Below are 49,103 nucleotides of genomic sequence, written 5' to 3'. Positions count from 1 at the left end.
CCTGCTGGTAAAAAATAGCCTAACAATTCTTTTTCCTGGTCCTTTTCCAATGTTTCTTGTCAGTTTTATTAGGCTGCAAAACAACAACTTTCTCCTAAATCCCCCAATTTTTCAACCTGATCCGTAATTATGTACCGGATAGTAGGTTGGCATTTTCATCACTATATCTTTTACACTCTCCGAATATAAGAAAAACTGTAATGAAAACTGCAACAAAAAGTGAAACAAAACTAACGGGAATCGGCGGTTTTTGGCGGGAAGACGGCAAGATGATAAAAAATAAAAAACCCGCTACAATCCTTGTCTGTAACGGGTTTTGTTCGTTTTGAACCTCGTTGAGCCACTTTGGTTGAGGCCTTTTGTTGCCCGACCTGGATTCGAACCAAGACAAACAGAACCAAAATCTGTCGTACTACCATTATACTATCGGGCAGCCTTTAATCCTTTTAGAAAGGAGTGCAAAAGTAAGGGCTTCTATCCTTTTCCCCAAATGAAAATGCCAATTATTCATTATTTTTCGTGAGAAATTTTTTAAGCATTTTTAAATCAAATACCCTCCTTATCCAAATTTACTCCCATGCCTACTTTAAACCGCCGTTCCTTCTTACAGGCCTGTAAAGCGCTTACTGCAGGCTCTTTATTATCGTCATTTACCCAGCCGGCCTGGAGCCGCAACCTTCACCAGGCCCTGCAAACCGCCTATGACAAAACACCCGAACAACTGGCTTCCGACGAAGATTTCTGGTACTATATCCAGCAAGCCTACACCGTTTCGCCCTACCTCATCAATTTAAATAACGGCGGCGTGGCGCCTTCCCCTAAAACCGTGCAGGATGCCATGAAACGCCACTTCGATATCTGTAATGAAGCGCCCAGCTACTTCATGTGGCGCATTCTAGACCAGGGCCGCGAACCGCTGCGCCAAAACCTGGCCCGCCTGGCCGGCTGCAACCCCGAAGAGCTTGCTATTCAACGGAATGCATCTGAAGCCCTGGAAACCATCATCTTCGGCCTGCCTCTGAAACCGGGCGATGAGGTGGTTGTATGCAAACAGGATTATCCTAATATGATCAATGCCTGGAAACAACGGGAGCTACGGGACGGTATCAGGCTGGTCTGGATCAACCTCTCCATGCCCAGCGAAGATGCCGATCAACTGGTGAATACCTATACCCAGGCTTTCACGGCCAAAACCAAAGTGGTGCATTTGACCCATGTGATCAACTGGAATGGTCAGATGCTGCCGGTTCGCCGGATCGCCGATGCCGCTCATCAAAAAGGCATTGAAGTAATAGTAGATGGCGCACATAGCTTCGCCCACTTTCAATTCACGATACCAGAGCTGGGGGCCGATTATTTCGGCACCAGCCTGCACAAATGGCTAAGCGCCTGCATTGGCGCCGGTTTTCTGTACGTAAAAAAAGAAAAGATCAAAAGCCTCTATCCACTCTTTGCAGCGCCGGATGCAAAGGCCGATGATATCCGCAAATTCGAACACCTGGGCACCCGGCCTTTCTTTATTGAACAGGCCGTGGGCAAAGCCATCGAGTTTTATGAAATGATCGGCGCGCAACGTAAAGAACAACGCCTGTTCTTCCTTAAAAACTATTGGATGAATAAGGTGAAAGATATCCCCGGCATTCAGTTCGGCACCTCCATGAAGCCGGGCTTTGGCTGCGCGATCGGCCTGGTAAGCTTTAACTTGCCGGGCGTTAAAGCGGTTGACCTCGACGCATTCCTCTGGAACCGGTATAAGATCCATGGTACCCATTTAGAACGCGAAGATATCCGGGGTGTTCGTTTAACCCCCAATGTATATACCACTACCAAACAGCTGGATGTGTTAGTGGAAGGGATCCAGGCATTTCCCGATTTCTGGAGGAATAGCAAAAAAGGCAAGTAGCTTATACTAGCTTGCCTTTACCAGGTAATAATGTTTCTTTCCCTTTTGAATAAGCAAATACATGCCATGCAGGAGCATGGATGCATCTACGGTTAAGGCTACCTGCTCTACTTTACGGCGGTTGATGCTTACGCCGCCGCCCTGTACCATTTTACGGGCTTCACCTTTGCTGGGAAATATTTTGGTTTCGGCGAGGAAAGTCACAACGTCGACCCCTGCCTGCAGTTTTGACAATTCAAAATCGAATTTAGTCACGCCATTCATGCCTTCCAGGTCTTCCACACTCAGCGATTCCGCCGGGGCATTTTGCTGTTCGAAGAGTTTTTCAGTGGTCTCGATCGCTTTGCGGTATTCCTCTTCTCCATGTACAAAAATGGTCACTTCTTTGGCCAGGGCTTTTTGCAAAAGCCGGGCTGCTGCATCCTTGCGATGGTCTTCTATGAGCTGGTTGATCGTGTCCTGGGAAAGGAACGTAAATATTTTGATCCATTTTTCAGCATCGGCGTCGGCTGCATTGAGCCAGAACTGGTAAAATTCGTAGGGCGAGGTTTTGTCAGGCGCCAGCCACACATTCCCTTTTTCACTTTTACCGAATTTGCCGCCATCTGCTTTGGTGAGCAGGGGACAGGTAAGGGCAAACGCTTCGCCTCCGGCCTTACGACGGATAAATTCTGTACCGGTGGTGATATTACCCCATTGGTCACTGCCGCCCATTTGCAGCTTGCAGTTTTTATGCTGGTAGAGCCAGAAGTAGTCGTATCCCTGCATCAGCTGGTAGGCAAACTCGGTATAGCTGATGCCGGTCTCGCCCTCGATGCGTTTTCTCACACTGTCCTTGGCCATCATATAGTTCACGGTAATATGTTTGCCTGCATCGCGCAGGAACTGGATGAAGGAAATGTTCCTGAACCAGTCGTAGTTATTGGCCATTTCCGCTGCATTGGGTTTCGCCGGGTCGAAGTCGAGGAACTGTTCCAGTTGCTTTTTTATTCCATCGAGGTTTTTCTGCAGCTGATCTTCGCTGAGGAAATTCCTTTCTTCGCTTTTGCCAGATGGATCGCCAATCATCCCGGTGGCGCCGCCGATGAGCGCAATGGGTTTATGTCCGGCCCGTTGCATGTGTACCAGCAACAGGATAGGGACGAGGCTCCCAATATGAAGACTATCCGAAGTGGGGTCGAAACCGATATAGCCGGTGGTCATTTCTTTATTCAGCTGTTCTTCGGTTCCGGGCATAATATCCTGTATCATACCCCGCCATTTTAATTCTGCAACCAGGTTCATATTATATTGACATTAAACGAGTAATAAATTCGATTATGATTCACCGCGCAAACGTTTTACATTTGCGCTGCCCTTACATGATTTACCAGTTCCTTAATACATGTTTTTATGTAGTAAATCAATGAATTATGCAAATGTAAGGATTACCGCAACTTTGCCCAGAAGATGCAATATTTTAATTGTAAAAACGTTTGAAAATGATGGCCCCGACCTGTTAAAAATGTCAACATTTTCAAGATCAAGTTCAGGCACGCTTTATCAACGGGTGCAGCCAATATCCTAAAGAAATAGTCTAATCATCAAGTTGCTTATTTCGAAAATTGGATCAATGAAAAGGACCCGTCTTTACGTTACCCTTGTTGTGTTATTGATACAGCAAATCTCCTATGCGCAGTTCCGTAAATATTCTAATGAGTTTTTGAATATCGGCGCCGGTGCCCGTGGTTTGGCAATGGCAAGCGCACAGGTTGCTTCGGTTAGTGATGGCACGGCAGGTTACTGGAACCCGGCCGGGTTGGTGAATGTGAAAGACAATCCCCAGCTCAATTTGATGCATGCCGAATATTTTGCCGGCATCGGCAAATACGATTATGGCAGTTTGGCCATACCACTGAAAGATAATAAAAGGGTTTTAGGATTATCGTTATTACGGTTTGCGGTAGATGATATTCCCAATACCGTTTTCCTGGTAGAAGCAGATGGCTCCATCAACTTCAGTAATATCACCACATTTTCTTCGGCCGATTATGCGTTCCTGCTGTCATTGGCCCAAACTATAAAATCAACGGGTAAAAGCAAGATCAGCGGCGGTATCAATGCCAAGATTATTCACCGCAAAGCGGGCGATATGGCTTCTGCCTGGGGATTTGGCTTCGATGCCGGCATCCAGATCGTAAATGAGAAATGGAAGATCGGGATCATGGCCCGCGATGTTACCACTACCTTCAATGCCTGGTCTTTCAGTCTGCCCGAAAAAATGCGGGAAGTATTTTATTATACCGGCAACGAAATACCGAGCAAGTCAACTGAACTGACTGCCCCCAAACTGGTTTTAGGTGGTAACTACATATTTAAACTGAACAGGAACCTGAACCTGATGGCCGAGGCCAATTTCGACCTCACTTTCGATGGCCGGCGCAATACCGTGATCAGCTCAAATGTTGCCAGCCTGGACCCCAAGCTGGGCCTGGAAGCTTCCTGGAAGAACGTGTTCTTTGTGCGCGCGGGCATTAACAACTTTCAGCGGGCATTGGACGACGACGATATTACCAATACCAAAAAAGTATGGATCTATCAGCCTGCGGTAGGCGCCGGATTCAGACTCTCGAATGTGCTGATCGATTATGCCTTTACCAATTTAGCCAATCAATCGAATCCGTTATATACCCATGTGTTTTCGCTAAAAGTGGACCTGGTTAAAAAGGTGAATAAAAAGTAAACTACCCTATTGAAAGGAATCTGAAACTTGTATATTATGAGGAAGATTTTTACCCTGTTGCTGTTAGTAGCAGGTTTTGCTGCTACTGCCCAGCAGTACAATAAAGAGTGGATAAAGTATGGCCAAACGTATTATAAGTTCAAGGTAGGCAATGACGGTCTGTACCGCATTCCCAAATCCCTGCTCGATGCCAATGGTCTTGGCAATGTTTCAGTCGAGTTCCTGGAGCTGTGGCGCAATGGGGAAAAAGTTCCGTTCTATTCATCCGTACCAAACGGCGTGCTGCCTTCGAACGGTTACCTCGAATTCTGGGGTGAACGCAATGATGGAGAACCCGACAAGGCATTATACCGGCAACCTGAGTTTCAGCATACCACGGAATACAGTTTACAAACCGATACCGCAGCTTATTTTTTGAGTGTAAATACCAACCAGTCGGGATTCAGGTATAATGAAGTGTTTAATAATGTGGCCGGAAATGGGTTGCCAGTGGAGCCTTACTTTATGGACACCGCCGGTTATTATTACAAAAGCGCCACGCCGAACCCCGGTTTTGCCTCCCTGGTAGGCGTCTATGTGTATTCTTCTTCTTATGATAAAGGTGAATTTTTTAGCAGTGGTGACATTGGTCCTTCGAACCCGTTGACAACTGCCCTGAGCGACCTGAAAGTGTATGGCGGCGGTCCGGCTTCTTTGTTAAAGGTAGGCGCAACTGGTAATGCGCCCAATGCCCGCCATATAAAAATAAACGTAAATGGCGTAGAAGTGAAGGACACGGCGCTGGATTATTTTAATGACCTTGTCACCACCATACCCGTCAATACAGGCGATATCAGCAGCGGAACGGCAGCCGTACAATTTATTAATACGAACAACAATACAAGGGACCGCATGCGGGTTTCCTTCTTTGAGTTCACATATCCCCGCACATTTGATTTCAACGGGCAGTCGAACTTTGGTTTTGAGCTGCCGGCCAAAGCCAGTGGTTATTTTTTGCAGATCAGTAATTTCAATTTTGGCGGCACACAACCGGTATTGTATGACCGCAGGAACGGCGAACGGTTTGTGGGTGATGTTGCCGCCGGTATGGTGCGCTTTGCATTACCTGGCAGTGGTTACAGCAGGCATCTGGTACTGGTAAGTGAGGAAGCCGCGAACATCACAACGATCACCCAGCTTACTCCACGCGTTTTTAAAGATTATAAAAAGCTGGCCGACCAGCATAGAGCGGATTATCTCATAATAAGCAATCCCATCCTGTACACCGGTTCACGTGGTAATAACCCGGTAGAAGATTATAAAAATTATCGCGAATCGGCGGCCGGAGGCAGTCACAAAGTATTGATTGCAGATATTGATGAGCTGGTAGATCAGTTTGCCTATGGCATTAAAAAGCATCCATTGTCGGTCCGTAATTTTATCAGTTATGCAAAAGATAGCTTTGCCGCCCCCATCAAAGACATCTTCCTGATCGGGCGGGGTGTAAACTATTCGGAATACCAATATGCGGAACGAAACCCTAATCTGCCCAATAACAACCTGATAGAACGGGTGAACCTGGTTCCTACTTTCGGTTACCCGGGGTCGGATAATTTAATGAGTGCAAAAGATATTACAGTGCCGGTGCCAGCCATACCTATCGGGCGCTTATCGGTGGTTCGTGGCGAGGAGATCGAGTACTACCTGAATAAGATAAAAGAATATGAGGCGGTGCAAAAAACAACTTCCAACAGCGTTGCGGATAAGGGCTGGTGGAAGAATGTGGTGCATGTAACGGGATCGAGCGATGCCTACCTGGGCGTGGTATTGTGTAATTACATGGAGATCTACGAGCATATCCTGAAAGACACCCTCTTTGGCGCCAATGTACATACGTTCTGCAAAGCTTCTACTAATCCGAATGAACAGGTGTCGCCGGAGAAATTAGCTAAACTGTTCGCAGAAGGTATCACTTTTCTTACCTATTTCGGTCACTCGTCAGCAACTACACTGGAGTTCAATATCGATAATCCCGAAAATTATAATAACCAGGGCAAGTACCCGGTTTTCTTTGTAAATGGTTGTCAGGCCGGCGACTTTTTTACTTATTACCCGCAACGATTGTCGGTGAATGAAACCCTGTCGGAAAAATTTACTTTGGCGCCAAACCGGGGCACCATCGGCTTTGTGGCCAGTACGCACTATGGGATCGTGAATTACCTGAACCTGTATTTATCAGGTCTGTATGGTTTAATTGCGAAACAGGATTATGATAAGACCCTGGGCGAAACGATGCGCGATGCTATGGGCGAAATGATCAGCGCCACCGGTAATCATGATTTTTATAGCAGGATGCATGCCGAGCAGATCACCCTGCATGGCGACCCGGCCATATTTATAAATGCACAACCCAAGCCCGATTATATAATAGAAGACCAGTTCGTTCAGGTCAATCCGGCATTTATTTCAGTTGCTGAAAACAGATTCAGCCTGAAAGTAAAGGCCATTAACCTGGGCAAGGCGCCTGCGGATTCAATTATTCTTGAAATAAAACGTCAGTACCCTGACGGAAGCACCTCATTTGTGTACCGGGAGAAGATCCCGGGCATCCGGTACGCGGATTCGATTACCCTCAACGTTCCCATTGTTGCGAGCCGCGACAAGGGCTTGAATAAACTGATAGTGACCATCGACGCCGGCAATGTGGCCGATGAAATTTCAGAGTCGAACAACACGATCACGAAACAGTTCTATATTTACGAAAATGAGGCCCGGCCCGCGTACCCGTACATGTATGCGATCATCAACAATCCTACGCAGACTTTATATGCGTCCACGGCCAATCCGTTCAGCCCTCAACGCAACTACATTTTTGAAATAGATACCACGGGCGCATTCAATTCTTCGCTTAAGGTTTCAAAAACGATCAGCGGACCGGGTGGAATATTGGAATTCAATCCGGGTATCACCTATAAGGATAGTACGGTTTATTACTGGCGCGTGGCCACTGAACCTGAGCAGGGAAGTGAACATCAATGGATAACTTCTTCCTTTATGTACATGCCTGGTACTACGGAGGGTTATGCGCAGGATCATTATCATCAGAACCTGAAGTCTATTTCAGAAAGGGTTACCCTGGATACCACTACCCGGCAGTGGAAATATGGGACCCGGTCGAATAATTTGTTTATCAATACAGGTACATGGGGCATCAGCGCTTTCTATGAACAGGAAGTGGAAGTTTCTGTGGATGGTCACACAATCGGTCAGAATTTTTGTGCATATTCCTCTGTTGCTTTTATGGTCTTTGATCCGGTTTCATTTAAACCATGGAAAAACAATTATGACCCCGTCACAGGAGATGGGCAATATGGCAGCTGGAATAATTGTTATACCATGAGAGATTATAACTTTGAGTTCAGGTATCAGGATTCTGCGTCCCGGGAAAAGATGAGGCAATTTATGGAAGATGTGATCCCGGATGGTTATTATGTTGTTGCCCGTTCAGGTCTGCGTTACCCGTCTCTGACTGGTGGCTTTGCGCAGGACTGGATCAACGATACTCTCCGATATGGACAATATAAGTCGATCTACCACAGCTTTTTAAAATATGGATTTACAGAGGTAGATTCATTCAGCCGGCCCAGGCAGTTTATTTTTGTATATAAAAAGAACGATAACGCCAATTTTACGCCTGTTTTCAAGTTTACGAAGGGTACTGATGACAAGGCAACCTTATCCGTGAATTGCATAACACCTGATACAATCGGTTATATAACATCGCCGGTGTTTGGTCCGGCCAAAAAATGGAAAGAAGTTAGTTGGAAAGGGGAGTCGCTGGAAGACCCATCACCTGATGGTCCTTCAGTAGAAGTAGTGGGGGTAGCCAATGATAATACGGAAGCTTTGCTGTATACGCTGGATAAGAACACGCATAATTTTGACCTTTCGGCAGTGGATGCAAGCCGCTATCCATTCATGAAGTTGCGTATGCGAAATATAGATTCTTTGAAGTTAACCCCGTACCAGCTTAAATCATGGCGGGTCTATTGTGACCCTGCTCCTGAAGGTAGCATGGCTGCCAATCTGTATCTGACGCAAATGCGCGATACCTTCACCCTGGGTGAAACCGCGACCTTTGGCATTGCCTTTAAGAATATCAGTAATAAACCGTTCGACAGTATTAAGGTGAAAGCCGTTGTTATAGACCAAAATAATGTCTCACATACTTTGTTCGTTCGTAAGCAAAAACCGATCATCAGTGGCGATACCATTCATGTGAGCCTCGACTTTGGCACAACGGCATACCCTGGCAGTAATGTGCTGTTTGTGGATGTAAATGCCGATAACGACCAGCCGGAACAGTATTTCTTCAACAATTTTGTTTATAAGAACTTCTACGTTTGGCCGGATAATAAGAATCCGATACTGGATGTTACCTTTGACGGGGTACATATCTTAAACAGGGATATTGTTTCATCGAAACCGAATATCGAGATCAAGTTAAAGGATGAATCGAGTTATCTACTGCTGAACGATACTTCCCTGGCATCTGTACAGGTGAAATATCCGGATGGTACATTGCGTACCTACAGTTTTGATAATGATACCTTACGGTTTATACCGGCGACCAGTGGTTCGGAAAACACGGCTACCATACAATTCACACCGCAGTTCAACCGGCAGATCAATCCGGAAGGAGATGTGTATGAACTGATCGTTGTAGGAAAGGACAGAAGCGGCAATAAGGCTGGTAATATAGCCTACAGGATCGCTTTCACGGTCATCTCCAAACCGATGATCTCCAATGTGCTGAACTATCCTAACCCCTTCAGCACATCTACTGCCTTCGTGTTTACGATTACCGGCAGTGAGATACCGCAAAATATCCGGATACAGATATTAACAGTGACCGGAAAGATCGTGCGCGAGATAACTATGAACGAACTGGGGCCATTACATATCGGACGGAATATTACTGAATTCAAATGGGATGGAACCGATCAGTATGGTCAAAAGCTGGGTAATGGCGTTTACCTGTACCGGATCATCACTTCGCTGAATGGTAAAACCATGGAAAAATATAAGAGCCAAGGCGATAATACAGACCAATACTTTAACAACGGTTATGGTAAGATGTATTTGATGCGGTAGTTACTGAACTCAGGATAGATCGTACAGGTTGCTAAAAGAGGTAGTCTATTTCAATCCGGAAAGACTACCTCTTTTTATTTGTAATACAAGCGTGATCAGAAATAGCAGCATCGTAGTAAGGCTGATGATATAAGCGATCAGGATGTGATTTGCTTTAAAGTCAAAATGTAAAGTATGTTTCCCGGCCGGAACAGCTATCCCCATAAAACTGCTGTTAACGGTAATAATGGGTGTTGTTTTGCCATCTATCGTAGCCCGCCAAAAAGGGTAACGGTTCTGGCATAATACCAGGAAGGAGTTGGCCGTTGCGTTGCAGGTAAAGTGAAAGGAGTTGGGGGTGAAACCACTTAATGAGAATGTAATGCTATTTTTTGCAAGCTGATTTATTTGATGGATATAAGCGGAATCAGTGACAAAAGCTATTTTCTTTTTTGTTTGTAAATGCATGGCCGCACTGTCATTTTGAATACAGGCAGTATCAGCGTGATACATAAGCGGGTATTGCATAACTGTGCTTTGCAGGGGGCTATTGTACCAGAAATCATTTTGGACCAACAGGTTTGAAGGTGTAATAAAGTGATGTACCCTGCCGATCTTTTTATTGTACATGTTCAGGGAGCCGATTTCTTTAAAATATTTCATGCCGTCGGCACTATTTTCCTGCAGGGTTGAAGTGAGTGAAGGAAAGGGATAACCTTTATGAGTATGCTGGTCAATGAGTGCCTGGATCTTCCGGGCGCTGTCTTTTTTTACAACCGTAAAAAAGGTAAATATAAATGCATGCACCATACAGTTCACCATCGCTGTATATGCTATTTTTTTCAGATCGAAGTTCCGGATTGCAAAACGGTAAAATAAGACCAGGAATGGCAGCTGAATGATAAGGCTCAATAGCAGCAGGTTGTAGATTGATAAACTGCTTTTAAAAATCTTTAAAAGGTTGGCAATGGTATTTCTGTTGACCGGCCCTTCCATAAGAATATGAAATGCCTGGTAAATGTTTGCGCTGTTCAATAGTCCTAATATTCCAAGGCCTGCCATTATAAAGAGCAGCAAACGGAATACCCGCTGATGTTTTTTAGCAGTTACTTTTTGTTGAACCAGTTCCTGCAGATAAAAGGCCGCCAGTATAACACCGAAGAAGGTGCTATATAATCTAAACATGGCCGGATGCCGGAAGGTATTCATAAGGGGCAGCGTATAATAAGCTATTTGCCTGAATAATCCCCATTCTCCCAGGCTAAAGATAAAACTGACAAGAAAGGCATATTTAAAAAGAACCTTGTGTTTGTTCTTGAATTTGATAACCAGTGCTGATAAAAAGAAAATAAAAGGGAACAATCCAAACCATGAATTTCGTTGCAGGCCGTCAGTAAGCGTGAATGTAGTTTGGTCAAAAATAGCCAGCGGGGCAACATAAGCCACCGTAAGCAATGGATGCAAGGGGTTCGTCATAGCATCTTCATAACTGGCTCCCGTGCCCCGTTCAGATAACGGTAAGAATTGGGCAAAGGAAAATATCGCGGGCAGCGCCAGGCAAATGAAAAGAAGTATGGCAATACCATGCAGGCCGGCTAGCCTTTTTAGAAGATGGATACGGTTCTCCTTTGGCGCAACAATTATTTTCACCAGTAGCATGGCTGCGAGCATATAAACGGTGATGATAAATTCTCCCGGGTTAGCAGTAGAAAATAAAAGCCATAGAAAAAAAGAGAACAAACAGGATACATACAGCGAGGGGGAGCGAAGCAGCCGGAAATAAAACAGGAATACTAATGGTAAAAAGGCGGATCCGCTTATCCAAAGCAGGTATTGACAGGAATCGTTGTTAAACCCGCATAACATATAGCCGGTGGTGCATAACAGATTGGCTAAAGGAGGGATTGAGAGATACCTTAGCAGATAGTACATGCCAACGCCGCCCAAATAAATATACAGCAGCGTTTCTATTTGTAAGGTGTATAAGGTATATGGACCAAACAGTGAAAACAACTGCACTACCGGATTCCATACGCCGCTTTGCATATCAGCATGTAGGGGATGGCCGAAGTTCAGGTAGGGCGACCATAATGGGAAATAGCCATTGGAAATGCTTTGGCTTACCTGGTATCTGACAGGCAGAAAGTAGATAAGGGCATCGTTTTTAAGGCTGAAGACATGAAATGTCAGCGGCCAGTAACTGACCAGGCAAACAAGCAATAAAATCAACAATGCGAACAGGTCTCTTGAGCGGGTATAGGTAGCTTGTGAGGTTGTCGGTTCATTCATTTTGTGATTTTGTAGTTTTTTGCCAGTCTTATAAGTTCACCGCATATTTGGGGAGCAGACAATAATGAAATTTTCGAATTTCCGTAGTGGGTCCATTTCTTCAAAGGAATTTCAAGCCCTTTTGCAGATATTCCGGCATTGCGGATGCGCAGGAATATTTCTACATCAAACAGCCACCTGGTCTTAAACGGTGTGCGAGTTATAATTTTTACTATTTCCGGGGAAAATAATTTGGCGCCGCATTGCGTATCATAAATGCTCAGTTGATACCGAGAATCAATGATTGTCGTTATTATCCTTCCGCAAATATGCCGTACAACTGATCTGTAAATTTCGTGGTTGAGCATTTTGATTCTGGAACCGAAAGCGTAATCGGCCTCCGCATGTTTGGCTGTTTCTGCCAGTCTTAAAAATTCATCCACACCAGTAGAAAGGTCTGCATCAAGGTACCCTATAAAGGCTGGATTGTGATTCTCCAGCGCATGCTCCATGCCTTTGAAGACGGCATTGGCTTTTCCTTTGTTCTCACGATATGTAATGACCACTACATGCTCCTCATCTACTTTTCTGATCTCTTCCAGTAAAAGATGTGTATTATCCGTACTGCCATCATTAACCAGTATTAATGCAATGTCAGCGCCTGAATGCAACAATTGCAGGAGTGGTTCCTTTTTTAATCTTCGTTCCTCATTAAAACAGGGAATTATGATGCTGACTTTTGGCATATTCAAGAACAGAAAGCCCTGGCAGTCTTATTTATTTTATTAGGGTATAGCAAATTCAAGTTTCAATCCACAAAATAAATGAAATAATTTTCGGTACAAAGTCCCTTTGTTATTGTATCTACCGGCTTTCTATTTCGCAGCTACCAGTGTAATATATCATTTCGAGGCATTGAACTATGTGTTCACTACCTGATCAAACAAGCTGTTCCGCTATCTGTTTAAAGATAAGATCCTGTTTACATATTTACCCATCATATCGAACTCAATATTCACGTGGGCGCCAGGCTCTATTGTTTTGATGTTGGTGTGTTCGAAAGTATAAGGAATGATGGCTACGGTAAACTCGGTTTCCGTAACATTAAAAATGGTGAGGCTGATGCCGTTCAGGCTGATGGAACCTTTTTCAATCACCAGCGTGCTGAACGCTTCGGGAAAGCGGAACCTTAATTCCCAGCTGCCATCGAGCTGTTTCCTGTCGATACAGATAGCGGTGGTATCTACATGGCCCTGAACGATATGACCGTCGAGGCGGCCATTCATCATCATACACCGTTCAATATTCACCAGGTCGCCGGTGCTCCAGTGGCCCAGGTTGCTTTTCTGCAGGGTTTCGGCGATGGCCGTAACCCGGTGGCGCCTGCCCTGGACCTCTTCCACGGTAAGGCAAACCCCGTTATGGGACACGCTTTGATCGATCCTGAACTCATGGGAAAGGGCCGAGGAGATCCAGTATGTTTTATTTGTTCCGGTGCTATATACTTCTTCGATGTGGCCGATGGTTTCGATAATTCCTGTAAACATGGGGCAAAAATCGGATTTTTGGGGGGATTTTGCGTATTTTGGAATTTTCGGCTATATTTGCAGCCCTAAAAAGCCTTAAAGGAGGTATATAATATTATGCTGATTATCGATTCAAAAGATTGCGAAAATATCGACAAGGCCCTCAAAAAGTACAAAAAGAAATTTGAGAAAGCGAAGATATTGGTGCAGTTAAGAGAGCGTCAATCGTACACCAAGCCGTCGGTTAAACGTCGCAACGAGGTGCTGAAAGCTGTGTACAAGCAAAAGGTTGCCAGCGGTCAGATCGAAGGATAAGCCTAACATCGTCACTTGTAACAATATTACGGCCACTCTACCAGGTGGCCTTTTTGGTTTTGTAGCTACTCTATTTTAAGCTGTTGTACCTGGTATTGAAGGATTTACCTATATTTAATGAACATTTCCTGCCGCTATGGGTACAACATTACATAATCCTGTGACCGTTAATAATTTTCTGAACTACCTGAAGTTCGAAAAGCGGTATGCTGAGAATACGATCGTGGCCTATGGAGAAGACCTGCAGCAGTTCTTTGCCTATTTGCAGGAACGATTCAGCATGCGGGAGCCGGTTCTGGCCGACATAGCCGCAGCTTATATCCGCAGTTGGCTGGCATCGCTTAAAGAAAATAAGAACAGCGCCAAAACCATCAATCGCAAGATCTCCACACTAAAATCTTTCTTTAAATATCATATGCGCACCGGGCAGCTCGAACAATCGCCCATGACCACTATTATTTCTCCGAAGATTCCCAAGCGTTTGCCGGTGTATGTGGAACAAAGAGATACGGATACGCTATTCCGTTATGTTGAGTTCCCGGATACCTGGAGCGGCAAAACCGACCGGTTGATCCTGTCGATCTTTTATAACACGGGCATGCGCTTATCGGAGTTGGTGAACCTGAAGGAAAGCCAGGTAAATACATCGGCCAATACCATCAAGGTGTTGGGTAAAGGCAACAAGGAAAGGGTTATTCCGGTAAGTGCGGAGTTGATAAAAGAGATCAGAGATTACATCGCAGAAAAAAAGCGCGCACTGGAATCCGCTGACCCGGTATACTTACTGGTTAATGAAAAAGGGCGAAAGCTGTATACTAAATATGTTTACCTGGCAGTTAATAAGTATCTAAGTGCTGTTACAACGATCGATAAGAAAAGTCCGCACGTACTGCGGCATACCTTTGCCACGCATTTGACCAATAACGGCGCAGATCTGAACGCAGTAAAAGAATTACTGGGCCATTCGAGTCTGGCGGCTACGCAGATCTATACACATAATACCATTGAGAAATTAAAGGACATATATAAGAAGGCGCATCCCAAGGCCTAAGGCTTTTGACAGGAGTATATGTTTAGGTGACCGTTGTATCTCTGCAAACATAACTGGTCATTTATGATCTTTTTTATTCAGGCGAATGTTTGTTAGCATGTGCTAAAAAAAAGCTAATTGACCACTGCATGTATTTTTGTGCGTAAGACAATTCTTTGTCAAAATAGCTGCATATTAATTTGGAAAAAACAGCCTGTTGTATTATCTTCATAGAGCTTAAATAAAGTGCTTATGTAGTAGTTAATATTCCTGCATTGAAGCCACCTCTTTCATCTCTCACTCACTGCAATGGTGGTACAGAAAAGATCTTTCATTTATTGTTAAATATTGTTTCACTGTTAAAATGCGATTGTTATGAACGTAAACATTCAGTCTGTGCGGTTTACTGCTGATGCAAAATTGATCGAACATGTTAATCGTAAACTTCAAAAAATTAACACCTTTCACGACCGCATTATTAAGGTTGACGTATACCTAAAGTTGGATAATGTGGTGCACACCATAAAAGACAAGATCGCAGAAATTAGAGTGCAGGTTCCTCGCCACCAGTTCTTTGTTAAATGCAGTTCGAAATCATTTGAAGAATCATTCGACAATGCGTTGGAATCTCTGGTAAACCAGGTAAAAAGAAGGAAGGAAAAGCAAGCTGCCTGAATTGTATAATGCTGAATTTCTGTTTCAGATAAAATTATTTCACTTCTTTAAACCTCCCCATGCGGGAGGTTTTTTTATGTCCGTACGGGAAAGGAAGGGGGTGATAACAGGAAGCTGTATTATTTTAAAAACAATTGTAGGTTTGCGTTTTTTCAATGGAAACCGCATGGGAAGCAGGTTCGTGGCCGTGAAGATGGTTCGAAGGGGGACGAGAAATTGCAAAACGTTGAAAACAAGCAAAAAAAAAACGGATCAAAATTTTTGAATTACACAAATTCATTTACCTTTGCCTTCCTCAAAAAATAGCAGGGTAAGAAAAAGAGGCGCAGGAAGTTCTTTACAGGCTTGACTTTCAATTAATTTGCCAGCCCTGAAAAGGCATAAAATACGGCTAATTGAATAGGGGTAACAGCAATTTAATATTGCTTAAAAGGGCGGTGCCGGTAGACACGGATGGATGAATAAAAGTGTGAAGTTTTTTGATTTTTAAGCCACTTTAGCTCAACTGGTAAAGCATCCGCCGCGTTGGATGGCCGAAGTTTGAGCCAATAAGTTGATAAAGTTTTTTGAATATAAGCCACTTTAGCTCAGCTGGTAGAGCAACTGATTTGTAATCAGTAGGTCGTTGGTTCGATTCCGACAAGTGGCTCAGCGTTTTACATTGCGTGTGTAATTTTACTTGTTTTTAAAGGGCAGATTCCAGAGCGGCCAAATGGGGCGGACTGTAAATCCGCTGTCTTTCGACTTCAGAGGTTCGAATCCTCTTCTGCCCACTTCGCCCGCCGAACCGCCTTCCGGCGGCAAAAGGCGGGCACATTCGTGTTAAGTTCTTTTCATTTGAATTAGCTTTTTGCTAATTGGCTTAATTAAAAAATGCGGAAGTAGCTCAGTTGGTAGAGCGACAGCCTTCCAAGCTGTAGGTCGCGGGTTCGAACCTCGTCTTCCGCTCATTTTTAAGTTATAGGGCGACAGTCTTCCAGGCTGTAAGTCGCGTTCGCCGGTTGGTGGATCGTCTTCGCTCTTTGGGTTTTGGGAATTTACCTCACAAACCTATCAGCCGTTGTAGCTCAGTGGTAGAGCACTTCCTTGGTAGGGAAGAGGTCGTGAGTTCGATTCTCACTAACGGCTCATAAGTCATTAAAGAAGCCGGTAGCGTTGCAGCTCAATGGTGAGCCCGATTATCAGTCGGGAAGGTCGTTTTAGATCTGTTCTCACTAACGGTTTGTAAGTTATTTGACTATTCCTGTATCAGCTGCCGACCGGATGGTTACCGGAAAGACCAATCAGCCTGGTATAGAACTAAAGATGAAGTGTGCGACGCAACAGAAGTTTCATAGGCTTTCTGCTGCCGGTTACATAAATCCTTTTGCCTGCGAGGGTATAAGGGACGCGTTTTAATAAATTGTAAAACCACAACTAAAAACAGATAACGATGTCAAAAGAGACTTTCAAGAGGGATAAACCTCACGTTAACGTTGGTACCATCGGTCACATCGACCACGGTAAAACCACTTTAACTGCCGCCATCACCACCATTTTGGCTAAATCGGGTTTGGCGCAGGCAAAAAAATATGACGAGATCGATGCAGCTCCTGAAGAAAAAGAGCGTGGTATCACAATCAACACCGCGCACGTGGAGTATCAGACTGCAAATCGTCACTATGCACACGTGGATTGCCCCGGTCACGCTGACTATGTGAAGAACATGATCACCGGTGCTGCCCAGATGGATGGTGCTATTCTGGTTGTGGCTGCTACAGATGGTCCTATGCCCCAAACAAAAGAACACATCCTGCTTGCTCGTCAGGTAGGCGTTCCTCGTATGGTGGTATTCATGAATAAAGTTGACCTGGTTGATGACCCAGAGTTACTGGAGCTGGTTGAAATGGAAATCCGCGAGCTGTTAAGCTTCTACGGTTTCGACGGCGACAATACTCCTATCATCAAGGGTTCTGCTACCGGCGCTCTGGCTGGTGAAGCAAAATGGGTTGCAGCTGTAGAAGAACTGATGGCTGCTGTAGATTCTTACATCCCATTACCTCCCCGTCCGGTTGACCAACCGTTCCTGATGTCTGTTGAAGACGTATTCTCAATCACTGGTCGTGGTACAGTTGCTACCGGTCGTATCGAAAGAGGCCGTGTTAAAGTAGGTGAAGGTGTAGAAATCGTTGGTCTGGTTGAAAAACCGCTGACTTCTACTGTAACTGGTGTTGAAATGTTCCGCAAATTACTGGATGAAGGTGAAGCTGGTGACAACGCAGGTCTGCTGTTGCGCGGTATTGAAAAGAAAGATATCCGCCGCGGTATGGTTATCGTAAAACCTGGTTCTATCACTCCTCACACTGAATTCAAAGGCGAGGTTTACGTACTGAGCAAAGAAGAAGGTGGACGTCACACTCCATTCTTCAACAAATACCGTCCTCAGTTCTACTTCCGTACCACTGACGTAACTGGTGAAGTAGAATTACCAGCTGGTACTGAGATGGTAATGCCTGGTGATAACACCACGCTGCAAGTAAAACTGATCCAGCCTATCGCGATGGAAAAAGGTCTGAAATTCGCGATCCGCGAAGGTGGCCGTACAGTAGGTGCCGGTCAGGTTACTGAAATCCTGAAATAATGACCCTCATCCTTCGCCGGCTGGCGGAGTGAGAAAGGAGTTACGTATATTTGTAAAGTACTTGAGCTCACCACGTTCAAGTACTTTGCTTTCTAAAAAAGTTCTTTTACGTTGAACGTGTAATGCGAAAACGGGTGCTTTTACCAGCCTTACCTGTTGAGCCTTAATCGTTCAGCGTATCTACGGGCATAGTTCAATGGTAGAATAGAGGTCTCCAAAACCTTCGATCTGGGTTCGAATCCTAGTGCCCGTGCTTTTACAATGTGCTAAATGATCATCAGCCCATTGATAATTAATTGAACATGAATAAAATATCAATATACCTCAGGGAATCATACCGGGAGCTGATAGAGAAGGTGACCTGGCCTACCTGGACGCAGTTGCAGCAGTCTACCGTTATCGTACTGGTAGCTACTTTACTGATCACCGGGGTGGTTTGGGTAATGGACCTGGTAGCTCAGCAAGCTCTTAAATTTATATATTCTTTATTTTAATAATGGAACAAGCTACTCAACAACAAGAAACTAAATGGTATGTGCTGCGGGTGGTGAGCGGTAAAGAGCGCAAGGTAAAAGAGTACCTTGACAAAGAGATCTCCCGCGGCGGATGGGGTGAGGTGGTTAAGCAAGTGTTTCTGCCTGTGGAAAAAGTATACAAGGTGCAGAATGGTAAAAAAGTAATGCGTGAGCGCAACTATTACCCAGGCTATGTAATGATTGAAGTGCTGGAAAATAAATTATCTGACGACTTACGGGAAGCTATTAAGAATACTACCAATGTGATCCATTTTCTGGGTAAGGAAAATCCTATCGCCCTTCGGAAGGCCGAGGTTAATAAAATGCTCGGTAAAATGGATGAAATGGCCGAAACGGGCGGTGTAAGCATGAGCGAGCCATTTATTGTTGGTGAAACGATCAAGATCATAGAAGGACCGTTCAACGACTTTAATGGTATCATTGAAGAGGTGAACGACGAGAAGAAGAAACTGAAAGTAACGGTGAAGATCTTCGGGCGATCAACGCCGGTAGAGCTGAACTACATGCAGGTTGAAAAATTAAGTTAAGACCTCACTCATAAAATACTGATAGAACATCTGCCTCCGGGCGGATGTTTTTTTTGATGGGTGGACATAAAAAAACCTTTCCGCATCGGGAAAGGTCAAACTTTTATGTAGTAGCAAAACACCTGGAATTGCTTACCGTTGATCTTCATCCTCATCCTCATCTTCGTCTTCATCGAAATCTTCTTCAACAGTTTCTTCGACGGCATCGGAATCGTCTTCATCCTCGTCTTCATCTTCATCCTCGTCTTCTTCATCTTCATCCTCGTCTTCCTCTTCGTCTTCATCCTCATCGTCCACATCAACATCTGCATCATCAGTATCATCGGTGTCATCTGCATCATCAGCATCAGTGTCTGCATCAACATCATCTGTATCAACATCAGTATCTGTTTCAACCGTATCCTCATCCATCATTGGCGGAGCGATCATCGGCTCTTGTTCCTGAACAGACTCTGCTACTGGTTTGGCTACAGCTCTTTTCTTTTTCGGCGCTGATTTTTTAGCTGCTTTTTTTACCGGTGCTTTGGAAGCAACTTTCTTAGCGGCTTTCTTAGGAGCTGCTTTTTTTGCTGCTTTCTTGGCTGCTTTTTTAGGAGCCGCTTTTTTAGCTGCTTTCTTTACGGCTTTTTTTGCTGCTTTCTTCGCTGCTTTTTTAGGGGCAGCTTTTTTGGCAGCTTTCTTAGCGGCCTTCTTCACGGCTTTCTTGGCTGCTTTTTTGGCCGGTGATTTTTTCTTCGCTGCTTTCTTAGGAGCGGCTTTTTTAGCTGCTTTTTTCTTTGCTTTGGCCATAGTGTTGATGTGTTTTTTGTTGTTGGTTAATTTCTATAAGAAGAAGCGTTATTATAATTAAACGCAAAAGCTACGTATAAAAATTCAAAAAATAAAAAACTACTACCATTTTGCTAACAGTGGTCGTCTTATATGAGGTTTCATTCTGCTGTTATAGACGGCTCCTCTTGCAAAATTCCGGCCATCATTGATGGGTATTTATGATGTGTTCGCAGGGCATCAATACCTATCTTAAATAGCTGCAATATGGTTGTGCCCTGAGGCTGTTCATAGAGCTGAAATCCTTATGCACACTACGTTTCATGAGATGGGCAGGCGGTCTTCGCCGGAAGTATGCTTAATGGAGCAGGGGCTTACATGGCCACATACAAAAGCAACTAATATCAGGTAACTACAGCGGTGGTATAACGTAACGATGGTTATATTAAATATAATAAATCGTTTAACCGGCATTAAGAAGTGTACGGTAAAGAACAAGGTTAAGCATATGGGTTTATATGATGGGTATTCGTGCGTTGAGAGATACAAGTATGTTAATGATGATCCTTTTTTGTATATGAAGGCAATGGGTGGTTAGGGGTACGATGGAAAGGACAGACCATCTGGTAGGCAGTGGGCAAACCGGCCATTGCAATGGGGGCAGGTGAGCGGCGATGAGGTGGCCGGGACTGAGGTTGGTAACCGGTAATCGGCGGCCGGTATCCGCGATTACCAATACCTGATCGGCAGTAGGGTATCGAGTGTTGGGTAAATGGCGACCGGCGACTGGTAACTGGCGACTGGTAACCGGTCATCGGCGGCCGGCAACTGGTGCCCCGTAACCAGCGACTGGTAATTTGCTCGTAGGGCAGGGGAGTTTAGGTCGTTGCCAAGCGACCCGTAATTGGTGACTGGCGACTGGTCTCCGGCAACCCGATAATCTGCTTGTACCTAGGGGAGTGTTCGGTAATTGTCCAGCAACCGGCGGCTGGTAACCGATAGCCGGTAGTGGTGTGCCGGGTAACGGGCAACCGGTAACTGGCAACTGATAACCGGTAACTGGCCACCGGTGACTGGTAACCGGTAACCGGCGACCGGTAACTGGTAACCGGCAACTGGTAACCGGCGACCGGTAACTTGCAACCGGCAACGTGGAACAGTTATCCGGCGTATATTGCAGCCGATTTTTGATGTGAGAAAAAGACTTTGTTTTTTCGAAAGTTTTGTTACCTTTGCGTCCCCAAAAGAAAGTTCTTTTTAGTTCCCCGCCAAAGCGGGAGCAGAGGAATTTGGGAGATCCAGTAGTTCGCCCACTGGCCAATGAACGATCGTTTGAACCAATAAATCAGTAAAAATGGCAAAAGAAATTACCGGCTACGTAAAGCTACAGGTAAAAGGCGGCCAGGCAAATCCGGCTCCTCCTGTAGGTCCTGCACTGGGTTCCAAGGGTATCAATATCATGGAATTCTGCAAACAATTCAACGCCCGCACGCAGGATAAAATGGGAAAAGTTCTCCCTGTATTGATCACCGTTTATTCCGACAAATCATTCGAGTTTGTAATTAAAACGCCTCCTGCAGCCGTTCAGTTGCTGGAAGCCGCCAAATTACAAAGCGGTTCTAAAGAACCTAACCGTAATAAGGTTGGTAAAGTGAACTGGAACCAGGTAGAGGCTATTGCAAAAGACAAAATGCCCGACCTGAATTGTTTCACCCTGGAAAGCGCTATGCGCATGGTGGCTGGTACCGCCCGCAGCATGGGTCTTACCGTAGATGGTAAAGCTCCCTGGGAAAATTAATTGTTCACTGTTCCCGCAGGGCGGGACATTTAAAAACGAATGACAATGGGAAGAATTCCTAAAAAAAGAAAAGCAGTTGACGCTAAAGTCGATAAAAATAAAGTGTATTCACTGAAAGAGGCTTCCTCTATCGTGAAAACCGTAAACACTACAAAGTTTGATGCATCGGTAGATCTTCACATCCGCTTAGGGGTAGATCCTAAGAAAGCCGATCAGGCGATCCGTGGTACAGTTACCCTGCCGCATGGTACCGGTAAAACCAAAAGAGTACTGGTATTATGTACACCCGATAAAGAAGCGGATGCAAAATCAGCCGGCGCCGATTTTGTTGGCCTCGATGAGTTTGTTCAAAAAATTGAAGGTGGCTGGACTGACGTAGACGTAATCATCGCTACACCTTCTGTAATGCCTAAAATTGGTAAACTGGGTAAGATCTTAGGTCCCCGTAACCTGATGCCCAACCCTAAAACAGGTACCGTTACCAATGATGTGGCTGCAGCTGTAAACGAGGTTAAAGGTGGTAAGATCGCTTTCAAAGTCGATAAAGCTGGCATCGTTCATGCTTCTATCGGCCGCGTAAGCTTCAGCCCTGAGAAAATTGCTGAGAACAGCCACCAGCTGATCGATGCAATCATCAAGGCAAAGCCTTCGTCTGCAAAAGGTACTTACCTGAAAAGCGTATTCATGGCCAGCTCCATGAGTCCTGCTATTGCAGTTGACACAAAATCTTTAATGAACTAAACTTTAATAACGCGACGATGTAATTACGCGCAGGCGTGATTATGAGCGAAACCAACAAAATATTAGCGTTATGACAAAACAGGAAAAAAATGAAGTAATTGAAGTATTGAAAGAGAAATTCTCTCAATACAACAATTTCTATGTAACAAATACAGAATCATTAACGGTTGAGCAGGTAGGTAATCTGCGCCGGGTATGTTTCAATAAGAAAGTTGAAATGAAAGTGGCCAAAAATACCCTCATTCGCAAAGCGCTCGAAGCTTTAGACGAAAAAAGGTATGCCGGCATGTTCGATTCACTGCATGGTGTTACCGCTTTGATGTTCAGTGAGAACCCCAAAGAGCCTGCACTGATCATCAGCGACTTCCGTAAAGCTGGTAAAAAAGATGCTACCAAGCCTGAGCTGAAAGCCGCTTTCATCGATGGTGACGTCTTCATGGGCGACAATCAGCTGCAGACCCTGACCACCCTGAAAAGCAAAAACGACCTTATCGGGGAGATCATCGGCTTGTTGCAATCACCTGCCAAGAATGTTATCAGCGGCCTGAACGCCGGCAACAAGCTGGCAAGCCTGGTAAAAGCATTGGAAGACAGAAATGCATAATTAGTAATGTGCTGACTAGCTAATATGCACATTAGCCAATAAGCTCAACGAAAATACTAACTCTGGCCTGAGAGTTATCAAACACAAATTTTTTTAAACATCCGCCGGAGCACAGGCAATGAAGGCGGGAAAAATTTACAACAATGGCAGATTTAAAAGCATTTGCAGAACAGTTGGTGAACCTGACTGTAAAAGAAGTTAACGAGTTAGCTAAGATCCTGAAAGAAGAGTACGGCATTGAGCCTGCTGCTGCTGCTGTAGCTGTTGCTGCTGGTCCTGCCGGTCCTGCTGCCGCTGCTGCAGAAGAAAAGACTTCTTTCGACGTTATCCTGAAAAACGGTGGTGCTAACAAACTGAACGTAGTGAAAGTGGTTAAAGAATTAACTGGTCTTGGTCTCAAAGAAGCTAAAGACTTAGTTGATGGTGCTCCAAAACCAGTTAAAGAAGGTATCAGCAAAGCTGATGCTGACGCTCTGGTTGCTAAGCTGAAAGAAGCTGGCGCTGAAGTGGAAGTTAAATAAACATGACTTTCAAAATAGTTACAGGCCCCGGTGTTTACACCGGGGTTTTGTTATTATATGGGGGAAATCAATTTTTGTAAGTTTTATTTTCATAGTTTAGTAGTCTCCTTTATATAACATATAAACAAATATGAAACGGGTCTCCCTCAAAGATATCGCTCGCATAGCCGGTGTGTCGCCCTCAACCGTATCATTTGTGCTCAATGGCAAGGCAAAACAAATGCGGATCAGTGAAACATTGGCCAGTAAGATCATGGAGGTGGCTAAAAAAGAAGGCTATCATCCTAATCCTGTCGCGGTAAGCCTGCGAACCGGCAAGTCACAGATCTTAGGATTGATCGTTGAAACCATATCGGGTAACTTTTTTGCCTCCCTGTCGCGCATCATTGAAGAGGAAGCCGCCCGCTTTGGCTACAAAGTCGTTTATACAAGTACGGAGAATAACCGGCAGAAAGGGAAGGAGCTCATCGGAATGCTGTCTCAGCGCCAGGTAGATGGTTATATTATTACACCCACACCGGGTATGGAGCAGGATATCAAAGAGCTGATCGCCGATAACAAACCGGTCGTGCTGATGGACAGCTATTTTCCCGGTATTGATGTACCCCACGTGCTGGTAAATAATTATGAAGGCGTGAAAAAGGGCATGGCGCACCTTATTGAAAAAGGCTACCGCCGGATCGGATTTGTAACGGTTGACCTGAACCTGGTACAAATAGAGCAACGCCTAAAGGCGTTCGAAGACAGTATGCAGCTGGCTGGGCTCTCGACAGACAACCTTGTACTCACGCTCAAATACGAAGAAGATAAAGAGCTTGGCATAGAACAGGTGACTTCTTTCATTCAAAATGCGCCTGACCTGGAAGCTGTGTTCTTTGCTACCAACTACCTCGGCTTGCAGGGTCTTGAAAGTATTCACCGCCTGGGGCTTAAACTGCCTAATGACCTGGCAATGATCTGCTTCGATGACCATGACGTATTCCGCCTTTATCCCCCCGGCATCACCTGCATTCGCCAGCCCGCGGAGGACATTGCCAAAACGGCGCTGGAACTACTTATGGATCAGCTGGGTAAGGGAAATTCAAATGCAGAGACCAAGATCGAGATCTCACCTGGACTGGTCGTTAGAGGAACGACCGAATTCGTTCAAAAAGTAAATAAATAAGGGTCATTATAAGAAGGGTGCAGCAGGCCCCATACCTGCAAAATTTTGCGTCTTTCCTGGCCCCTTAGCCGAAGGCTAAGTAAGAATATCCCACAATAATTACCAGGCAGGTCTTCATATAAGTTCATAAAGAGCTTATGTGAAGCGCTGTATTTCTATCTCATGAACCTGCGTTTTTATGCCTGAATAAAATTAACCTCGACTTCATGACAAATATTTTGCAAAAACGTTTTAGAATTGCTAATTTTAAGTTGAAAACGATTATTCTCAAATTTTTCGCCATATGCTTATTGCTAATTCTTTTTGCAGATGTATGCAGGCTTATTATTGTTCATGTTCCCGGCCTGGCTAATCAGAAATAATTAAGAGATCAATTCGCTCCCTTGAAAACGGGTACAACAATGATGCACAATATCTGTTAGTGACTTTTCGAGTTTGCATTTTAGTACCCATAGAAAATCTTCCCTTCCTGACCCTTGGTATGACAAAACCGGAGTTGATGTATCAGAACTCCAGCAATTGTAGCCGTATTTAGTATAGCCGTTAAAACCTATTGTAATCTATTGTGGACAATGTAATATGTAACGAGAGGGCCTTATGGCTCTATTTGCTAAAACGATATAGTACATTTTTAAAAAACCAAAACTTGCGTATGAAAAAGCAGTTTTATTTCGTCGGACGCCTATGTCTGCTAAGTTTGCTCGCACTTTTTATTTCAGGTTTAACCTATTCGCAAAGCCGTGGCATTAGCGGAAAAGTGACCGATGCCAAAGATGGGTCACCGCTGCCCGGTGTATCGGTTCAGGTTAAGGGGCAGTCATTAGGTACGAGTACCGACATGAGTGGAAATTTCAGTATCAATGCAGAGCCCGGCGCAACGCTTATTTTCTCCCACACTGGTTATGAAGGCTACCAAATGAAGGTTGGGGAGGAAACGACCTTAAGCATTCAAATGCAGCTCAGTAAAGGCTCTATGAGCGAAGTGGTCGTCATCGGTTATGGTACCGTTAAGAAAAGAGACCTTACCGGATCGGTAGGGTCGGTAAAAGCTTCCCAGCTACAGGAGCGGCCGGCTGCTTCGGTGAACGAAGCTTTGTCGGGCCGTATAGCCGGGGTTCAGGTTACAACCAACTCTGGCCGTCCCGGCGGACAAACCAGGATCCGGGTACGCGGTTTCAGCTCCATCAATTCATCGAACAACCCACTGTATGTGGTCGACGGGGTGTATATACCCATCGGTAACCAAACTCTCAACAGTAATTCTATCGATTATATCAACCCGAATGATATTGCTTCGGTAGAAGTGCTGAAAGACGCATCCGGAACCGCCATCTACGGTGCCCGTGGCGCCAATGGTGTAGTACTTATTACGACCAAACGCGGTACAAGCGGGCCCACCAAAATTACTTATGATGGTAATTTCAGTATGCCTACTATTGGCCCGAAAAGAGTGCATATGCTCAATGCACAACAATACGTTGATCTCGAAAATCTGGCCTATGATAATATTAAGGTATATGACCCCGCAGGTTGGGCCGCCGGTAACTATTCCTCGGCTGTAGATCCACGTGTAAAAAGGCAAAGTTTGCCGAACCTGTTTGATGCGAATGGTAATCCATTATATAATACCGACTGGCTGAAAGAGTCAGTACAACATAAGCTTTCCCAAAATCATCAGATAGGCGTAACCGGAGGAAACAATGGCAATTTGTATGGCTTGTTCCTGGGCTACCGCGATGATAATGGGTTGCTGCTTAATTCATACCTGAAACGGTATTCAGCCCGGTTCGTGCTCGATCTGAAACCAAAAGAATGGCTGAGGATCGGCGGAAGTGTAAGTTATAATAACCAGGAAGAGAACCTGGTTGACCAGGGCACTGGCGGTTTGAACTCCGTGCGGATGATCACAGAAGCATTCCCTTTCCTGCCGGTAAAGTTTGCCGACGGCACATGGGGTGATAACTATCTTTATCCCGGGGCTGAAGGCGGTTCAAATCCGGTACATATCATGACAGATAGAAAGTATCTGGTAAATGTTCAGAATATGTTGGGACATGCTTATGTGAATCTTTTGCTGGGTAATGGTTTTGATATCAAGAGCCAGGTAGGGGTGAGTGTTGTTCAAAGGCAGGAGAATCAATTCAGCGGCCGTTCACTTCATAATATATCCATGGATCAGAACGGTACTGCCAGTATTTTTGACAACCGCGAGATTTACTGGTCGTCTGAAACATTCCTGAACTACACCAAAACCATCAATGACGACCATACAGTGAATGGTTTAGTAGGGCTTTCATGGCAGGGAACAAATTATACCTCTGTTAATGCCAGCGCCCAGAACTTTTCGACCGACTTTTTCCAATACTATAACCTGGGAGCAGGCAGTGTGCAAAATGCGTCCTCTTCAAACAGGAGCCAATTTGCTTTCAACTCCTACTTTGGCCGCGTCAATTATGGCTACCAGCAAAAGTACCTGGTTACTTTTACCGGCCGTGTTGATGGCAGTTCAAAATTCGGCGACAATCATAAGTTCGCCTTCTTCCCTTCCGCTGCTGTAGCATGGAATGCTTCTAACGAAGAGTTTCTGAAAAACAGCAAGACGGTGTCGCATCTAAAGTTCCGCGTAAGCCATGGATTAACGGGTAACTCGGAAATTGCGCCCTTTTCATCTGATCCCTTACTGGGTTCTTACACCGCCATCTTTAACAATGCCAGGTTCTCTGGTGTAGGAACAGGCAGGCTGGGGAATCCTGATCTGAAATGGGAAAAAACAGCTCAAACGGATGCCGGTGTGGAGTTAGGCCTTTTAGAAAACAGGATCAGCTTTGAAGCAGATCTTTATTATCGCAAAACAACCGACATGTTGCTGGAGTCGCCATTGCCAAGATCAACCGGTTATAATTTTTATACCAAGAATATTGGCAGCATGGAGAACAAAGGGGTTGAGTTCACTTTGCATACTATCAACATAAAAACCCAGGACTTTTCATGGAGCACCACCTTTAATATTTCCATGAACAGAAATAAAGTGCTTTCGCTGGCAACGCCAGCGCCAATTTATTCAGGCAATCCAAACTTTTTATCAAACACCGGTATCATTAAGGTAGGAGAGCCTGTTGGTTCATTCTGGGGTCTGGTACGCCAGGGCGTATGGACAGATGCTGAAAGAGCAGAGGCTGCAAAGTTTGCCAGCTACCGCGGTGGTAAACCCATTTTACCCGGCGATTTGAAATACCTTGACGTAAACGGCGATTATGCTATTAACGACCTCGACAGGGTGATCATTGGTAATGGCAATCCGGATGGCTGGGGTTCTTTCAACAATAGTTTCAGCTATAAGAACTGGGACCTGCTCATTGAGATCGGATACATGTACGGGAACGAAGTACTGAATCAAACCAAACACTCAGGTGAAGACAGAACAGGTATTGCGAACAGCTTCAGCTCAGTGCTGGATTATTATCAACCTGGCAAAAATAACAACAACACCATGATCGCTACCATCCGCGATACCCGCGCAGGTTATGTAACCAATGTAGATACCCGTTGGGTGGAAGATGGTTCCTTTATTCGTGGTAAGAACCTGTTGTTAGGCTATAATGTTCCCGCAGGTGTGTTAGAAAGGTTTAAATTAAGCAGGTTGCGCGTAACTGCTTCTGTGCAAAACTTCTTCCTGAAAACAAAGTTCTCGGGCAACGATCCTGAGGTAACTACTTATAATAATGCATTTGCACAGGGCCAAACCTTCTTTGATTATCCCAAGCCAACTACCTATATGCTGGGAGTAAGTGTTGGATTATAATAAAGTAACATTAAACAAGCTCATATGAAACGCTGCAATATAAATTCATTATATATTCTATTACTATGTGCCCTGGCAGTATCAGCCACCGGTTGTAAGAAATGGCTGGTAGAAGAAGATCAGGATCCGTCGAACCTTTCGCCCGACAATTATTATACACTACCCGGTCACGCTGATGCAGCCATTGCCGCAGCATACGACAGAACCCGGTTCTTTGCAGGTGGTGCCGGAATATTTGCCAATAATTTCTCCATGCTGGAAATGCCTACAGGTACGGCTAAAACGGAAACCGGGCAAAATACCGATCTGAACAATCTGCTTGGACTTAGTTATAATGGCGACAATGTGTTTGTGCTTAACTGGTGGACCAACTTATACCAGGTGATTGCCCAAACCAATCTGGTATTAGATAAGGTGCCAGGCATTAAAATGGACGAAGCTAAAAAGAAGCAGGTTCTGGGTGAAGCACAGTTTTTACGGGCCTGGTCGTATTTTTATCTGGTACGGCTGTTTGGGGATGTGCCTTTATTGACGACTTCTATTTTATCAGCTAGTGACCCTATGGTAAACGCTGGCCGCACATCCAAAGATTCTGTTTACAGCCAGATAATAAATGACCTTAAAACGGCGGAAACCTCTGGACTGGAATGGACCGATAAGAGCGGACGTGTTTCACTGGGTGCTGTTAAATCGTTGCTGGCAGAAGTATATTTAACGATGGCTGGCTATCCTATTAACAAAAAAGAATATTATCAAATGGCTGCCGATAAAGCCAAAGAGGTAATAACCAGTGGTAAGTTCAGCCTGTTTGGCGATTACAACAGCCTGCACCTTGAATCAACGGAAAATCAGGGCGAGCATATTTTTCAAATTCAGTTCCTTGGTGGGGTGGCTAACAATGGAAACCAGGCCATATTGTTACCCAACTTCAAAGATGTCTCAGCCTATGGTACTGAAGTGGGATCTACTACACCAACCGTGCAGTTCTATAACTCATTTGAACCAGGCGACAAAAGAACTGTTGACCGCCAGGGTTTCTTTTATACATCGTACTATGATGGCGGTAATGGCGCTTTGAAGCCTTTGGGTGCGCCTTACATTTATAAACATTTTGATATCGTTGCGAACGGTACCGCGGGTGTTAAAGGAACTGCTATCAGCGGACTTAACTGGATGAATATCCGGTATGCGCAGGTGCTGCTCACTTATGCTGAAGCGCAAAATGAAGCAGGTTCCGGTCCCAACCAGGATGCCCTGAATGCCTTAAAAAGCATCCGTGACAGGGCAGGTTTAATGACCGGCACTTTGGGCAGCTATAACCAAACCTCTTTCAGGGACGCGGTATTGCGCGAACGCTGGCATGAACTGTGTTATGAGGGCATCACCTGGTTCGACATGGTTCGACGAAGGACGGCTTACAATGAAAACACCAACAGCTTTGAGAACTTCGTTGGGCATAAATTACCTGAAAGCGGTGCGGTGCTGGCGGAAAAACATCTGCTGTTCCCGTTACCTACCATTGAAATGCAGAACAATCCGAACCTGAGACCGCAGAACGACGGTTATCCGGGCATATAAGTGAATAAATAAGTAAGATTTTTCAGCCGCAAAGTCATCGGGCTTTGCGGCTTTGTTTTTATCTTTGAATCCGGTTCATGACGTTTTAACCTATCCAGCTCCCCATAAATTCTGCCTGACTGACATATTTCCGGTCCGATTTTTGGTCATTAATTTCTTGTTTTATAAGGTATATTCCTTACCTTTGCCCTCCATTTTTCACAAAAGCTAATTAGCAGAGGTACGTTGCTACATGGCCAATTTAACATAACTGCCTCTTTTTTAATTCTTTGGGAATTTAACCTTGGACGTTCAACAGGAACAAAAAAGGACTAAAATTCTCAAGGAAAATTTTTTTTGTCTATAGATGTTTTGTCGTACGAACAATTAAAAAAACCGGTTTTAAGCAATATGTCTTCAACAAAACTGTCAAACAGGGTCAACTTCGGTAAAATCAAGAATCTTGCTGAGGCGCCTGACTTACTCGAAGTACAAATTCAATCGTTCAAAGAATTTTTCCAGTTAGAAACCACACCCGACAAGCGTAACATTGAAGGGTTGTTCAAGGTGTTCAAGGAAAATTTCCCTATTACAGATACACGGAACATATTCGTGCTGGAATTTCTGGATTATTTCATTGACCCGCCCCGCTACACCATTGAAGAGTGTATGGAGCGTGGATTAACATATGCTGTTCCCCTTAAAGCGAAACTGAGGCTGAGCTGTAATGACGAAGAGCACGTTGACTTCCAGACCATCGTTCAGGATGTGTTCCTGGGGAACATTCCTTACATGACCCCGCGCGGTACCTTCGTGATCAACGGAGCTGAGCGTGTGGTGGTTTCTCAATTACACCGTTCTCCTGGTGTATTCTTCGGCCAGTCCATTCACCCCAACGGCACCAAGATCTATTCTGCCCGGGTAATTCCTTTCAAAGGCGCCTGGATGGAGTTCGCTACCGATATCAATAACGTAATGTATGCGTACATCGACCGGAAGAAGAAATTCCCGGTCACCACGCTCTTGCGTTCTATCGGATATGAAACCGATAAAGACATCCTGGAGCTGTTCGGGATGGCCGATGAAGTGAAAGGCGATAAAAAATCATTACAGAAGTATTTAGGCAAACGCCTGGCTGCCCGCGTATTAAGAACCTGGGTAGAAGATTTCGTAGACGAAGATACCGGTGAGGTAGTGTCTATCGAAAGAAACGAGGTGGTGCTGGAGCGCGATACCGTGCTGGATGAAGAAGCGGTAGATATGATCGCCGACATGGATGTGAAAAGCGTATTCGTGCAGAAAGAAGACGTTGGTGGTGATTACGCTATCATTTACAATACCTTAAATAAAGATACTTCAAACAGCGAGCTGGAAGCCGTTCAGCACATCTACCGCCAATTGCGCGGAGCCGATGCGCCGGATGATGAAACAGCCCGCGGTATCATTGATAAATTGTTCTTCAGCGACAAGCGTTATGATCTGGGCGAAGTAGGCCGTTATAAGATCAACCGCAAGCTGATGCTGAATCAGCCGCTGGATCAGAAAACACTGACCAAGGAAGATATCATCGAGATCATCAAATACCTGGTTCGATTGACCAACGGTAAAGCGGAGATCGACGATATCGATCACCTGAGCAACCGTCGTGTACGTACCGTAGGTGAGCAGTTATATGCTCAGTTCGGTGTTGGTCTGGCCCGTATGGCGCGTACCATCCGCGAAAGAATGAACGTGCGCGATAATGAGGTGTTCACACCCGTTGACCTGATCAACGCCAGAACCCTGTCATCTGTGATCAATTCCTTCTTCGGTACCTCTCAGTTATCACAATTCCTCGATCAAACCAACCCGCTGAGTGAGATCACGCACAAACGCCGTATCTCTGCCCTCGGACCCGGTGGTTTGAGCCGTGAAAGAGCCGGTTTCGAGGTTCGTGACGTACACTATAGCCACTACGGCCGCCTGTGTACCATTGAAACACCGGAAGGTCCGAACATCGGTCTGATCTCTACCTTGTGCGTTCACGCCAAGATCAATGAAATGGGCTTTATTGAAACGCCTTATCATAAAGTAGAGAACGGAAAGGTTGACCTGAAGAAGCTCACCTTCCTGAGTGCAGAAGAAGAAGATAATGCCAAGATCGCCCAGGCAAGTTCGCCGCTCGATGATAAAGGCCATTTCGTAGAAGAGAAGATCACCAGCCGCCAGACCGGCGACTTCCCGATCCTCGAAAAGAACGATGTGGAATTCATGGACGTAGCGCCGAACCAGATCGTGGGATTGAGTGCATCGCTGATCCCGTTCCTGGAGCACGATGACGCCAACCGTGCGCTGATGGGATCGAACATGCAACGCCAGGCCGTACCGCTGATCCGTCCTGAAAACCCGATCGTGGGTACAGGGTTGGAAGCCAAAGCTGCCCGCGACGCCCGTGTACAGATCCTGTCTGAAGGCGAGGGTGTGGTTGAGTACGTAGATGGCAGCGAAATTCATGTTCGCTACGACCGTACAGAAGCTGACCGCCTGGTGAGCTTTGAAGACGACCTGAAAATATACAAACTGACCAAATTCATAAAAACCAACCAGGAAACCTGTATCAACCACAAACCTGCTGTGAAAAAAGGACAACGTCTGAAAAAAGGCGATTTCCTTACAGAAGGTTATGCGGTACAGGGAGGTGAGCTGGCACTGGGCCGTAACCTGAAAGTGGCCTTCATGCCATGGAAAGGGTACAATTTCGAGGATGCGATCGTAATCAGCGAAAGGGTAGCCAAGGAAGACCTGTTCACTTCTATTCACATTTCTGAATATGAACTGGAAGTACGCGATACCAAACTGGGTGAGGAAGAGCTGACACCCGATATTCCAAACGTATCGGAAGAAGCTACCAAAGACCTGGATGAAAATGGTATCATCCGTTTGGGCGCCGCCATTAAAGAAGGTGATATCCTGATCGGTAAGATCACGCCTAAAGGTGAAAGCGATCCTACGCCGGAAGAAAAACTGTTACGCGCCATCTTCGGTGACAAAGCCGGGGATGCCAAAGATGCTTCTTTGAAAGCGCCAAACGGGGTAGAAGGAGTAGTGATCGGCAAAAAGCTGTTCCAACGCGCCAAGAAAGACAAAAACGCGAAGATCCGTGAGAAGGCCGCCCTGGAAAAGCTGGAAAAAGTGCATGAAAAGAATGTTGAGGATCTGAAAGAAGAGCTGTTGAATAAACTGCAGACCTTATTGAAAGATAAAGCGTCTGCCGGTGTAAACAACAACTTTGGTGAAGTGCAGATCGGTAAAGGCGCCAAGTTCAATCCAAAGAACCTGGGTTCTATCGATTACCAGAACGTAAATCCGCTGGGTTGGACTGGTGATGCGCAGATCGATGATGCCATCAACACGCTGTTGCACAACTACAATATCAAGTACAACGAAGAACTGGGTAGATATAAAAGAGAGAAGTTCAACATTTCAATCGGGGATGAGTTACCTGCCGGTGTTTTGAAACTGGCTAAAGTATACCTGGCTGTTAAGCGTAAGCTGAAAGTGGGTGATAAAATGGCCGGTCGCCACGGTAATAAAGGTATCGTTGCCAAGATCGTGCGTGCTGAAGATATGCCGTTCCTGGAAGACGGAACACCGGTTGACATTGTATTGAATCCGCTGGGTGTACCTTCCCGTATGAACCTGGGCCAGATCTATGAAACTGTATTAGGCTGGGCCGGTTTGAAAATGGGTGTGAAGTTCGCTACACCGATCTTCGATGGAGCTACCACAGAGGAAATTGCCAAACACATCAACGATGCAGGTTTACCAAGCTTTGGTCATACATACCTGTATGATGGTGAAACAGGAGACCGTTTCCACCAGAAAGCTACCGTGGGTGTGATCTACATGATCAAACTGCACCACATGGTTGACGATAAGATGCACGCCCGTAGCATTGGACCCTACAGTCTTATTACACAGCAGCCGCTGGGTGGTAAAGCACAGTTCGGTGGTCAGCGTTTCGGTGAAATGGAGGTGTGGGCACTGGAAGCTTATGGTGCTTCGAACATCCTGCAGGAATTGCTCACCATTAAATCAGATGATATTATCGGCCGTGCGAAAACCTATGAGGCGATTGTTAAAGGCGATAATATTCCAAGAGCCGGCATTCCTGAGTCGTTCAACGTATTGGTGCATGAATTGAGAGGTTTAGGTCTGGATCTGAAATTCGAATAGCCGATAAGCGAATCGAACGTTGAAGTGTGCGACGCAACGGATGATGAAAAGGGTTACTGTCGCCGGTAACAAGAAACAAAAAACTAGAAACAAGAAATACGAAATATGGCTATTAAAAAAGATAATCGTCCCAGAGCCACGTTTTCTAAGATCACTATCGGGCTTGCCTCACCGGATTCTATTTTAGAGCGCAGCTATGGTGAAGTATTGAAGCCCGAGACCATCAACTATCGTACATACAAACCCGAGCGTGATGGTTTATTCTGCGAACGTATTTTCGGACCTGTAAAAGATTATGAGTGCGCCTGCGGTAAGTATAAACGGATCCGTTATAAAGGGATCGTGTGCGACCGTTGCGGTGTTGAAGTAACTGAAAAGAAAGTACGTCGCGAGCGCATGGGCCACATTAAACTCGTGGTTCCTGTAGTTCACATCTGGTATTTCAAAAGCTTACCAAATAAGATCGGTTACTTGCTGGGTGTTAGCTCCAAAAAACTGGAGAGCATCGTGTACTACGAGCGTTTCGTGGTAATTCAGGCTGGTATCCGTGAAGATCGCGGATTGAAATCAGGCGATCTGTTAACGGAAGAAGAATATCTGGAAATACTGGAGAACCTGCCCAAGGAGAACCAGTACCTGCCGGATGACGATCCGCAGAAATTCATTGCAAAGATGGGCGCCGAAGCGGTACACGATCTGTTGCAAAGAATTGAGCTCGACAGCTTATCATTCGACCTGCGTAATGCAGCCGCTACCGAAACTTCACAGCAGCGTAAAGCCGATGCGTTGAAGCGTTTGAGCGTGGTAGAAGCATTCCGCGAGGCCAATAGCCGCATCACCAACCGCCCTGAGTGGATGGTAATGCAATACATTCCGGTTATTCCACCGGAGCTTCGTCCGCTGGTTCCCCTGGATGGCGGTCGTTTCGCATCTTCTGATCTGAACGACCTGTACCGCCGGGTGATCATCCGGAACAACCGGTTAAAAAGATTATTGGAGATCAAAGCCCCTGAAGTGATCTTACGTAACGAAAAACGTATGCTTCAGGAAGCGGTTGACTCTCTGTTCGATAACTCCCGTAAATCTAATGCGGTTAAAGCTGAAGGTGGCCGCGCCCTGAAATCACTGTCAGATGTGCTGAAAGGTAAACAGGGCCGTTTCCGTCAGAACCTGCTGGGTAAACGTGTTGACTACTCCGGCCGTTCTGTAATCGTGGTAGGTCCCGAGCTGAAACTGCACGAGTGCGGTTTGCCGAAAGATATGGCGGCTGAATTGTTCAAACCGTTCATCATTCGTAAACTGATTGAAAGGGGTATCGTTAAAACGGTGAAATCGGCTCGTAAGCTGGTAGATAGAAAAGAAGCGGTGGTTTGGGATATCCTGGAAAATATCCTGAAAGGGCACCCGGTAATGTTAAACCGTGCCCCGACGCTCCACCGGTTGTCTATCCAGGCCTTCCAGCCTAAACTGATAGAAGGTAAAGCGATCCAGCTGCACCCGCTCGTGTGTTCTGCGTTCAACGCCGACTTCGACGGTGACCAGATGGCGGTTCACGTTCCGTTAAGTAACGCGGCCGTTCTGGAAGCCCAGCTGCTGATGCTTTCATCACACAACATTTTGAACCCGCAGAATGGTGCGCCGATGACCCTGCCTTCACAGGACATGGTACTCGGTCTGTACTACATTACCAAGGGTAAAAAATCTACCGAAACTGAAAAGATCCGCGGCGAAGGAAAAGCATTCTACAGCACGGAAGAAGTTATCATCGCTTATAACGAAGACCGCGTTGACCTGCACGCTCACATTAAAGTGAAAGTGGATGTACGCAACAACGAAGGTGTTATTGTTAAAAAGCTGATAGAAACAACCGTTGGGCGTGTGATCTTCAACGAGTTTGTTCCCAAGGAAGTTGGTTACATCAACGCCCTGTTAACAAAGAAGAGCTTACGCGAGATCATCGGTGACATCATCACCATTACGAATGTGCCTAAAACAGCCAAGTTCCTGGATGATATCAAACAGCTTGGTTTCCGTACGGCCTTCAGAGGTGGTCTGTCGTTCAGTATCAATGACCTCATTATCCCGTCTATCAAAGGCGATGTGCTTGATCAGGCCAAAGGCGAAGTAGACGAGGTATGGGATAACTATAACATGGGTCTTATCACCAACAACGAGCGGTATAACCAGATCGTAGATATTTGGTCGAGGGTGGATACCCGCATTACCGAAACGTTGATCCGTGAGCTGAGCAGCGACAAACAGGGCTTCAACTCTGTGTACATGATGCTTGACTCCGGGGCCCGCGGTTCCAAACAGCAGATCAAACAGCTGTGCGGTATCAGGGGGCTGATGGCGAAACCCAGAAAGTCAGGTTCAACCGGAAGTGAGATCATCGAAAACCCGATCCTCTCTAACTTCAAAGGTGGTCTGAACGTATTGGATTACTTCATCTCTACGCACGGTGCCCGTAAAGGTTTGGCCGATACCGCCCTTAAAACAGCGGATGCCGGTTACCTGACCCGTCGTTTGGTTGACGTAGCCCAGGATGTGGTAATTACAGAAGAAGATTGCGGTACGCTGCGTGGTATTGCCATCAGCGCACTGAAAGATAATGAAGAGATCGTAGAGCCGCTGTACGACCGTATCATTGGCCGTACTTCGCTCCACAACGTATACAACCCGCAAAACGATGAGCTGATCGTTGAAGCCGGAAAAGAGATCAACGAAGATATCGGCAAACAAATCGAAGAAGCCGGTATTGAAACCGTAGAGATCCGCTCGGTGCTGACCTGCGAAAGCAAACGGGGTGTGTGCGTAAAATGTTATGGTAAGAACCTGGCTACCGGTAACCGGGCACAGAAAGGTGATGCAGTAGGTATTATTGCTGCCCAGTCAATCGGTGAGCCTGGTACACAGCTTACCTTGCGTACCTTCCACGTGGGTGGTGTTGCCGGTTCTGCTTCAGTGGAATCTTCACTCACTGCCAAGTTCGATGGTACCATTCAGTTTGATGGTTTGCGTACGGTACCTGCCGTTAACAATGAAGGCGATCCGATTCAGGTGGTTATCGGTCGTACCGGTGAGATCCGTAACATGGATATCAAGAACGACCGCCTGCTGAATGTGGTGAACGTTCCTTACGGTTCAACCCTGTTCGTGAAAGACGGTCAACAGGTGAAAAAAGGTGATACCATCTGTACCTGGGACCCCTTCAACAACGTAATCGTGGCCGAGATCGTTGGTCAGGTAAGATTCGACAACGTAATTGAAGGTGTAACCTTCCGCGAAGAGGCCGACGAACAAACAGGTCACCGCGAGAAAGTGGTTATTGAAACAAAAGATAAGACCAAGATACCTACCCTGATCGTAGAGGGTAAGGATGTAAAACAATACAACCTGCCTGTAGGCTCACACATTGTGGTTGACGAAGCTGAAGAAGTGAGAGCCGGCCAGGTGCTGGTGAAAATACCTCGTACGCTGCGGATGCAACGCGACATCACCGGGGGTCTGCCTCGTGTAACCGAGTTGTTCGAAGCCCGTAACCCGGGTAACCCCGCTATCGTGTGCGAGATCGACGGTGTGGTAGCTTTCGGCGCCATCAAACGTGGTAACCGCGAGATCGTGGTAGAAGCGAAAGATGGTGTTATTAAGAAATACCTGGTTCCGTTGACCCGCCAGATCCTGGTACAGGATGGTGACTTTATCAAAGCCGGTGCGCCGCTGTCTGACGGACAGGTTTCACCGAGCGATATCCTGTCTATTAAAGGTCCGTTCGCCGTACAGGAATACGTGGTGAATGAAATTCAGGAGGTTTACCGTTTACAAGGTGTGAAGATCAACGATAAACACATCGAGGTGATCGTTCGCCAGATGATGAAGAAAGTAGAGATCGTGGATCCGGGCGATACCCGCTTCCTGGAAGAAGATCTGGTTGACCGCTTTGACTTCAACGATGAGAATGACTGGATCTTTGATAAGAAGATCGTTTCAGATCCGGGAGAAAGCGCCCGTCTGAAAGCCGGTCAGATCGTTAGCCTGCGTGAAATTCGCGAAGAGAACTCCCTGCTGCGTCGTACCGACAAGAAGCTGGTTGAGTACCGCGATGCTAACCCGGCTACCTCTCACCCGGTGCTCCTGGGTATTACCAAGGCATCGCTGGGTACGCAAAGCTGGATCTCAGCCGCATCGTTCCAGGAAACAACCAAAGTGCTGTCATCGGCTGCCATTCAGGGTAAGACCGACGATATGCTTGGTTTGAAAGAGAATGTGATCACAGGTCACCCGATACCGGCAGGTACTGGTCTGCGTGACTTTGAGAACATGATCGTAGGTAGCAAGGAAGAATATGAATTGCTACAGACAACCCGCGAAGCGATGAGCTTTGACGAAGAAGAGTAATTGATCAGCAATTTGATAATTTATATAAAGTAGGAAGCTAACCCCTTCCTACTTTTTTTATAAGGCTATTGTTCTGTTAAAAGTTTTAACAATTTTGTTTTAGTCAGACATTCTATATTGCAAAAAAGGCGTTCATGAAAAATATCTCTACTATATTATCTATTCTCGCTCTTGTTCTCATAGGTGTGCTGTTTTATTTTCAATTCTCTAAAGCAGAAACGAAAAAGAAAGTAGTGGCACCTGCCGATAAAAATGCACCTGCCAATTTCGCCATAGCTTATTTTGATATTGATTCTTTGCAGGAACATTATGAGTATTTCAAGGATGTATCGGGCGATATCAAGAAGAAAGAGAACGCCATGAATGCTGAATTGAACGATTTAACGAATAAGTACCAGCGCACCATTCGTAAGTGGCAGGAAAAAGGCAACAATATTACCCAGTCAGAAGGGGAGCAGGCCCAGCGTGAAGTAGGTTTGCTGCAACAGCAATACCAGCAACGTAAAGGAGAACTGGAACAGGAAATGCAAAAGCTGCAAGTGGACAGGATGACTGAGCTGCGTAAGCAGGTAGAAGAGTTCTTAAAAGAATACAACAAGTCAAAGAAGTATTCTTACATACTTTCTTACGAACCGGGTTTTATTATTTATTATAAAGATTCTGCGTTTAACATTACCGGTGATCTGATCTCAGGGCTGAACTCACAGTATAAGGAAAAGAAAAAATAATGTGATAATTTGATAACGTGATAATTTGATAATGTGATAATTTGATAATGTGATAATTCGCCTTACTAAAATCGGGACAGGTTTTTGATAATGAAAGAGAGAACCAGGAAGTAGAAGTAATAAAACAAGAACACTTTAATATGAAAGTCCGGAAGCGGCATATTGACAAATATGTTTCTTCCGGACTTTTGCTTTCAGCCTAAGGCTTTCGGTCTTCCGCCTTCTCCCTCAGCCTTCATCATTAGGCGTAATCCTTTTTGCCTGCTAGCTTCCGCCTTCAGCTTTGAGCGTGCCGGCGTCCCTGCTAAAATTGGAAAACCTGTGGAAATTTGGGATAACCGGGATTCGGGTTAGTTTCCTTATCTTGTGTTAAAACCTGATTTTCTTACCCTTATATAACCAATATGGCAGAACACGCTTCATCATTTAAACCATCGCTAAGTTTATTGGATGCTACCATGGTGGTAGCCGGTTCAATGATCGGTTCGGGTATATTTATCGTTAGCTCCGATATTACCCGTAATGTAGGAAGTGCCGGATGGATGATCGCTGTATGGCTGATCACCGGTTTTATGACCATCACGGCTGCTGTAAGTTATGGGGAGTTGAGTGGTATGTATCCGAAAGCGGGCGGGCAATACGTATATCTCAAAGAAGCATTTAATCCTTTAGCCGGCTTTCTGTATGGCTGGAGCTTTTTTTCGGTGATACAAACCGCCACGATCGCTGCAGTAGCTGTTGCTTTCAGTCGTTATACGGCTTACCTGATCCCCTGGTTCAGCGAAAGCCATAAATTATGGGGTATAGAAAAAGGCCTGAATGCGCAGGGCGTTATGGAGTATTCCTTTTCTATCAGCGCTGCCCAGTTGCTGGCCATTGCATTGATCGTATTTCTTACATATACCAATACAAAAGGCATTAAGGGCGGAAAGATCATTCAAACCTCCTTTACGACGGTAAAGCTGCTGTCGTTGTTCGGTTTGATCATTTTGGGTTTCTTACTGGTGAAAGAGAGCTTTTGGGCCGAGAACTGGCAAACGGGCATGAATGCTACCCACCTGCAGCAGGACGCGCAGGGCAATTTCATTAAAGGGGGCGAATGGCTACCCATCGGCGGTACGGCGCTCATTGGCGCCATAGCGGCTGCAATGGTAGGCTCTATCTTCAGCAGCGACAGCTGGAACAATGTGACCTTTATCGCCGGTGAAATAAAGAATCCGAAAAGAAATATCGGGTTAAGCCTTTTCCTGGGTACCCTGGTGGTTACCATCATTTACGTAACGGCCAACCTGATGTATCTCAATGTTCTGCCCCTGGAACATATAGCGTATCCGGAAGGGGAGCGTGTAGCAGTTGCAGCGGCCACCTCCATCTTTGGTAATGTAGGTGCCTATGTAATTGCGGTAATGATCATGATCTCGACTTTTGGTTGTAACAACGGGTTGATCCTGGCGGGCGCCCGTGTATATTACACCATGGCCAAGGATGGCCTCTTCTTTAAACAAACCGGGGTATTAAATAAAAATGCAGTGCCTGCCTTTGCCCTGTGGATACAGTGCGGTATGGCAAGTTTGCTGTGTTTGAGCGGCAGTTATGGCGATCTACTCGATATGATCGCGTTCGTTGTGGTGCTGTTCTATGCATTGACGATTCTGGGCATTTTCATCTTACGCAAAAAGCGTCCCGATGCGGAGCGGCCCTATAAGGCATTTGGCTATCCGGTGCTGCCCATTATTTATATTATTCTCGCATTGACATTTTGCATTTTTCTTATCGGAATGAAACCGCAATATGCGGGTATCGGGCTGGCAATTGTTTTGATAGGAGTGCCTTTATACTATATTGCAGTTCGAAATAAGAAAGTCGCATAAAAGCAAAAACGGCTATGGCTTGTTTACTTCGCCGGACGATACCAATGCGTGCGGGGAAGCGATGGCGGAGTGGCTGCAATAGCTGAAATTTGAGAAATTATGAGTAAGATAGATTTTGACAAACTGTTTGACGGCTTCTCGGATATAAAAGCAGGGGTAATTGGAGATGTGATGCTGGATATTTACTGGTGGGGGCATGTGGATAGAATTTCGCCGGAAGCACCCGTACCCGTGGTAGCGCTTGATAAAAAAGAATATCGCATTGGGGGCGCCGGTAACGTGGCGCTGAACCTGGCTGCGCTCGGTGCACAGGTTTCAATATTATCAGTAATGGGTAATGATGAAAATGGCGGTACCCTAATAGAACTTTTCAACGAAAATCAAATCAATACTGCGTGGATCGCCCAGCAGCCTTCACGCATAACCACTGCCAAAACGCGCATTATCAGCCGGAACCAGCAAATGATGCGGCTGGATGCGGAGATCACGAAAGACCTGAGTGCGCATGATGAAAATGCCCTGATCGAAAAAGTGCGCCAGTACATCACCAGTGAGCAACCGCAGGTGATCATTTTTGAAGATTATAATAAAGGAGTGCTAACGGAGCGCGTGATCAAAGAAGTGACTGCCCTGTGCAAACAACATGGGGTGATCACCACCGTAGATCCTAAACGAAAAAATTTCTTTTCCTACCAGGGAGTGGACATATTCAAACCGAACCTGAAAGAAGTAAAAGACGGGCTCAACCTGTTGATCGAGGATGTTAACCTGGCTACCCTGAACGATATACATCAGCAATTGCAGAAAAAGTTAAGTCATGCCATTTCTTTTATCACCCTGTCGGAGAAAGGCGTGTTTTACCAGGAGAACAGTACAGCTAAGATCATTCCTTCGCACTTACGGAATATAGCAGATGTATCCGGGGCCGGCGATACGGTAATAGCCGTAGCCTCCTTGATCTATGCCGCTACCAGGCGAATTGACCTGATGGCTGAGGTTGCAAATATAGCCGGCGGATTGGTGTGCGAGGAAGTGGGCACGGCGGCCGTAAACAGAGAGCGGTTATTGAATGAATGTAAAGAATTGCTTTCTTAGGTCACACGTTGAACTGTAAGCCGAAACCAGAAATGGGCGCTGGAAAAGGCAAAACGCCAATGATAAACCGGAGTCGAAAACGGTAAACTTTGCTCTGAACAGGTAACAAGATATGCATGCTTACTGCATCCCTGCAATCATTTATAAAACAATTATTGAATGAAGGAGCCGACCTGCATTTTACGCCCCTGGGGGGTGGCTCGATCAATCATACCTACCGCATTAATAGCCCTGGTAAAAAATTTCTGTGTAAGATCAATAAGTTTTCATCCTTTCCGGGAATGTTCGAAGCAGAGCAGGCCGGATTGGAATTACTGGCCAGTCAGCAAGTGATCCGCATACCGCAGGTAATAGCTACCGGCCGTACCGGCGACAACCAGGTATTATTGCTGGAGTGGATAGAACAGGGCTTGCGAACCGAAGCCTTCTGGACCGCTTTTGGGGAGCAACTGGCCGCACTGCACCATGTACAGCAAAAGCAGTTTGGACTGCCCACTGATAATTATATGGGCGCTTTACCGCAATGCAATGAACCTGCCGCTAGCTGGGTGGATTTTTTTATCCAGAAACGGCTGCAACCACAGGTAAAACTGGCTGTGGACCATCATTTGCTGGAACCGGCTTTAGCCAGCCGCTTTGAAAAATTATATCAGCAACTGCCTGCCATCTTCCCGGCTGAACCAGCTTCCCTGTTACATGGCGATCTGTGGAGCGGGAATTTTTTATGTGACGAACAGCAGAGGCCAGTTTTGATCGATCCGGCAGTATATTATGGCCACCGTAGTATGGACCTGGCTATGACTACCTTGTTTGGCGGTTTTGACCGTCTGTTCTATGAGAGTTACCAGTACCATTTTTCGCTTCCAGCCAACTACCTGCAGCAATGGGAAGTATGCAATTTATATCCGCTGCTGATCCATTTGAATTTATTTGGTAAAAGCTACCTGGCTGATATCGTAAATACAATCCGGCGGTATTGATTTACGTTATAAAATCAACAGGCCAAGAGTGGTACCAGCTACAAGGGGCCATGTTAGTATTATATAATAAGAAGCAAGTAATAGATAATAGCAGGTGAGCGGTGTTGCAGGCTATTGCGTAAATTTGTGTAATGAAATGCAGCAGAATGACTTATAGTGCCGTCTTAAACAAAATGATAACTACTTAACAAATTGAATGCTGGCTGTAACGATCCTGGGAAATAATTCTGCCCTGCCGGCCTATGACCGGCATCCCACGTCGCAGGTAGTGACGTTGGATGACAATTTATTCCTGGTAGATTGTGGAGAGGGAACCCAACAGCAGTTGGCCAAATACCGCATTCGCTGGTCGCGCATCAATTATATTTTCATCTCGCACCTGCACGGCGATCACTATTTCGGTTTGCCCGGTTTTTTACATAGTATGGGTTTGCTGCATCGTGAGCATGAGCTGCATTTGTATGCCCCGGCACCGTTAAAGCAAATACTCGACCTACAGTTGGAAGCCGCTTCGAATGTATTACCATACACGCTGCATTTTCATCCGCTGGAGAGTGAGGGCGTGATCGTTCAGAACGACAAGTTCAAAGTAACCAGTTTTGCCACCAAACACCGTATTCCCTGCTGGGGTTTCCGGTTCGACCAGGTAAGGGCGCCCCGGCGGGTAAACCCCGAGAAGGCCATTGAACATGGTGTGCCCGCAGCTTTTTACGACCGGCTAAAATGGGGAGAAGATTATACCAATAAGAATGGTGAACTGATAAAGAACGAATGGGTGACCAACCCGGGTGCAAAGCCCTTATCATATGCTTATAGCGCCGATACCATCTTTGACGAGTCGCTAATAGAAAAATTTCAGGGGGTTGATCTCTTATACCATGAGACCACTTACCTGAAAGAACTGGATAAAAGGGCCGCGCTGCGTTTTCACTCCACCACCACGCAGGCTGCCTGCATAGCCAAACAGGCTAAAGTAGGGCGCTTGCTCATCGGGCATTTCAGCTCGAAATACGATAAGCTGGAAGTGTTTGAAGAGGAGGCCTGCGAAGTGTTTCCTGATACCAGTCTGGCATTGGAGGGGGTTACTTTCAGAGCCATTCCTAGGAAGCAATAGACAACGGGCAATAGGCAATGGACAATAGACAACGGGCAATTGGCAATTGGCAATAGACAATAAGCAACATGCAATTGGCAATAGGCAATAAGCAACCGCCAAAAGCAATCTAAATCGGCAGTAAGCAACTGGCACGGGCAATAGACAATAGGCAATAAGCAATTGACAATACGCCAAAGCAACAAGCAACTGGCAAGGGCAATAGACAACGGGCAATAGGCAATTGGCAATAGACAATAAGCAACAGGCAATAGCAATAGGCAATAGGCAATCCTTATCTTAATACACAATCCACAATACCAACCGGCAATCGGCAAATAAATAAGAAAAGCCAAACAGGAATACATATAATGCTCCCTGTTTGGCTTTGATATTTTGTGTTTCGCGCTAAGGCTTACCGTTAAGCGTTTTTCAGAAAAGATCTCACTTTTTCATGCAATCCCTCACTGAGCGGCACCATTGGTAAACGAAGATTGTTCTCTAATAATTCCAGTTCAGTCATGAACGCTTTTACCCCTGCGGGGTTATTTTCAGCAAACATGAGATCGTACGCATCAATCAGCACATCGTTCAATGATTTGGCTGCTTTAAAATCGCCTTTCAGGCACTGGCGTACCATATGGGTAAATTGCTGCGGGAAGGCATTGGCTGCAACACTGATAACGCCATCCATACCACAGGCTATTTGTGGTAATACCAGCGCATCGTCGCCGCTTACTACCAAAAAGTTCTCGGGGCGGTCGCGCAGGATCTGCATACACTGAGCCATATCGCCGCTGGCCTCTTTAATACCACCGATATTGTCCACTTCATTGGCAAGGCGCAGGGTAGTGGCAGCGGTCATATTGCGACCGGTACGGCCCGGTACATTATACAACAGGATCGGTTTGGGTGAAGCGGCAGCCAGAGCTTTATAATGCAGAAAAATACCTTCCTGTGAAGGTTTGTTGTAATAGGGGCTGGCGCTTAGAACAGCGGTGGCTCTATCTAAAGGAAAAGTTTCCAGTTCTTTTATTACTTCGGGCGTATTGTTGCCGCCGATGCCTACCACCACGGGAATGCGGTTGTTCACTTTTTCATAGGTGAAGCGGATGATGGCGATCTTTTCTTCTTTACTGAGGCAGGGCGTTTCGCCGGTTGTACCGAGCGTGACCACATATTCAGCGCCGCCATTGATAACAAAATCTATTATTTTACTTAAAGCATCGAGATCTACTTCAGAATTTGATTTAAACGGGGTGACCAGCGCCACGCCGGTGCCATATAATGATTGACGAAGGGACATAATTTTTAGATTGAATCCCGATAGCTATCGGGGCATATTTTTGGTTGAACCAGTCCGCCAGGCGGAAGGTCGTTTAAATTTGGAAACAGCTGAGTAATGATAAGGTGTAACAAGTGAGTGACACAACAGGTGCCGAACAGGGCGCTGAAAGCTGGTTATAAAAAAGTTTGATCGGTATTGTACCGGATCTTCATATCCGCTTACGCCATTATTCGGCGCTCGCTCCTTTCGCACAGGACCGTTCGCGGTTCACTCAGGGCATTTAAGCTGGTAATTCATCCCAGAAGCCCATCTTGTTAAACTTATCGATCCGCTTTCGAACACGCTCTTCGGGATCCATCTGTTTCAGCTCTTTGATGGTGTTAATGAGGTATGGCTTTAATAAAGCGGCAGCTTCATCATAGTCCCAGTGGGCGCCGCCTACTGGTTCGGGAATAATACCATCAATTAATCCAAATTCATACATATAATCGGCAGTGAGTTTTAACTGTTCGGCTGCTTTTTCCTTCTGATCCCAGCTACGCCAGAGAATAGAGCTGCAGCTTTCAGGCGAAATAACGGTGTACCAGGTATTCTCGAGCATGAACACTCTGTCGCCCACCCCAATGCCCATGGCCCCACCGGAAGCGCCTTCGCCAATGATGACACATATTACCGGCACTTTCAGCCTCATCATCTCATAAATATTACGGGCGATGGCCTCCCCCTGTCCCCTTTCTTCCGCTTCGAGACCTGGGTAGGCGCCGGGCGTATCGATGAGGGTGATAACCGGTTTATTGAACTTTTCAGCCAGTTTCATCAGGCGCAGGGCCTTACGGTAGCCTTCCGGATTGGCCATACCAAAATTACGCAACTGGCGTGCCTTGGTATTGATCCCTTTCTGCTGACCGATCATCATAACCGTTTGACCATCGAGGGAGGCGAAACCACCCACCATGGCTTTATCATCTTTCACATTCCGGTCTCCAAACAGCTCCACGAAATCAGTGGTCAATTTGGAAATATATTTCATGGTATAGGGACGGTCGGGATGGCGGCTCAGCTGCACTTTTTGCCAGGGCGTAAGGTTTTGCGTAATGGCCTTACGGGTCTCCAGCACTCTTTCTTCCAGTTTCTTAATAGGGTCAGTGAGATCAAGTTTACTCTTCTCGGCCTTTTGCTTCAAGCCTTCTATATCATCAAAAAGATCTTTGATCGGTTTTTCAAAATCCAGGAACTGACGGTTTTTATCTTGCGGCATAGGCAGTGATAATAAGCTGTAAAATTAAGGGATGAAGGATTTTTTATAAAAGTTTTCTATAAACGCCTGTTTACACCCGGTCGCCTGCAGGATCAAAGATTTTGCAGGCTTTCCGGCGAAAAGACCATTTAATACAGAACTCATTGTAACTGAGCTGGTATTAACGAATGTACCCGGGCATTTATGATGCACTCTCCTAATTTAAAGGCTGCAAATGTAGGAGTATTACCTGAAATCAGACCCAAGGTAGAAAAAGGGCGGTCTGCCAGACTAAAACCCGGGCGCCAACAGAAAAGGCTTTAATAACTCATTGATTAGGTGAGGAATACCTGCCAAAATTTCAATGGATCCTTTTTGGCGGCTGCATTTCCTGCATAAAAAATGACAAATTTTAAGCTGCCCGCCGGCTGGCATATTGCTTGAAAAAGGGTTTATGGTTGTTATTCTTTTTATGCTTTTGTTTATTAAACCATTCAAAAACATAAAACCATGACAAACAAATTCATTGCTAACCGGCTTTACAGCCGCATCGTATTAAAGCCTCCACAGGTACCGGTCCAGGTGTTTAAAAGAAATTGTTCAGAAAAACTTATTGTATGATCGCTTATTATGTAATTAATTATGAGGAACCGATTAAGCAATTGGTACAATCAGTTTTGGATGCCCATTAAGTATTATACCGGTCACTTTATCCGGAGCATCCGTAAAAAAGATCAGGACGATAACCCGTTTATAATTTTTTGAAAATAGGATCCGGCAGGTATGGCAGCCTGTTGGTAATTGTAACCATATTATAAACCTTTTTGTTAAAAGGAGGAAGTTATGACAAACATCATGAAAAGAGATAGCGGCCGACAGCCCGCTAATTTTGGAAGTGTAGTTGATCAGATCTTCCAAAACAATTTATCGCGCTTCTTTGATGATTCTTTCTGGGGTTTTAGCGGTGATATAGATCGTAAGGTGCCCGTCAATTTAAAGGAAACCGAAGGCTCGTATGAAATGGAGCTGGTAGCACCCGGTTTACGCAAAGAAGATCTTCAGCTGAACATTTCGGGTGATATGCTTACCATTTCATTTGAAGAAAAGAAAGAAGAAAAAGAATCAAACGAAGGATGGCTACGGCAGGAATACCGGAAGCGCTCTTTCAGCCGCAGTTTTCATTTAAATGATGCGATCGACACTGATAAGGTATCGGCGCATTATGAAAATGGAATATTACATGTGACCCTGCCCAAGAATGAAAAGTCAAAACAGCGCTCAAAGTCCATCCGGATTGAGTAATTGTATTTCAAACATTCATAAAAGGCTCCATGAAAGTGGAGCTTTTTTTATTGGGGGACAGAAGCAGCAGGCGTATAACATAAGCTACGAAACAGCACAAGCTATTATTAATCTATAACGCGTTAATTTCTGAATATCCCATCTTTTCCCGATCTGGTATATTTGTGGCCGGTATGATTGCTGCCAGAAGATATCCCCTCTCACTCTTCTATTAGAAAGCTTCAGTTTTTTCTTTTTCACTTAAAACTTTATTGTATGAAGAAAATTCAATTTTCTCTGATCGTCGCGTGCCTATGCGGGATGCTGGCGCGCGCCCAAACGAACATTGCCCCACTGGCAACGCCTTCCACTTCGTATGTGTCGCCCTGGGAAACCATCACGGCGCTGAACGATGGATATACTCCTGCTAGCTCGAACGACAAGTCGAACGGGGCTTATGGCAACTGGAACAATCCCAATTCCCTGCAATGGGTACAATACGACTGGCCGCAAACCTGCACGGTGAGTTCAATTGAGTTATATTGGTTCAATGATGGGGGTGGCGTGTTAACACCCACCACGGCCTATGCAGAATACTGGAACGGATCGGCCTGGGTGAATCTTGGCAATATACCGCTGGCTACCAATGCATTTAATACACTGGCAATAAACAATATCAACACCACGCGCCTGCGTGTTACGATGCTTAATAGCACGCAAAGTACCG

33 protein-coding genes and 6 tRNA genes (1 of these 39 cut by a window edge) are annotated in these 49,103 nt (G+C 45.5%); 30 read left to right on the top strand and 9 right to left on the bottom strand.

The window, feature by feature from the left end; all coding sequences use genetic code 11:
• Nucleotides 1-362: 362 nt before the first annotated feature.
• A tRNA-Gln gene (locus JT717_RS22710) sits at nt 363-433 on the bottom strand.
• A gap of 144 nt (nt 434-577) precedes the next feature.
• Between JT717_RS22710 and JT717_RS22705 the strand changes: the two genes are divergently transcribed.
• Nucleotides 578-1,903, top strand: a complete 1,326-nt coding sequence (locus tag JT717_RS22705) for an aminotransferase class V-fold PLP-dependent enzyme (protein WP_205513329.1) — start codon at nt 578-580, stop codon at nt 1,901-1,903.
• Between the two features lie 6 nt (nt 1,904-1,909).
• Here JT717_RS22705 and tyrS read toward each other — a convergent pair whose 3' ends face one another.
• Nucleotides 1,910-3,154, bottom strand: a complete 1,245-nt coding sequence (gene tyrS, locus JT717_RS22700) for a tyrosine--tRNA ligase (protein ID WP_240348366.1) — start codon at nt 3,152-3,154, stop codon at nt 1,910-1,912.
• Between the two features lie 361 nt (nt 3,155-3,515).
• Between tyrS and JT717_RS22695 the strand changes: the two genes are divergently transcribed.
• Nucleotides 3,516-4,625, top strand: a complete 1,110-nt coding sequence (locus JT717_RS22695; RefSeq protein ID WP_205513327.1) for a putative type IX sorting system protein PorV2 — start codon at nt 3,516-3,518, stop codon at nt 4,623-4,625.
• 36 nt (nt 4,626-4,661) lie between these two features.
• Nucleotides 4,662-9,758 (top strand): putative type IX secretion system sortase PorU2, encoded by a 5,097-nt coding sequence (porU2, locus tag JT717_RS22690; protein WP_205513326.1) that lies wholly within the window; start codon nt 4,662-4,664, stop codon nt 9,756-9,758.
• 45 nt (nt 9,759-9,803) lie between these two features.
• Here porU2 and JT717_RS22685 read toward each other — a convergent pair whose 3' ends face one another.
• The 3 genes from JT717_RS22685 to JT717_RS22675 all read right to left on the bottom strand — a co-directional run bounded on the left by JT717_RS22685 (nt 9,804) and on the right by JT717_RS22675 (nt 13,552).
• Nucleotides 9,804-12,026: a YfhO family protein gene (locus JT717_RS22685; RefSeq protein WP_205513325.1), complete on the bottom strand. Its 2,223-nt coding sequence runs from the start codon at nt 12,024-12,026 to the stop codon at nt 9,804-9,806.
• Nucleotides 12,023-12,751, bottom strand: coding sequence for a glycosyltransferase (locus JT717_RS22680; RefSeq protein WP_205513324.1), 729 nt, complete (start codon nt 12,749-12,751; stop codon nt 12,023-12,025). Before JT717_RS22680 ends, JT717_RS22685 begins: the two co-directional genes overlap by 4 nt.
• Before the next feature lie 210 nt (nt 12,752-12,961).
• Entirely contained in the window at nt 12,962-13,552 is a 591-nt protein-coding gene (locus JT717_RS22675) for a riboflavin synthase (RefSeq protein ID WP_205513323.1), read from the bottom strand.
• A 96-nt stretch (nt 13,553-13,648) separates the two neighbouring features.
• Between JT717_RS22675 and rpsU the strand changes: the two genes are divergently transcribed.
• The 11 genes from rpsU to nusG all read left to right on the top strand — a co-directional run bounded on the left by rpsU (nt 13,649) and on the right by nusG (nt 19,234).
• On the top strand, nt 13,649-13,846 hold the full coding sequence (rpsU, locus tag JT717_RS22670; RefSeq protein ID WP_081169111.1) for a 30S ribosomal protein S21: 198 nt from the start codon (nt 13,649-13,651) through the stop codon (nt 13,844-13,846).
• A 136-nt stretch (nt 13,847-13,982) separates the two neighbouring features.
• Entirely contained in the window at nt 13,983-14,897 is a 915-nt protein-coding gene (locus JT717_RS22665; protein ID WP_205513322.1) for a phage lytic cycle repressor MrpR family protein, read from the top strand.
• Nucleotides 14,898-15,251: 354 nt separating this feature from the next.
• Nucleotides 15,252-15,551: an HPF/RaiA family ribosome-associated protein gene (locus JT717_RS22660; protein WP_205513321.1), complete on the top strand. Its 300-nt coding sequence runs from the start codon at nt 15,252-15,254 to the stop codon at nt 15,549-15,551.
• A 576-nt stretch (nt 15,552-16,127) separates the two neighbouring features.
• A tRNA-Thr gene (locus tag JT717_RS22655) sits at nt 16,128-16,200 on the top strand.
• A 41-nt stretch (nt 16,201-16,241) separates the two neighbouring features.
• Nucleotides 16,242-16,324, top strand: a tRNA-Tyr gene (locus tag JT717_RS22650).
• Nucleotides 16,325-16,426: 102 nt separating this feature from the next.
• Nucleotides 16,427-16,499 (top strand) — tRNA-Gly (locus tag JT717_RS22645).
• 108 nt (nt 16,500-16,607) lie between these two features.
• A tRNA-Thr gene (locus tag JT717_RS22640) sits at nt 16,608-16,679 on the top strand.
• A 304-nt stretch (nt 16,680-16,983) separates the two neighbouring features.
• Nucleotides 16,984-18,171, top strand: a complete 1,188-nt coding sequence (gene tuf / locus JT717_RS22635) for an elongation factor Tu (protein WP_205513320.1) — start codon at nt 16,984-16,986, stop codon at nt 18,169-18,171.
• Between the two features lie 182 nt (nt 18,172-18,353).
• Nucleotides 18,354-18,424, top strand: a tRNA-Trp gene (locus tag JT717_RS22630).
• A gap of 49 nt (nt 18,425-18,473) precedes the next feature.
• Nucleotides 18,474-18,665 carry a preprotein translocase subunit SecE gene (secE, locus tag JT717_RS22625; RefSeq protein WP_205513319.1) on the top strand — a complete coding sequence of 64 codons (192 nt, stop codon included), beginning with the start codon at nt 18,474-18,476 and terminating at the stop codon, nt 18,663-18,665.
• 2 nt (nt 18,666-18,667) lie between these two features.
• Complete coding sequence (gene nusG / locus JT717_RS22620) at nt 18,668-19,234, top strand: transcription termination/antitermination protein NusG (protein WP_081150214.1); 567 nt, start codon at nt 18,668-18,670, stop codon at nt 19,232-19,234.
• A gap of 132 nt (nt 19,235-19,366) precedes the next feature.
• On the opposite strand, the gene JT717_RS22615 is transcribed toward nusG, so the two are convergent.
• Both JT717_RS22615 and JT717_RS22610 read right to left on the bottom strand, forming a co-directional pair.
• Nucleotides 19,367-20,023 carry a hypothetical protein gene (locus JT717_RS22615; RefSeq protein WP_205513318.1) on the bottom strand — a complete coding sequence of 219 codons (657 nt, stop codon included), beginning with the start codon at nt 20,021-20,023 and terminating at the stop codon, nt 19,367-19,369.
• A gap of 930 nt (nt 20,024-20,953) precedes the next feature.
• Nucleotides 20,954-21,145 carry a hypothetical protein gene (locus tag JT717_RS22610; RefSeq protein WP_205513317.1) on the bottom strand — a complete coding sequence of 64 codons (192 nt, stop codon included), beginning with the start codon at nt 21,143-21,145 and terminating at the stop codon, nt 20,954-20,956.
• A gap of 211 nt (nt 21,146-21,356) precedes the next feature.
• Here JT717_RS22610 and rplK point away from each other — a divergent pair, with 211 nt between their 5' ends.
• The 14 genes from rplK (at nt 21,357) to JT717_RS22540 (ending at nt 44,591) form a co-directional block, all read left to right on the top strand.
• Nucleotides 21,357-21,800, top strand: coding sequence for a 50S ribosomal protein L11 (gene rplK, locus JT717_RS22605; RefSeq protein WP_132566883.1), 444 nt, complete (start codon nt 21,357-21,359; stop codon nt 21,798-21,800).
• Nucleotides 21,801-21,845: 45 nt separating this feature from the next.
• Complete coding sequence (gene rplA / locus JT717_RS22600; RefSeq protein WP_205513316.1) at nt 21,846-22,541, top strand: 50S ribosomal protein L1; 696 nt, start codon at nt 21,846-21,848, stop codon at nt 22,539-22,541.
• 70 nt (nt 22,542-22,611) lie between these two features.
• On the top strand, nt 22,612-23,145 hold the full coding sequence (gene rplJ / locus JT717_RS22595) for a 50S ribosomal protein L10 (RefSeq protein ID WP_205513315.1): 534 nt from the start codon (nt 22,612-22,614) through the stop codon (nt 23,143-23,145).
• Nucleotides 23,146-23,288: 143 nt separating this feature from the next.
• On the top strand, nt 23,289-23,666 hold the full coding sequence (gene rplL, locus JT717_RS22590; protein WP_205513314.1) for a 50S ribosomal protein L7/L12: 378 nt from the start codon (nt 23,289-23,291) through the stop codon (nt 23,664-23,666).
• A gap of 130 nt (nt 23,667-23,796) precedes the next feature.
• Nucleotides 23,797-24,831, top strand: a complete 1,035-nt coding sequence (locus tag JT717_RS22585; RefSeq protein ID WP_205513313.1) for a LacI family DNA-binding transcriptional regulator — start codon at nt 23,797-23,799, stop codon at nt 24,829-24,831.
• Between the two features lie 652 nt (nt 24,832-25,483).
• Entirely contained in the window at nt 25,484-28,633 is a 3,150-nt protein-coding gene (locus tag JT717_RS22580; RefSeq protein ID WP_240348364.1) for a SusC/RagA family TonB-linked outer membrane protein, read from the top strand.
• A 24-nt stretch (nt 28,634-28,657) separates the two neighbouring features.
• Complete coding sequence (locus tag JT717_RS22575; protein WP_205513311.1) at nt 28,658-30,211, top strand: RagB/SusD family nutrient uptake outer membrane protein; 1,554 nt, start codon at nt 28,658-28,660, stop codon at nt 30,209-30,211.
• A 390-nt stretch (nt 30,212-30,601) separates the two neighbouring features.
• A complete protein-coding gene (gene rpoB, locus JT717_RS22570) occupies nt 30,602-34,405 on the top strand; it encodes a DNA-directed RNA polymerase subunit beta (protein ID WP_205513310.1) in 3,804 nt (1,267 codons plus the stop codon).
• Between the two features lie 105 nt (nt 34,406-34,510).
• A complete protein-coding gene (gene rpoC / locus JT717_RS22565) occupies nt 34,511-38,803 on the top strand; it encodes a DNA-directed RNA polymerase subunit beta' (protein WP_205513309.1) in 4,293 nt (1,430 codons plus the stop codon).
• A 134-nt stretch (nt 38,804-38,937) separates the two neighbouring features.
• Complete coding sequence (locus JT717_RS22560) at nt 38,938-39,531, top strand: OmpH/Skp family outer membrane protein (RefSeq protein WP_205513308.1); 594 nt, start codon at nt 38,938-38,940, stop codon at nt 39,529-39,531.
• A 404-nt stretch (nt 39,532-39,935) separates the two neighbouring features.
• Entirely contained in the window at nt 39,936-41,402 is a 1,467-nt protein-coding gene (locus JT717_RS22555; RefSeq protein WP_205513307.1) for an APC family permease, read from the top strand.
• Nucleotides 41,403-41,501: 99 nt separating this feature from the next.
• The gene (locus JT717_RS22550; RefSeq protein ID WP_205513306.1) at nt 41,502-42,497 is read left to right on the top strand and encodes a bifunctional heptose 7-phosphate kinase/heptose 1-phosphate adenyltransferase; all 996 of its coding nucleotides are present in this window, start codon (nt 41,502-41,504) and stop codon (nt 42,495-42,497) included.
• Between the two features lie 116 nt (nt 42,498-42,613).
• The gene (locus JT717_RS22545; RefSeq protein WP_205513305.1) at nt 42,614-43,477 is read left to right on the top strand and encodes a fructosamine kinase family protein; all 864 of its coding nucleotides are present in this window, start codon (nt 42,614-42,616) and stop codon (nt 43,475-43,477) included.
• Between the two features lie 196 nt (nt 43,478-43,673).
• Nucleotides 43,674-44,591 carry a ribonuclease Z gene (locus tag JT717_RS22540; RefSeq protein WP_205513304.1) on the top strand — a complete coding sequence of 306 codons (918 nt, stop codon included), beginning with the start codon at nt 43,674-43,676 and terminating at the stop codon, nt 44,589-44,591.
• A gap of 400 nt (nt 44,592-44,991) precedes the next feature.
• Here JT717_RS22540 and dapA read toward each other — a convergent pair whose 3' ends face one another.
• Both dapA and JT717_RS22530 read right to left on the bottom strand, forming a co-directional pair.
• Complete coding sequence (gene dapA, locus JT717_RS22535) at nt 44,992-45,876, bottom strand: 4-hydroxy-tetrahydrodipicolinate synthase (protein WP_205513303.1); 885 nt, start codon at nt 45,874-45,876, stop codon at nt 44,992-44,994.
• 262 nt (nt 45,877-46,138) lie between these two features.
• Complete coding sequence (locus JT717_RS22530) at nt 46,139-47,116, bottom strand: acetyl-CoA carboxylase carboxyltransferase subunit alpha (protein ID WP_205513302.1); 978 nt, start codon at nt 47,114-47,116, stop codon at nt 46,139-46,141.
• An 822-nt stretch (nt 47,117-47,938) separates the two neighbouring features.
• On the opposite strand from JT717_RS22530, the gene JT717_RS22525 reads away from it, so the two are divergent.
• Nucleotides 47,939-48,397 (top strand): Hsp20/alpha crystallin family protein, encoded by a 459-nt coding sequence (locus JT717_RS22525; RefSeq protein ID WP_205513301.1) that lies wholly within the window; start codon nt 47,939-47,941, stop codon nt 48,395-48,397.
• Nucleotides 48,398-48,652: 255 nt separating this feature from the next.
• Nucleotides 48,653-49,103, top strand: the 5' portion of a protein-coding gene (locus JT717_RS22520; RefSeq protein WP_205513300.1) for a T9SS type A sorting domain-containing protein. It continues 1,850 nt past the right edge of the window; 451 of the gene's 2,301 nt are visible here — the first part of the coding sequence; its start codon is at nt 48,653-48,655; its stop codon lies beyond the right edge, outside the window.

It is taken from the genome of Longitalea arenae, from assembly GCF_016924755.1.
In the GTDB taxonomy this organism is placed as follows: Bacteria; Bacteroidota; Bacteroidia; order Chitinophagales; family Chitinophagaceae; genus Niastella; species Niastella arenae.
Note: the sequence above shows the minus strand (reverse complement) of the source record. Positions and strands in the feature narration are given on the sequence as shown.

What these genes read in the sequence shown, in the direction of transcription:
- JT717_RS22705 (WP_205513329.1), top strand. Translation starts at nt 578, where the DNA reads ATGCCTACTTTAAACCGCCGTTCCTTCTTACAGGCCTGTAAAGCGCTT.
- tyrS (WP_240348366.1), bottom strand. Translation starts at nt 3,154, where the DNA reads ATGATACAGGATATTATGCCCGGAACCGAAGAACAGCTGAATAAAGAA.
- JT717_RS22695 (WP_205513327.1), top strand. Translation starts at nt 3,516, where the DNA reads ATGAAAAGGACCCGTCTTTACGTTACCCTTGTTGTGTTATTGATACAG.
- porU2 (WP_205513326.1), top strand. Translation starts at nt 4,662, where the DNA reads ATGAGGAAGATTTTTACCCTGTTGCTGTTAGTAGCAGGTTTTGCTGCT.
- JT717_RS22685 (WP_205513325.1), bottom strand. Translation starts at nt 12,026, where the DNA reads ATGAATGAACCGACAACCTCACAAGCTACCTATACCCGCTCAAGAGAC.
- JT717_RS22680 (WP_205513324.1), bottom strand. Translation starts at nt 12,751, where the DNA reads ATGCCAAAAGTCAGCATCATAATTCCCTGTTTTAATGAGGAACGAAGA.
- JT717_RS22675 (WP_205513323.1), bottom strand. Translation starts at nt 13,552, where the DNA reads ATGTTTACAGGAATTATCGAAACCATCGGCCACATCGAAGAAGTATAT.
- rpsU (WP_081169111.1), top strand. Translation starts at nt 13,649, where the DNA reads ATGCTGATTATCGATTCAAAAGATTGCGAAAATATCGACAAGGCCCTC.
- JT717_RS22665 (WP_205513322.1), top strand. Translation starts at nt 13,983, where the DNA reads ATGGGTACAACATTACATAATCCTGTGACCGTTAATAATTTTCTGAAC.
- JT717_RS22660 (WP_205513321.1), top strand. Translation starts at nt 15,252, where the DNA reads ATGAACGTAAACATTCAGTCTGTGCGGTTTACTGCTGATGCAAAATTG.
- tuf (WP_205513320.1), top strand. Translation starts at nt 16,984, where the DNA reads ATGTCAAAAGAGACTTTCAAGAGGGATAAACCTCACGTTAACGTTGGT.
- secE (WP_205513319.1), top strand. Translation starts at nt 18,474, where the DNA reads ATGAATAAAATATCAATATACCTCAGGGAATCATACCGGGAGCTGATA.
- nusG (WP_081150214.1), top strand. Translation starts at nt 18,668, where the DNA reads ATGGAACAAGCTACTCAACAACAAGAAACTAAATGGTATGTGCTGCGG.
- JT717_RS22615 (WP_205513318.1), bottom strand. Translation starts at nt 20,023, where the DNA reads ATGGCCAAAGCAAAGAAAAAAGCAGCTAAAAAAGCCGCTCCTAAGAAA.
- rplK (WP_132566883.1), top strand. Translation starts at nt 21,357, where the DNA reads ATGGCAAAAGAAATTACCGGCTACGTAAAGCTACAGGTAAAAGGCGGC.
- rplA (WP_205513316.1), top strand. Translation starts at nt 21,846, where the DNA reads ATGGGAAGAATTCCTAAAAAAAGAAAAGCAGTTGACGCTAAAGTCGAT.
- rplJ (WP_205513315.1), top strand. Translation starts at nt 22,612, where the DNA reads ATGACAAAACAGGAAAAAAATGAAGTAATTGAAGTATTGAAAGAGAAA.
- rplL (WP_205513314.1), top strand. Translation starts at nt 23,289, where the DNA reads ATGGCAGATTTAAAAGCATTTGCAGAACAGTTGGTGAACCTGACTGTA.
- JT717_RS22585 (WP_205513313.1), top strand. Translation starts at nt 23,797, where the DNA reads ATGAAACGGGTCTCCCTCAAAGATATCGCTCGCATAGCCGGTGTGTCG.
- JT717_RS22580 (WP_240348364.1), top strand. Translation starts at nt 25,484, where the DNA reads ATGAAAAAGCAGTTTTATTTCGTCGGACGCCTATGTCTGCTAAGTTTG.
- JT717_RS22575 (WP_205513311.1), top strand. Translation starts at nt 28,658, where the DNA reads ATGAAACGCTGCAATATAAATTCATTATATATTCTATTACTATGTGCC.
- rpoB (WP_205513310.1), top strand. Translation starts at nt 30,602, where the DNA reads ATGTCTTCAACAAAACTGTCAAACAGGGTCAACTTCGGTAAAATCAAG.
- rpoC (WP_205513309.1), top strand. Translation starts at nt 34,511, where the DNA reads ATGGCTATTAAAAAAGATAATCGTCCCAGAGCCACGTTTTCTAAGATC.
- JT717_RS22560 (WP_205513308.1), top strand. Translation starts at nt 38,938, where the DNA reads ATGAAAAATATCTCTACTATATTATCTATTCTCGCTCTTGTTCTCATA.
- JT717_RS22555 (WP_205513307.1), top strand. Translation starts at nt 39,936, where the DNA reads ATGGCAGAACACGCTTCATCATTTAAACCATCGCTAAGTTTATTGGAT.
- JT717_RS22550 (WP_205513306.1), top strand. Translation starts at nt 41,502, where the DNA reads ATGAGTAAGATAGATTTTGACAAACTGTTTGACGGCTTCTCGGATATA.
- JT717_RS22545 (WP_205513305.1), top strand. Translation starts at nt 42,614, where the DNA reads ATGCTTACTGCATCCCTGCAATCATTTATAAAACAATTATTGAATGAA.
- JT717_RS22540 (WP_205513304.1), top strand. Translation starts at nt 43,674, where the DNA reads ATGCTGGCTGTAACGATCCTGGGAAATAATTCTGCCCTGCCGGCCTAT.
- dapA (WP_205513303.1), bottom strand. Translation starts at nt 45,876, where the DNA reads ATGTCCCTTCGTCAATCATTATATGGCACCGGCGTGGCGCTGGTCACC.
- JT717_RS22530 (WP_205513302.1), bottom strand. Translation starts at nt 47,116, where the DNA reads ATGCCGCAAGATAAAAACCGTCAGTTCCTGGATTTTGAAAAACCGATC.
- JT717_RS22525 (WP_205513301.1), top strand. Translation starts at nt 47,939, where the DNA reads ATGACAAACATCATGAAAAGAGATAGCGGCCGACAGCCCGCTAATTTT.